46 protein-coding genes and 3 tRNA genes (2 of these 49 only partly in view) are annotated in these 57,671 nt (G+C 62.3%); 28 read left to right on the forward strand and 21 right to left on the reverse strand.

Features of this window, described 5'->3' with window-relative positions:
• Nucleotides 1–936, forward strand: the 3' portion of a protein-coding gene (gene lpxB / locus GLW01_RS02015) for a lipid-A-disaccharide synthase (RefSeq protein ID WP_160897967.1). The gene continues 279 nt to the left of window position 1, outside the view; the window shows 936 of its 1,215 coding nt (coding positions 280–1,215); the start codon falls outside the window, past its left edge; it ends in the stop codon at nt 934–936.
• A complete protein-coding gene (rnhB, locus tag GLW01_RS02020) occupies nt 933–1,523 on the forward strand; it encodes a ribonuclease HII (RefSeq protein WP_160897968.1) in 591 nt (196 codons plus the stop codon). Before lpxB ends, rnhB begins: the two co-directional genes overlap by 4 nt.
• Nucleotides 1,524–1,532: 9 nt before the next feature.
• Here the strand turns inward: rnhB and GLW01_RS02025 are convergent, their stop codons facing one another.
• Entirely contained in the window at nt 1,533–2,738 is a 1,206-nt protein-coding gene (locus GLW01_RS02025; protein WP_160897969.1) for a TraB/GumN family protein, read from the reverse strand.
• A 291-nt stretch (nt 2,739–3,029) separates the two neighbouring features.
• Here GLW01_RS02025 and GLW01_RS02030 point away from each other — a divergent pair, with 291 nt between their 5' ends.
• The gene (locus tag GLW01_RS02030; RefSeq protein WP_160897970.1) at nt 3,030–4,088 is read left to right on the forward strand and encodes an NAD(P)-dependent alcohol dehydrogenase; all 1,059 of its coding nucleotides are present in this window, start codon (nt 3,030–3,032) and stop codon (nt 4,086–4,088) included.
• A gap of 84 nt (nt 4,089–4,172) precedes the next feature.
• Here the strand turns inward: GLW01_RS02030 and GLW01_RS02035 are convergent, their stop codons facing one another.
• Nucleotides 4,173–5,285, reverse strand: coding sequence for a CaiB/BaiF CoA transferase family protein (locus GLW01_RS02035; RefSeq protein ID WP_160897971.1), 1,113 nt, complete (start codon nt 5,283–5,285; stop codon nt 4,173–4,175).
• A 112-nt stretch (nt 5,286–5,397) separates the two neighbouring features.
• Here GLW01_RS02035 and GLW01_RS02040 point away from each other — a divergent pair, with 112 nt between their 5' ends.
• Nucleotides 5,398–6,408 carry an AraC family transcriptional regulator gene (locus GLW01_RS02040; protein WP_160897972.1) on the forward strand — a complete coding sequence of 337 codons (1,011 nt, stop codon included), beginning with the start codon at nt 5,398–5,400 and terminating at the stop codon, nt 6,406–6,408.
• Here GLW01_RS02040 and GLW01_RS02045 read toward each other — a convergent pair.
• Nucleotides 6,384–7,421: a GGDEF domain-containing protein gene (locus GLW01_RS02045; protein ID WP_160897973.1), complete on the reverse strand. Its 1,038-nt coding sequence runs from the start codon at nt 7,419–7,421 to the stop codon at nt 6,384–6,386. The two genes, GLW01_RS02040 and GLW01_RS02045, sit on opposite strands and share 25 nt — an antisense overlap.
• Before the next feature lie 432 nt (nt 7,422–7,853).
• On the opposite strand from GLW01_RS02045, the gene GLW01_RS02050 reads away from it, so the two are divergent.
• The 3 genes from GLW01_RS02050 (at nt 7,854) to GLW01_RS02060 (ending at nt 12,833) form a co-directional block, all read left to right on the forward strand.
• On the forward strand, nt 7,854–9,191 hold the full coding sequence (locus tag GLW01_RS02050) for an outer membrane protein transport protein (protein WP_160897974.1): 1,338 nt from the start codon (nt 7,854–7,856) through the stop codon (nt 9,189–9,191).
• 14 nt (nt 9,192–9,205) lie between these two features.
• Nucleotides 9,206–12,628, forward strand: a complete 3,423-nt coding sequence (locus tag GLW01_RS02055) for an Ig-like domain-containing protein (RefSeq protein ID WP_160897975.1) — start codon at nt 9,206–9,208, stop codon at nt 12,626–12,628.
• Nucleotides 12,629–12,756: 128 nt separating this feature from the next.
• Nucleotides 12,757–12,833: transfer RNA gene (locus GLW01_RS02060), tRNA-Met, on the forward strand.
• Between the two features lie 179 nt (nt 12,834–13,012).
• On the opposite strand, the gene GLW01_RS02065 is transcribed toward GLW01_RS02060, so the two are convergent.
• The 7 genes from GLW01_RS02065 to GLW01_RS15720 form a co-directional block, all read right to left on the reverse strand.
• Complete coding sequence (locus GLW01_RS02065) at nt 13,013–13,786, reverse strand: SDR family NAD(P)-dependent oxidoreductase (RefSeq protein ID WP_160897976.1); 774 nt, start codon at nt 13,784–13,786, stop codon at nt 13,013–13,015.
• Between the two features lie 207 nt (nt 13,787–13,993).
• Nucleotides 13,994–15,505, reverse strand: a complete 1,512-nt coding sequence (nhaC, locus tag GLW01_RS02070; RefSeq protein WP_160897977.1) for a Na+/H+ antiporter NhaC — start codon at nt 15,503–15,505, stop codon at nt 13,994–13,996.
• 151 nt (nt 15,506–15,656) lie between these two features.
• Nucleotides 15,657–16,601, reverse strand: coding sequence for a biotin-dependent carboxyltransferase family protein (locus GLW01_RS02075; protein WP_160897978.1), 945 nt, complete (start codon nt 16,599–16,601; stop codon nt 15,657–15,659).
• Nucleotides 16,598–17,311 carry a 5-oxoprolinase subunit PxpB gene (gene pxpB / locus GLW01_RS02080; RefSeq protein ID WP_340162425.1) on the reverse strand — a complete coding sequence of 238 codons (714 nt, stop codon included), beginning with the start codon at nt 17,309–17,311 and terminating at the stop codon, nt 16,598–16,600. The genes GLW01_RS02075 and pxpB overlap by 4 nt, the downstream gene beginning before the upstream one ends.
• Nucleotides 17,308–18,057 (reverse strand): 5-oxoprolinase subunit PxpA, encoded by a 750-nt coding sequence (locus tag GLW01_RS02085; RefSeq protein WP_160897979.1) that lies wholly within the window; start codon nt 18,055–18,057, stop codon nt 17,308–17,310. Before GLW01_RS02085 ends, pxpB begins: the two co-directional genes overlap by 4 nt.
• 68 nt (nt 18,058–18,125) lie before the next feature.
• Nucleotides 18,126–19,607 (reverse strand): sodium:solute symporter family protein, encoded by a 1,482-nt coding sequence (locus GLW01_RS02090; protein WP_160897980.1) that lies wholly within the window; start codon nt 19,605–19,607, stop codon nt 18,126–18,128.
• A 2-nt stretch (nt 19,608–19,609) separates the two neighbouring features.
• Nucleotides 19,610–19,732, reverse strand: a complete 123-nt coding sequence (locus GLW01_RS15720; RefSeq protein WP_269844205.1) for a hypothetical protein — start codon at nt 19,730–19,732, stop codon at nt 19,610–19,612.
• A gap of 190 nt (nt 19,733–19,922) precedes the next feature.
• Here GLW01_RS15720 and GLW01_RS02095 point away from each other — a divergent pair, with 190 nt between their 5' ends.
• The gene (locus GLW01_RS02095; RefSeq protein WP_160897981.1) at nt 19,923–20,807 is read left to right on the forward strand and encodes a LysR family transcriptional regulator; all 885 of its coding nucleotides are present in this window, start codon (nt 19,923–19,925) and stop codon (nt 20,805–20,807) included.
• 5 nt (nt 20,808–20,812) lie between these two features.
• Here GLW01_RS02095 and GLW01_RS02100 read toward each other — a convergent pair whose 3' ends face one another.
• A complete protein-coding gene (locus GLW01_RS02100; RefSeq protein WP_160897982.1) occupies nt 20,813–22,021 on the reverse strand; it encodes a M24 family metallopeptidase in 1,209 nt (402 codons plus the stop codon).
• 236 nt (nt 22,022–22,257) lie between these two features.
• Here GLW01_RS02100 and GLW01_RS02105 point away from each other — a divergent pair, with 236 nt between their 5' ends.
• From GLW01_RS02105 to GLW01_RS02125, 5 genes are all read left to right on the forward strand, one after another.
• Nucleotides 22,258–24,453 (forward strand): putative bifunctional diguanylate cyclase/phosphodiesterase, encoded by a 2,196-nt coding sequence (locus tag GLW01_RS02105; RefSeq protein WP_160897983.1) that lies wholly within the window; start codon nt 22,258–22,260, stop codon nt 24,451–24,453.
• 117 nt (nt 24,454–24,570) lie between these two features.
• On the forward strand, nt 24,571–25,884 hold the full coding sequence (locus tag GLW01_RS02110) for a sensor domain-containing diguanylate cyclase (RefSeq protein ID WP_160897984.1): 1,314 nt from the start codon (nt 24,571–24,573) through the stop codon (nt 25,882–25,884).
• 101 nt (nt 25,885–25,985) lie between these two features.
• Nucleotides 25,986–27,602 (forward strand): FAD-binding oxidoreductase, encoded by a 1,617-nt coding sequence (locus GLW01_RS02115; protein WP_160897985.1) that lies wholly within the window; start codon nt 25,986–25,988, stop codon nt 27,600–27,602.
• Nucleotides 27,599–29,197, forward strand: a complete 1,599-nt coding sequence (locus GLW01_RS02120; RefSeq protein ID WP_160897986.1) for a glycerol-3-phosphate dehydrogenase/oxidase — start codon at nt 27,599–27,601, stop codon at nt 29,195–29,197. Before GLW01_RS02115 ends, GLW01_RS02120 begins: the two co-directional genes overlap by 4 nt.
• The gene (locus tag GLW01_RS02125) at nt 29,194–30,753 is read left to right on the forward strand and encodes an FGGY-family carbohydrate kinase (RefSeq protein ID WP_160897987.1); all 1,560 of its coding nucleotides are present in this window, start codon (nt 29,194–29,196) and stop codon (nt 30,751–30,753) included. Before GLW01_RS02120 ends, GLW01_RS02125 begins: the two co-directional genes overlap by 4 nt.
• A gap of 238 nt (nt 30,754–30,991) precedes the next feature.
• Here GLW01_RS02125 and GLW01_RS02130 read toward each other — a convergent pair whose 3' ends face one another.
• Both GLW01_RS02130 and GLW01_RS02135 read right to left on the reverse strand, forming a co-directional pair.
• Nucleotides 30,992–31,972: a GGDEF domain-containing response regulator gene (locus tag GLW01_RS02130; RefSeq protein ID WP_151438898.1), complete on the reverse strand. Its 981-nt coding sequence runs from the start codon at nt 31,970–31,972 to the stop codon at nt 30,992–30,994.
• Nucleotides 31,973–32,130: 158 nt separating this feature from the next.
• Nucleotides 32,131–33,486 carry an AmpG family muropeptide MFS transporter gene (locus GLW01_RS02135; RefSeq protein ID WP_160897988.1) on the reverse strand — a complete coding sequence of 452 codons (1,356 nt, stop codon included), beginning with the start codon at nt 33,484–33,486 and terminating at the stop codon, nt 32,131–32,133.
• Nucleotides 33,487–33,566: 80 nt separating this feature from the next.
• Between GLW01_RS02135 and GLW01_RS02140 the strand changes: the two genes are divergently transcribed.
• From GLW01_RS02140 to gspD, 6 genes are all read left to right on the forward strand, one after another.
• Nucleotides 33,567–34,070: an FxsA family protein gene (locus GLW01_RS02140; RefSeq protein ID WP_151438900.1), complete on the forward strand. Its 504-nt coding sequence runs from the start codon at nt 33,567–33,569 to the stop codon at nt 34,068–34,070.
• A 127-nt stretch (nt 34,071–34,197) separates the two neighbouring features.
• Nucleotides 34,198–34,488 (forward strand): co-chaperone GroES, encoded by a 291-nt coding sequence (gene groES, locus GLW01_RS02145; protein WP_095618210.1) that lies wholly within the window; start codon nt 34,198–34,200, stop codon nt 34,486–34,488.
• Nucleotides 34,489–34,543: 55 nt separating this feature from the next.
• Nucleotides 34,544–36,193, forward strand: a complete 1,650-nt coding sequence (gene groL / locus GLW01_RS02150) for a chaperonin GroEL (protein ID WP_151438901.1) — start codon at nt 34,544–34,546, stop codon at nt 36,191–36,193.
• Nucleotides 36,194–36,414: 221 nt separating this feature from the next.
• Nucleotides 36,415–37,134 (forward strand): type II secretion system protein N, encoded by a 720-nt coding sequence (gene gspN / locus GLW01_RS02155; RefSeq protein ID WP_160897989.1) that lies wholly within the window; start codon nt 36,415–36,417, stop codon nt 37,132–37,134.
• Nucleotides 37,131–37,943 (forward strand): type II secretion system protein N, encoded by an 813-nt coding sequence (locus tag GLW01_RS02160; protein WP_160897990.1) that lies wholly within the window; start codon nt 37,131–37,133, stop codon nt 37,941–37,943. Before gspN ends, GLW01_RS02160 begins: the two co-directional genes overlap by 4 nt.
• 48 nt (nt 37,944–37,991) lie before the next feature.
• The gene (gspD, locus tag GLW01_RS02165) at nt 37,992–39,983 is read left to right on the forward strand and encodes a type II secretion system secretin GspD (RefSeq protein ID WP_237416451.1); all 1,992 of its coding nucleotides are present in this window, start codon (nt 37,992–37,994) and stop codon (nt 39,981–39,983) included.
• 15 nt (nt 39,984–39,998) lie between these two features.
• Here the strand turns inward: gspD and GLW01_RS02170 are convergent, their stop codons facing one another.
• The 5 genes from GLW01_RS02170 to purE all read right to left on the reverse strand — a co-directional run bounded on the left by GLW01_RS02170 (nt 39,999) and on the right by purE (nt 46,571).
• On the reverse strand, nt 39,999–41,696 hold the full coding sequence (locus GLW01_RS02170) for a S8 family peptidase (protein WP_160897991.1): 1,698 nt from the start codon (nt 41,694–41,696) through the stop codon (nt 39,999–40,001).
• Entirely contained in the window at nt 41,693–42,619 is a 927-nt protein-coding gene (locus GLW01_RS02175) for a hypothetical protein (protein WP_160897992.1), read from the reverse strand. The genes GLW01_RS02170 and GLW01_RS02175 overlap by 4 nt, the downstream gene beginning before the upstream one ends.
• Before the next feature lie 167 nt (nt 42,620–42,786).
• Nucleotides 42,787–44,835: a putative bifunctional diguanylate cyclase/phosphodiesterase gene (locus GLW01_RS02180; protein WP_160897993.1), complete on the reverse strand. Its 2,049-nt coding sequence runs from the start codon at nt 44,833–44,835 to the stop codon at nt 42,787–42,789.
• Nucleotides 44,836–44,942: 107 nt separating this feature from the next.
• Complete coding sequence (locus tag GLW01_RS02185) at nt 44,943–46,049, reverse strand: 5-(carboxyamino)imidazole ribonucleotide synthase (RefSeq protein ID WP_160897994.1); 1,107 nt, start codon at nt 46,047–46,049, stop codon at nt 44,943–44,945.
• 27 nt (nt 46,050–46,076) lie between these two features.
• Nucleotides 46,077–46,571 (reverse strand): 5-(carboxyamino)imidazole ribonucleotide mutase, encoded by a 495-nt coding sequence (gene purE, locus GLW01_RS02190; RefSeq protein ID WP_151438908.1) that lies wholly within the window; start codon nt 46,569–46,571, stop codon nt 46,077–46,079.
• A 164-nt stretch (nt 46,572–46,735) separates the two neighbouring features.
• Between purE and GLW01_RS02195 the strand changes: the two genes are divergently transcribed.
• From GLW01_RS02195 to GLW01_RS02210, 4 genes are all read left to right on the forward strand, one after another.
• Nucleotides 46,736–47,563 carry a hypothetical protein gene (locus GLW01_RS02195; RefSeq protein WP_160897995.1) on the forward strand — a complete coding sequence of 276 codons (828 nt, stop codon included), beginning with the start codon at nt 46,736–46,738 and terminating at the stop codon, nt 47,561–47,563.
• A gap of 1 nt (nt 47,564) precedes the next feature.
• On the forward strand, nt 47,565–47,822 hold the full coding sequence (locus GLW01_RS02200) for a hypothetical protein (RefSeq protein ID WP_160897996.1): 258 nt from the start codon (nt 47,565–47,567) through the stop codon (nt 47,820–47,822).
• 89 nt (nt 47,823–47,911) lie between these two features.
• Nucleotides 47,912–47,988, forward strand: a tRNA-Asp gene (locus GLW01_RS02205).
• 6 nt (nt 47,989–47,994) lie between these two features.
• Nucleotides 47,995–48,071, forward strand: a tRNA-Val gene (locus GLW01_RS02210).
• A gap of 172 nt (nt 48,072–48,243) precedes the next feature.
• Here GLW01_RS02210 and GLW01_RS02215 read toward each other — a convergent pair.
• Nucleotides 48,244–49,671 carry a 3-oxoacyl-ACP reductase gene (locus GLW01_RS02215; protein ID WP_151438933.1) on the reverse strand — a complete coding sequence of 476 codons (1,428 nt, stop codon included), beginning with the start codon at nt 49,669–49,671 and terminating at the stop codon, nt 48,244–48,246.
• 284 nt (nt 49,672–49,955) lie between these two features.
• On the opposite strand from GLW01_RS02215, the gene GLW01_RS02220 reads away from it, so the two are divergent.
• Complete coding sequence (locus GLW01_RS02220) at nt 49,956–51,293, forward strand: acetyl-CoA C-acetyltransferase (RefSeq protein ID WP_160897997.1); 1,338 nt, start codon at nt 49,956–49,958, stop codon at nt 51,291–51,293.
• A 66-nt stretch (nt 51,294–51,359) separates the two neighbouring features.
• Here the strand turns inward: GLW01_RS02220 and GLW01_RS02225 are convergent, their stop codons facing one another.
• Nucleotides 51,360–52,829 (reverse strand): amidase family protein, encoded by a 1,470-nt coding sequence (locus GLW01_RS02225; protein ID WP_160897998.1) that lies wholly within the window; start codon nt 52,827–52,829, stop codon nt 51,360–51,362.
• Nucleotides 52,826–53,887 (reverse strand): ion transporter, encoded by a 1,062-nt coding sequence (locus GLW01_RS02230; protein WP_202405513.1) that lies wholly within the window; start codon nt 53,885–53,887, stop codon nt 52,826–52,828. The genes GLW01_RS02225 and GLW01_RS02230 overlap by 4 nt, the downstream gene beginning before the upstream one ends.
• Nucleotides 53,888–54,018: 131 nt before the next feature.
• Between GLW01_RS02230 and GLW01_RS02235 the strand changes: the two genes are divergently transcribed.
• From GLW01_RS02235 to GLW01_RS02250, 4 genes are all read left to right on the forward strand, one after another.
• Entirely contained in the window at nt 54,019–54,285 is a 267-nt protein-coding gene (locus GLW01_RS02235; protein ID WP_095617585.1) for a hypothetical protein, read from the forward strand.
• Nucleotides 54,286–54,405: 120 nt separating this feature from the next.
• Nucleotides 54,406–55,809 (forward strand): WS/DGAT/MGAT family O-acyltransferase, encoded by a 1,404-nt coding sequence (locus GLW01_RS02240; protein ID WP_160897999.1) that lies wholly within the window; start codon nt 54,406–54,408, stop codon nt 55,807–55,809.
• Nucleotides 55,810–55,866: 57 nt separating this feature from the next.
• A complete protein-coding gene (trhA, locus tag GLW01_RS02245; protein WP_160898000.1) occupies nt 55,867–56,517 on the forward strand; it encodes a PAQR family membrane homeostasis protein TrhA in 651 nt (216 codons plus the stop codon).
• Between the two features lie 56 nt (nt 56,518–56,573).
• Nucleotides 56,574–57,671 carry the 5' portion of an autotransporter assembly complex protein TamA gene (locus tag GLW01_RS02250; protein ID WP_151438938.1) on the forward strand. Its footprint extends 627 nt past the window's final position, so 1,098 of the gene's 1,725 nt are visible here — the first part of the coding sequence; the start codon lies at nt 56,574–56,576; its stop codon lies off the right edge, out of view.

The raw sequence follows: 57,671 nt of genomic DNA on the forward strand, positions 1-57,671 counted from the left end.
TGTCTGAACAATCGGCCTGCCGCGCTGATCGGGATCGACTCGCCGGATTTCACCCTGGGGCTGGAGCGCCAGGTGCGGGAAGCCGGCATCCCCACGGTGCATTACGTGAGTCCCTCCGTCTGGGCCTGGCGGCGCGGGCGCCTGAAGGGCATTGCGAAATCAGTGGACCTGATGCTGACGCTGCTGCCGTTCGAGGCCAGTGTCTATCGGGACCATGGCATTCCGGTGCGGTTCGTGGGCCACCCGATGGCCGACCAGATCCCCGAGGAACCAGACCGGCAGGCGGCCCGCAGGGAGCTGGAGCTGCCCGAAGCCGGCCAGATGGTGGCGCTGCTTCCCGGCAGCCGGGGCAGTGAGGTGGGCGGCCTGGGCCCGCTGTTCCTGGAAACCGCCGAATGGCTGGCTGATGCCATGACGCCGGCGCCCACTTTCGTGATTCCCTGCATCAACCGTCAGCGCCGGGAACAGATCGAAGCGATGATCCGTGGGAAGGAGGCCTGGCAGGCGCTGGACGTGCGGCTGGTGGACGGCCAGTCTCGCACTGTGATGACCGCCGCGGATGCCGTTCTTCTGGCTTCCGGCACCGCCACACTGGAAGCGGCCCTGCTGAAGCGGCCAATGGTGGTGGCTTACCGGGTGAACGCGCTGACCTTCTGGGTCGCTTCACGCCTGGTCTATGTGGACCATGTAGCATTGCCCAATCTGCTGGCCCCGGAACCGGTGGTGCCGGAGTTCCTGCAGGAGGATGCCACGGCGGAGGCCCTGGGGACGGCACTGAAAACCCGGTTGACCGCGCCGGAGACCATTGAGCACGAACGTGCCATCTTTTCGGAAATCCACCGGCAGCTGCGCCGCAATGCCAGCGACCGCGCCGCTGAATCCGTGGCGGCACTGATCCGTGGGGAACCCCTTCCTGAGGACCTGGAGAACACATGATCCTGGATGATGTATCAGTACCCTATGAGGGGCTGTATCTGGCCGGCGTGGATGAAGTGGGCCGCGGGCCCCTTGCCGGCCCGGTGGTGACGGCGGCCGTGATCCTGGACCCGGACCATCCGGTGGAGGGGCTCAGGGACTCCAAGAAGCTCAGTGAGCGCAAGCGCGAGGCCCTGTTTGGTGTCATTCAGGAGCGGGCACTGAGCTGGGCGCTGGGGCGTTGCGAGGTGGCGGAGATCGACGAACTCAACATCCATGGAGCCACCATGCTGGCCATGGAGCGGGCAGTGGCCGCCCTGGCGCCGCCAGCTGAATACGTGCTGGTGGACGGTCACCGCTGCCCGGACTGGCAGTGGCCCTCCTCGCCCGTGGTGAAGGGCGATGGCCGCGTGGATGCCATTGCGGCTGCCAGCATTCTGGCCAAGGTCACCCGGGACCGGGAAATGGTCGAGCTGGACCAGCAGTATCCGGGCTACGGTCTGGCCGGGCACAAGGGCTACCCCACGAAGGTTCACATCGAAGCCTTGCATGCCCAGGGCGCGAGCCCGGTGCACCGGCGCTCCTTCTCGCCCGTCAGCAAGCTCTGAGGGGCGCGTTCAGCCCCCGACCAGCTGATCGAAGATCCGGAAACCGGCGATGTAGGTACCGGCCGCCGACCCCACCGAGGAAAGGATGAAGATCAGCAGGGTGCGCGCCACCCGGTTGCGCCACCACCCCCTGACCTCGATCACGTCATGGCGAAGGTTCGAGAAATCCGCCACCTTGGGCCGGCGCAGCAGCAGTTCCACGCCCGCCGCCACGAACCCCGCACCAACCGTCGGGTTGAGCGAGGTCAGTGGGGCCGCCAGGAAGGTCGCCACAATGGTCAGTGGATGGGCCAGGGCAATGGCTGAGCCCAGTGCCGACAGCGCGCCATTGATCAGGAACCACTCCGAAACGAGCTTGACCCCCAGTTCCGTATCCCGGCTGAAACCGATCACGAAACCGGCAATCACCAGGGCCGCCACGACCCAGGGCAGGTAGCGCAGGAAGCGCCCGCTGGGTGGCACCTGCTCCAGGCTTTCGCGCTCTGATACGGGGTCGGCGGCGGGCTCGCCTTCAAGGTGGCCGCTCAGCCCCTTCAGGTGGCCGGCGCCGATCACCACAAGCACATTGTTGTAACCCTTGCCGGCCATGGATTCCATCAGCCTCAGGGCCATGTAGCGGTCGCGTTCGGAAATCAGTGGCCGGTAGAGCTGCTCGGATTGCTCTGCAAACTCGGCAAAGGTGGATTCCAGTACGTCACCTTCCTTGAGCTGTTCAATGCTTTCCGGGCTGACCGTCTCCCGGGTGAGCAGGCTGGCGAACAGACCACTGCCCAGCTGCATGCGCTGCCACCAGGACACGCCGCGCCAGACCCGGCGCAGGGTGGTGCCGATGTCGCGGTCGATCATGGTCACGGGCAGGCCGGCGCTTTCTGCTTCATGCAGGGCCGCCTTCATCTCAGCGCCCGGCTCGATGCCGGACTGGTCTGCCACCCGCTGCTGGAAGGCGCCCATGGCCAGGTGTGCCGCTACCATGCCCGCCTGGCCGTTACGCAGCACCTCGAACAGATCCATCTTCGCCATCCGGTCCGGATCGGCCAGGTTCTGATAGCGGGAATCGCACAGCTCCAGCGCCACGGCATCATAGTCGCCGGAGCGGATCAGCTCCGAGACTTCATCCGCCGAGGCTTTCGAGACATGGGCCGTGCCCACAATGGTGAAGGTGGTTCTGGCGTGCTCGACTACGGCGCGCGGGCCCTGATGATCCTGTTCGCCCATGGGCAGCGTACTCACTTGGACAAAGCCGCGATTGTCACCTGTAGGCGCCTGCCCCGCAAGCGAATCAGGGCCCATCGTGCGCAAGGTGCGCTCCTGCAGGTTTTGCCTGGTCGCAGCCATGGCTGCTCCTACAATGTTGCTCCGTCCCGGGTGGCTGCAGAGTATGAGCGGCCATGGCCGCGAAATCCTTAAACCGGCCCACTCCCACGATGGTTTGACGGGCCGGTGGGGTGAGGCGCATTATCGCGGCGTGATTGATATCACACTAATTGAAGACGAGGAGCGATAGTCATGGCCAATACCAAAGCCTACGCCGCCACGGCACCGGATTCCGGTCTTGCACCCCACGGCATTGATCGCCGGGAGCTGCGAGCGGATGACGTTGCCATCGAGATCGACTATTGCGGGGTCTGCCACACGGACATCCACTTCGCCCAGAATGACTGGGGGATCACCAAGTACCCGCTGGTGCCCGGGCATGAGATTGTCGGGCGCGTCACGGCCGTTGGCGACCAGGTCAAGGGGTACGCCGTGGGTGACCGCGTGGGCGTGGGCTGCATGGTGGATTCCTGCCGTGAGTGCGAGGCCTGTAAGGACGGACTGGAACAGTACTGCCTCCAGGGCATGACCCCCACCTACAACGGCGAGGATCGCTATGACGGCTCCGTCACCTTCGGCGGTTACTCCGAGAAGGTGGTCGTGAGTGAACACTTTGTGGTCAGCATCCCGGAGAAGCTGGAAATGGCCCACGCAGCGCCTCTGCTGTGCGCCGGCATCACCACCTATTCACCGCTGCGCCACTATGGCGTGAAGGCCGGCCACAAGGTGGGCGTGATCGGTATGGGCGGCCTTGGCCACATGGGGGTGAAATTCGCCCGGGCGCTGGGCGCCGAGGTCACCATCTTCACCCGTTCCGAGAGCAAGGTCGCGGAGGCGAAGCACCAGGGGGCTCATCACGTGATCGTGTCCACGGATGAACAGCAGATGAAGGATGCGGCAGAGAGCTTCGATTTCATGCTCGACACCGTTCCTGTGCAGCACGATCTCAACCCCTACCTGAACTGCCTCAAGTACGACGGCACCCACATCCTGGTGGGACTTCTGGAACCGGTGGACCCTGCCGTGAATGCCGGCGCCCTCGTGGGCAAGCGCCGCGTACTCGCCGGGTCACTCATTGGTGGTATGCCGGAGACCCAGGAGATGCTGGACTTCTGCGCCGAACATGATGTGCGCTGCGATATCGAGATGCTCGATATGCAGCACATCAACGAGGCGTACGAGAAGGTGAAGAAGGGCGAGGTCAAGTACCGGTATGTGATCGATATGGACAGCCTGAAGCAGGCGGGCTGACGCCGCAGGAGTGGCCACGGCCGCGACAGGGGGCAGAGAACCACTGCCCCATGTCTCGCACGTGTTTCGAAGCCATGGCTGCTCCTACGGGTTATCCGCTCCAAGAGGCCGCCCGATGAAGGCGCTTTCGCACGGCGTGGCGCTGAACTTCAGCGGGTGGCCGGGCTGCTTCTGGGTGGTGCCGTCCCCCCGGTCCACCTCGATGACCATGTGGCGGGCCTGGATCTGGGGGTGCTCTGTGGCTTCTCTCAGGGTCAGGACCGGCTCCACGCAGGCATCCTGCTCACTGAAGATCGCCTGCCATTGCGCCAGTGTCTTCCCAGCTATGGCCTCCCGGAGTGCGCTCTTGAGTACTTTCTGGTCTTCAGGTTTCGGGCTCAGCCCCCTGGCGGCCAGTTCCGGCTGGCCGATTACGCTGAACAGCTGCTTCGCGAACGGCGGCTCCAGACTGCCAACTGAGAGCCAGCGTCCGTCCGCCGTGCGGTAGTAGTCGTAGAATGAACCGCCATTGAGCATGCCACCTTCCGGCTCCGGTTCCTCGCCGGCGGCCAGCCAGGCAGCGCCGGCCATGGCGTTCATGGCGAAGGCGGCATCGGTCATGCTGATATCCACGTGCTGGCCCTCGCCGGTCTGGCGCTGGTGCGTGACCGCCGCCAGTATGCCCATGACCGCGTGGTGTGAGCCACCGGCCACATCCGCCACCTGGACGCCCAGTGGTGGCGGCCCGGTCTCCGCGCGGCCGCTGTGACTGGCCACACCGGACAGTGCCAGATAGTTGATGTCGTGCCCGGCCCGGTCCCGGTAGGGGCCGGTCTGGCCGTAACCGGTGATGCTGCAGTAGACCAGCCCCGGGTGCAGGGCGCTCAGGCTGTCATAGTCCAGCCCGAAGCGCGCCATCACCCCGGGGCGGAACTGTTCCACCAGCACATCGTACTCGTGAATCCGTTCCTTCACCCATGCCACGGCCTCCGGCTCCTTGAGGTTCAGCGTCATGCTGCGTTTGCCGCGGTTCAGGTAGGCGTGTGCGGTGGAGACGCCGCCGTCGTGGGGCGGCGTCATGCGCGTGAGGTCCATGCGGTCCGGGGATTCCACCCGCAGGACCTCGGCCCCCATGTCCGCCAGCATCATGGTGGCGTAGGGGCCGGGGAGCAGGGTGGAGAAATCGAGTACCTTGAGCGACGTAAGCGGTCCCGTCATCTGGGTTTTGTCCTCTGTTGCGGATGGCTCTACCATACGCACCTGTGAACAGGCGTCCACCGGCGCCGATGCTCAGATCCATTGACCAATCCGCTCACCGACACGGACGCTCATGGCACGCCTTACTGTCTCCGCCCATTTTGTAACCGCAGCTCTGGCCGGCGCCAGGCGCCAGGGGTATGACACCCATGCCATGATGCGTGAGGCGGGGATTGAGCCGGAGCTCATCGAGCAGGATCAGGCGCGGGTGACCGGTAACCAGTACACCCGGCTGATGCAGGTGATCTGGGCCACCATGAAGGACGAGTTCATGGGCTTCGCCCCGGCACGCAGTCGCCCCGGAACCTTCGCGACCCTGTGCCAGCTGGTGATCCACTGCGACAACCTTGACTGTGTGCTGCGCCGTGCCAGCCATTTCTACGGCCTGTTCGAAACCGGCATCACCATGCCGCTGAGTATCCATGGCGAGGAGGCCCTGATCACGCTCGAGACGGAAGCACCGCTCAGCGAAGACAGTCACCACTTTCTCCGGGAATCGCTGCTGGTGATCTGGCACCGGCTCAGCTCCTGGCTCATTGGCCAGGGCATACCGTTAACCCGGGTCAGCTTTGACTACCCGGAGCCGGCCCACAGCCATGAATACCGCGGCATCTTCCATGCGCCGATGCTGTTTGACCAGCCGCAGACCGGCCTGGCCTTTCCTGTGCGTTACCTGCAGGAGCCGGTAATCCGGGATGAGCTGGAGATGCGCCACTTCCTGATGACCTCGCCGGCGGACCTGATGGCCCGGCCTGATGACCGCAACAGCTACACCGCCCGTATCCGGGCCCTGATCGGGCGGGACTTCACCCAGCCCATACCGGATTTCGAGGCCATCGCCCAGCAGCTCAACACCAGCCCCCAGACCCTGCGCCGGCGACTGCGGGCGGAGAACACCTCGTTCCAGGAGATCAAGGACAACCTGCGGCGGGACATCGCCATTGTCCACCTCACGCGGGATCAGCTGTCCATCAACGAGATCGCCCACCGAGCCGGGTTCACGGAGACCTCCACCTTCCATCGGGCCTTCAAGAAGTGGACGGGGGTTACACCCGGGGGCTATCGCTCGCGCTTCTGCTCGTAAAGACGCTGGTCCGCGTGGCGCAGCAGGGCGCGTGAGTCGTCCAGGCCGGGCTGCTCGTTGCCCGCCACGCCCACGCTGAATGCCAGGGGAATCGAGTGGCCCGCCCACTCAAGTGGCTCATCCGCGAGCCCCTGTTGCAGGCGGGTGGCGATGTGCGTGGCCGCCTGCACGCTCTGGTTGGGCAGGACCACCACGAACTCATCCCCGGCAAAACGGAAGACGCTGTCGTCCTCACGCAGCTGGCGGCGCAGGCATTCGCCCAGGTGGCACAGGTAGGCATCGCCGCACTCATGGCCGTGCCCGTCATTGATCCGCTTGAAGCCGTCACAGTCAATGAACAGAAGCGACAGCGGCATCTGGTAACGGCGGGAACGGCTCAGTTCCTTCTGCAGGACTGTCTCCATCTCGCGGCGGTTGCGCAGACCGGTCAGGGCATCCCGGGTCGCGAGACGGCGAAGCTGTTCCCGGGCAAAAGCGGAATCCAGCCCCAGGGAGGCTTTGACCGCCAGCTGCTCAAGGAAAAACGCCCCCATATCCCGACTGTAACGCCCTGCTGTGCGGGTCCCCAGCACCAGGCCGCCGGCCAGTCTTTCCTCGACCAACAGCGGCAGTATGGCCATGGACTGGATGCTGCTCTGCCAGACGGGTGGGATCAGGTACTGGCAGCTGCGGGTGTCCGGGATCAGTATGGGCTTCTGGCTGCTGCCGGTAAGGCGGAGGAAGTCCGCAGCGGGTGCGTTCACACGCAGGCTCAGGGCGCCGTCCTCGCTCAGCATCTCCCATAGTGGCTGGTTGGCCTCCACGTCCGTCAGGACCAGCCAGACCTCATCCAGGTCAAAGCGATCGCGCACGCGGTCCACCAGCCGGTCCAGAAAGGCGGCGCAGTCGCGACACCCCATGATCTCCCGCTCAATCTCGAACAGGTTGCGGGCGATGCGCTCATTGCGGCGGGCATGCTCGAGCAGGGACTCGAGGGAGATGTCGTCAGGGTAGTGCTGGAAGGCTTCCGGCATGGCGGTTTGTCATCCCGCTGACAGTGTGCTTTAGAGACCACGTGAGCTCAGCGCTGAAGCCTACCATGGGTGGTTCGCGCCGTCAGTCCACCATGTCCCACGAAGCCTCCGCACGGGAACTCTGTTTTGTTGTGTGACCTGTGTCACACAAACGCCTCATTTAACAAAACGCAACGCTGGGCAACACTCGAGCAATGGCGTGCCCACCGGGTTTAAGTTATTGATATTAGTCAATGGTGAGTCGGCGGGCTGGTAATGACTGGTACAGACTGCCTTCTTTGACACAAACGGACGTCGGTGTGGCCAAAGTGTATGCGCGGAAGGGCTATAGAATTGCAAGTGTAACGAACTGTAAATGACCAAGTGAATCACACTTCATAAAACACGATCGCCTGGAATCAGGCTCGGATAACAAGAGCAGTAGGAGCCTCTATGCAGACCACGCACGGAACCGCAATTCGACGCCTCGCACTTGGCATTGCCCTCGCAGGTGCCAGCGCGGGCACCCATGCCAGTATGGGTAATATCGGCACCAGCTACGGCATATTCCCGGAAGACCTGGCCACCGCCCAGGCACTGTCCATGTTCAATTCCCAGGTCTCAGCCAACTACTATAACCCGGCTGCCCTGGTGAAGGACGAGCGTGGTGAGCTGACCCAGGCGATCATGCATTCTGAACAGGAGCTTCGGGCGGAGCGGCCAAACGCCGACAGTGAGGTGCTCTCAAATGACCCGAGTCAGAGCATTCTGCTGGGTATGAAGACCAATGTTGGCTCGCTCCTCCAATCTGGCCACCCGATCCATCTCGGATTCATTGCCGGTGTGGAGAAATACGGCAAGGAGATGCTCGCGTTTGGGTCGGAAGCATCAGAGACAGGTCAGTTCATGCGCTATGGGCGTGAACCGCTGTTTCTCTCCCTCGGCGCTGGCACCAAAGTCTGGCGGGGGCTCAGTATAGGGGCTGCATCCCGAATCACGCTTGATGCTACTGCAACCCTTAACGCCACTTCCACGCTTGCAGGGAAAACTGAACAGGAAGAACTTTCCGTCGAGGCGGAACCCAACATCCGCTCCATTCTCGGGCTGACCTTGAACTGGGGAGATACCTTCTGCCCGGATAGCAGCTGCTTCCTCAGTGGTTTTGAAAGTGCGCTGAGCTTCCGGAACAGCTCTGCATCCTCCACGGCCGTTAACTCGAACATCATTGTCAAGCAGACCATCCCTGATCCTGGCCTGAGTCTCGCTGTATCCACCATTGACTCCTATCAACCGGAAATCTACGCCTTCGGTACCCAGTACAAGGGGGATGGCTGGCGGGCCGGCTTTACGGTAGAAAAGCGCGAGTGGTCCGGGCTGGAAGGCGAGCTTGAAGCCGACACCATCAGGGACCAGGAAGATGCCTCCGGCAGCGCCGCGCGGAAAGCGGAGTTTCAGGACACTGTCGTCCCCCGTATCGGAGCTGAAATGGATCTCTTTGGTCGTTTCAAGTTGCTCGGCGGGCTGGCCTATGAGGAATCACCCCTGAAAAGCACACGGACTCCCAAGCTCAACTACATCGACAATGATCGCATCATTGCCGGGCTGGGGCTCAGCGCCACCTATGAGCGGACACGGTTTCTGCGGTATCCGGTCCGGTTTGATATCGGTTACCAGTACCAGCAGCTGGAGGAGCGCGACTTCACCATTGAAGACATTGACGGCAACACACAGCCGGTCACTGCAGATGGCGAAATTCACGTCGTCAGTGGCTCCGTCACACTGAAGTTTTAAGCGGAGATCATGCCATGAAACAACAATATACCCTGGCTCTGATTCCCTTGCTGCTGCTTACTGGTTGCATGGGTGGTGAAGAGCAATCCGATGATATCGCAGTCTCAGCCTCAAGTGCGGGTGGTGATGCCTACCTGAGTTATTCCTATCCCACAGATGGGCAGGCTGGTGTCAGCCCCAAGGCGGAAGTAGTGCTTCGGTTCTCCCATGCTGTTGCGGATTCAGCAGCGGAGGCGACCAGCAAGATCCAACTCGAGAAGGATGGCGAAAAAGACATTCGGTATTCCCTGGAAAAAGTGGATGGCGGTCGCAGCCTGGTGCTTACCCCGAATGGTGGGCTGGATGCCCAGTCTGATTACAGTGTGACCTTTGAAGGCGGTTCGCTCTTTGCAGCGGATGGCTCCTCCATCACTGAACCCAATGCTCAGGGCGAGCCCGGGATTCAGTTCTCAACGCGGAACCTGTATGACGGGCCGAATAACAGAGTAGAAGGGGCTGACTCGTTTGAGGTGTCTTCGGCCGTCCCGCTGCCGGACAGCCAGAAGAGCGAGCCAGGCCAGTTCGGCCCCATGAACTTCTCCACCTTCCGGCTGAAAACCACCCACCCAGTGCATCCGCAATGGGAGGATATGGGCGGCAGTGTTGAGCTGACGGACAGCAATGGCGAGCCGGTTGATGCGAAAGTGATCATCCGGGGCAACAGCATCACTGTTGATCCCTGTGTGACGGAAACGCTGGCTGGGTGCGGCAGTAAGGATGACGTCCTTGAAGCCGGCGAAACCTACACCCTGACCCTGAATGATCTGCCCAGCAAGACGGATGGGGATCAGGCGCTTAACCAGGAGTTCAAGTACACGCCCCGTGATACGGCGCCGACCGTCGTGGCGGAACAGATCAACGTGGATTCCGGCCTGGCAAGCGGGGAAAGTGAGGACCAGGCTACAAGATCCATCCTGAACGGCCAGATCATCAATGGGGTTACCCTCAACTCAGTGCTGCAGGGCACGGCAGGCCCCTCCCAGCAGACTGGCTCTCTCTTCGCGGAGCTTGGCTATGCACCCAACTTCGACTCGGACGAGCCGCTGCCTCTGCGTATTCCGCGAAACAGCGTACTGCGTGGTACCAGCATTGACGTGAAAGTGGGCGGTGAGGTCCCGATCCTCAAAGCCCGTGCCGGTGATGGTAACTATGGGCCGCAGGAGACCACTGGTGACATCAAGGTCACCATGATTTCGGACGCCACCGGCTATCTCAGTCCCAACCCCTACACGGACGATGACTCCGCGCCACGCCACGTAACGCTGTTCATGGATATCGCCATGAACACCGAAAGCGAGCAGCCGAACGCAGCGCTTTCACAGGACCTGATGGGCGTTGAACTTCGGGGCATTGCCATGGTCCGGGATGGCGTGCTCACGATTGATGCGATTGGTGTTGTTGAGCCCGAGCTGCTGGGGCAGGAAATCACTGACTCCATCATCGCCTTCAACCTGGAAGGTGATATCTCCGAGGACGCGCCCACGGATGCTGCGGATCTGCGTCCGGTGGATGATAAGCCGCCGAAGCTGGTGAGTTGGATGCCGGGTAATGGTCCTGATTCGGCTGACCCTGCGGTTCCCAAGACACGGCAACGGATGCATCGCCCGGGTGATCCGGTGACCCTGAACTTCAACGAGCCCATTGATGAAGACTCTATTAGCGAAGGACTTACTCTGGATGCGGATGGCGCCGAAGTTACCAACCTTGAAACCAAGGTGGATGGGACGACTGTAACCGCAACCCCTCCGGGAGGACTGAGACACAATATAGATAATTACACGCTAACAATTAGCAATCAGCTTACTGATCTGGCTGGAAACGGGGCCACATCGAAAGATCTAGAATTCTCGTTGCCGCCGACACCTGAATCAAACTCAGACCTGACACCTGCCCGTCCTCCATTGGCTTTGACAACATACCCCGGATTTCCCTGTGAGACTGACTTCTCTGAGATGGACCTAAGCGCAGGGGTTCTTGGGCAGTGTTACGACGACGGTGCCGCAGCTTATGAAGACGGGCGCAACCCAACACGGGATACCCTGCCAGTCAGCAAATTGCCTGCTGATCGCCCGATCACGGTGGTCTTTTCTCAATCGATGAACTTGGACTCCATTCGACTGGGAGAAACGTTCACCGTAGAGAAAGTCAACGAAAATGGTGATCCAGTTGCGGATGACCCTGCAGTGACCGGCCGCTTGGAAAAGAATAATCAGCGGATTCGCTTCTACCCGGACGAGCCGTGGGAGCCGGGGGCTTTCTATCGGTACACTATGGCTTCAAACACAGATGAAAACTCTGATGCCTGCAAGGAGGATCCTCCAGCGTCGATTTGCAGTTCCAAGGACCTGCCCCTTGAAACCGATCTTTTGGAGGGACTCGGTGGCGACAATGACACACCAGACCCTTTGGTTATCTATTTTGAGGGCGTTAAACCCAAGGACTCTGTGTTTACTCCATTACGCAATCTGCCAGTTCGCGATACAAACTCGAATTTCCTCGTGGATTGTGCCCCATCAGAGACAGACGATGGTAAGCGCCGGTTCAGGAATGATACGGATGAATGCTTGGAACCTTTTAACGATTCCACTGAAGGCAGTGATGATGAAGGCTGGGAACCTGCGGCTAACGCAACCAAGCTGGGAGTTATTGGGGGCACAGCGGAAGCTGAGGGAGCTGCTGTAGACGATCAAGCAGCCCAAGTTGGATGCGTGGCTGGAGAAGGCAAAAGCTGTCCACGAAATAAGTTCATCTACCAGACTTACGCGCTTAACACAGAAGTCAAAGGACCTGGTGTTTACGAAGCGTCTGATGGCACGAAGCACAAAGGTGTGCTTGTTGATTTATATCCAACTATGCTGGCCACAAGCTCAATTAGCGTTTTCACAAAGATTTACTTCCTCGACCTTATTCCGCTGCAGGAAGAAACAGTGACAAATACACAAGTACTCAGAATGCGCTATGCGAAAGATGATCCCAGCTGTGACGACGACCAGAAAGAGTGTGCAAGAAATTCATTAATCCCAGGGGTGATAACGACGGGTGATAATGGTCAGCCGATCTTTGTGACGGAGGTTGACCTTCTAATTGACGCACCGGATATGGAAATTCCTTTAGGAGGCACACATGATCTATATGGTCGGCCGTTTTCTCTAAAGCTAAAAGGAGATATCACCTTTTTCGATGATGGCCGGATGCAAATTGAACAATGGAATACCCAGGCAGTCGGTCACAATGACGAACTGATGGTAACTGCGAATACTGGGGGGTTTGAGGATGCAGGGATAGTAACTCTGAAGCTTCCTCTTGAGATTCCTAAAGAAGGCTTATACCTCAATTTTATATCAAATCCTGTAAAGGATATACCGCAGGAGTTACGACAGACTACATCGGAGCAATGACCGATCAGGCCAGCCTCCGGGCTGGCCTTTTTAGTGGAAATCCGCCCCCAAGCCCTTGACGGGCGGGGCGCGATTCCATAGGATACGCACCACATCGACGGGCCAAGGCCCAGCGGTGACAAAGCAGTTGCGGGGTGGAGCAGTCAGGTAGCTCGTCGGGCTCATAACCCGAAGGTCGTTGGTTCGAATCCAGCCCCCGCTACCAGATTCCGAAAAGGCAGATCAGTTACTTACTGGTCTGCCTTTTTTCGTTTCAGACCTCCCGATTTGCTCTGTGACACCTGTGTGCCGGAAGGACTCTCCAGCCTAGAGAGGTCAGGAGCCATCCGGGCGTCCAGAACCCTTAGCACGCGCCGAACGGTATCCAAGGTCGCCTTCCCGTTGTCATCCCTTCGCCCCCATCCCCCCATCGATCCGGTACATGGATCCGGAAATAAAGCTGGATTCGTCGGACGCCAGGAAGAGCACGCAGTTGGCCACGTCGATGGATTCGCCGTAACGGCCCAGCGGGATATTCTGCTCCAGCATGGTTTTCGCTTCTTCCGCGTGGCCGGGGCTGAAGCCTTCCTCGAGGGAGCGCATCATGCGCGTATTGACCGGTGAGGGGTGCACTGAGTTGACCCGCACGTTGTAGGGGCCGGCCTCCAGTGCGGCGGTCTTGGTGATGCCCACCACCGCGTGCTTGGAGCCGACATAGGGCGCGACACCGGCGCTGCCCATGAGCCCCGCCACCGAGGACATGTTGATGATGGACCCGGACTGCTGGCGGAACATCACTGGCATGACGTGTTTCAGCCCCAGAAAGACACCGCGCACGTTCACGCCCATCACCCGGTCAAAGTCTTCAAGGCTCTGTTCCGTAATGGGGGCAACCTTGCCCTCAATGCCGGCGTTGCTGAAGAACACGTCGATCCGGCCGAATTCTTCCAGCGTCTGTTCAACGTACCGCTGGACATCCGCCTCCTGCGTCACATCCGCCTGGATGGCCCGTACCGTACCGAGCTTGCTGAGCTCCGCCTGCGTCGCCTCAAGCTGCTGCTGGTCCAGGTCCACAATCACAACGCTGGCCCCTTCCTGAAGAAAGCGCTCGGCGGTGACGCGGCCAATACCGCCAGTGCCACCAGTGATGATCGCTGTCTTGTTCTGAAGTCGTGCCATGGGGTTGCCTCCTGACTGGTGCCCGCAAAGAACCGCTCGCCTGAGTCGAGCATAGGCCACCCGGAGCTCCAGGAACATGACATAGATCCATAATGAAGAAATCCGTGCGCTGCAGCCGTGATGTGCGGTTGGGAGAGGCTGAAAAAGGGGGGGTAGGTAGGGCACCGGAAGCGGGCGGTGCCGCTTCCGGTATTACGAGGGAGGGGGTCAGTTCATGCGGTACACGCTGTTGCGTGTGCGCTGGACGTCCTTGTGGAACTGGTCCATGTCCATGATGTCCTCGTCATTCTCGATCCACTCCTGCTGTTCGTCCTCGCAGGCCTTGGGCGAGAACCAGCCGGTGTAGGCGTAAAGTACGCCGAACAGCGGCGAGAGCCAGCAGGCAAAGGCCAGCGGGATGTAGAGCAGGTCGGTCATATCCGCGCCGGAGACGGTCAGCCCGAGCGAGGTGATCACCACCGCACCGCCGGCGTTCCAGGGGATCAGCGGCGAGATCAGTGTGCCGCCTTCCTCGGTGGCGCGGGAGAGGTTGAGCATCGAGTACCCCTTGCCACGGTAGGCCGGGCCGAACATGCGCCCTGTCAGGGTGATGGCCAGGTAGGGGTCGCCGGCGATGATGTTGGTGGCCATGGAACTGCCGATGGCGGAGGTCTGGAGACGGGGGAAAGTCTGTGCCCGGGCGACCAGTGCCTCGATGAGCACTTTCATGCAGCCGGTGCGCTCCAGGATGCCGCCGAAGGAAAGTGCGATCAGAAGCAGCGTGATCACCCATGTCATGGACTGGATGCCGCCCCGGTTGAGCAGGTTGTCGATCTCACTCACCCCCGTGCTGATCTCATAGCCGGAGAAAGCGAAGGCGAACAGGTTCTGGACCGAGGCCCCCTGGAAGATTACGGCGGTCAGGCCACCCAGAAGCACACCGGTGAACAGCACCGGCAGGGCCGGCAGGCGCTTGACGGCCATGGCGATCACCAGGATGACCGGCAGCACCGTCCACCAGGACAGGGTGAAGCTGCTGGAGAGCCCCTCGTTGATGGCGGCGATGCGCTCGAAGGACGCGGCCTGATCGTCAATCAGCCAGACACCGGCAATGCCATAGAGCACCAGTGCGATTGCCATGGTGGGCAGGGTGGTGGGCAGCAGGTTCCGGATGTGGGAGAACAGGTAGACGCCCGTGACGGCCGGCGCCAGGTTGGTGGTGTCGGAAAGGGGCGAGAGTTTGTCGCCGAAGAACGCGCCCGAGACCACGGCCGCTGCCGTCCAGTGGGCGGGCAGACCGAAACCGGCACCGATCCCCATCAGGGCCAGACCCACGGTGCCCACGGTCCCCCAGGAGGTGCCCAGGGACACGGAGACCACGGCGCACAGGAGAGTCGCTGCGGCCAGGAAGATGGTCGGGTCCAGCAGTTCCAGACCGTAGAAGATCAGGGTGGGCACGGTGCCGCTGGCGATCCAGACACCGGTGATCATGCCCACCAGCATCAGGATGCCCACCGCCGGCAGGCCCAGGCTCACCACCTGCAGCATGCCTTCTTCCATATCCTTCCAGCTCAGGCCGATGTAGCGGCCCATCAGGGCGGTTATGGCGATCCCCAGGACCAGGGGAACGTGTGGGGTGAAGGTGTCGAATACAAACAACTGGATGCCCAGCACCACAAAGGTCAGTGCAATGGGCAGAAAGGCCAGGCCAAGACCTGGTTTTGGATCATCAGAGCTCATAGTACTTCTCCATGACGTTTATCCCGGCGTTGCGGCCAGGGTGTGAACGTTGCGGGACAATGAAGTTCTGGATCAGACAGGTAGTGCGCCCCGTTTGGGGTGGCATACCTTATCAGGGTAGGGAGCTAATAAAACCGCTTATGGATTTGAACTACTGATGCGGCCATAAGAAAAACAAATGGCGCCATTCACGCTGGGCGCTGCCAGTGCCGCAGGCGCGCAGATGAACCGGGTGGCCGGCCGGGCATTGCGCCAGGCGGGCTCGGGCAAGGGGCGTGAGGGTGCCAAGGCGCGGGTAGCCGCCGATGGTCTGGCGGTCGTTCATCAGGCAGATGGGCTGACCGTCGGCCGGAACCTGCACGGCGCCAGCGGGAATGCCTTCGGAGATCATGGCGGTGTGGCGGCAGACCAGTTCCGGCCCAGTGAGGCGGATGCCCATGCGGTCCGTGCGGGTGTCGACCGTCCATTGCCGGTTGAAGGCCTGGTAAAGGCTGTAGCCGTCAAACCGGGCCGCCTGACCGCCGGGGATGAGCCCCAGACGGGCCGGTTGCTGGTAATCCATCCGCTGGGCGTTTGGCACATGGGTTTCCGCAGGAAAGCGGCCGGGTTCCTGTTGTGGGAATGCCAGCCGGTCGCCGGACTCCAGGGGACGCCCGCCGCCTTTGTGTCCGCCCAGTCCCTCGCGCGTGACGCAGGCAACGCTGCCAAGGCTGGTTTCCCCCTGCCAGCCACCGGGGATGCCCAGGTAGGCGCGCATGCCGGCGCGGGGCAGGTCGAACGCCAGCCGGTCGCCTGGATGCAGCTCAAACCGCTGCCAGGGCGTCAGCGGCTGGCCGTTGACGGTGGCCCCCAGGTCCGCCCCGGTGAGTGACAGGGTGGTACTGGTTTCGGCGACCAGTGAGAGCCCGCCAATGGTGATTTCCAGAACCGGAGCAACCTGAGCGTTGCCGAGCAGGGCGTTGGCCCAGCCAGCGGCGTACCAGTCCATGGGGCCACCCTGGGTCATCCCCAGATGCCGTACCCCGAAGCGCCCGGCATCCTGCAGCAGGGCCAGGGGGCCGGCTTGCTCGACACGCAGGGCACCGGCGCGGCTCATGGGGTTGCCTCCGCAACGGGCGTGGGGTCGCCGCCGAGCTCGATGAAGCGCTGCCGGGAGATCGGCACAAACCGGACCCGGTCCCCCGGCTCAAGGACCGTCATGGGCTCGCGGGTGGCATCGAACAGCGTGAGGGGCGTTCGCCCGATCAGGTTCCAGCCCCCGGGCGTCACCTGGGGGTAGGCCGACGTCTGGCGCTCGGCAATGGCGATGCTGCCGCGCGGAACCTGCTGCCGGGGTGTGGCCAGCCGTGGCGTGGCCAGCGCCGGGTCCACCAGCCCCATGAACGCGAACCCCGGCACAAACCCCAGCGCGAAGACCTGGTATTGCGTGGCCGCGTGAGCGGCCGCAACCCGCTGCGGGGACCAGCCGTTACGCTCCGCGATCAGGCTCAGCTCCGGGCCCACGCTGACGTCGTACCATACCGGCAGTTTGATCAGGCGCCCCCCGGTATCCTCGCTGCTGGGTTCCAGCCGTTCCAGAACGCTTTCCAGCAGTCTCCGTGACACAGTGTCTGTGAGCTGCCAGGGGTCGTACTGCACCAGAACCGTGGTGTAGGAGGGCACCATCTCGACCAGTGCGTCACCCAGTACGGCACGGCAGTCCCGGCAGAAGGCGGTGATCCAGTTCCGGCTGGCGGGGTCGATCCGGTCGGAGAAGCGCACCACCCAGGCATCAATGCCGGCGTTTTCCACCCGGGGTGTCATCATGGCGTTGACTGATGAATGGCGTCGCGGATGCGGCGGATGGCGGCGATGGATTCCGGGTTGTCGCCATGGACGCAGAGGGTGTCCGCTTCCAGAATCAGTTCGCCGCCGCAGCTGGTGGTGAGTGTTTCGCCCCGGGCGATCCGGCGGGCCTGTTCGATGATGGTTTCCGGCTCTGCGTGTACGGCACCGGGGTTGCTCCGGCTGAGAAGGTGGCCGTCGTCGTCGTAGGCGCGATCGGCAAAGGCTTCCAGCCAGAGGGGAATGCCGTGGGCCGTGGCCAGGGAGCGGACCGGGTGATTGTCCCGGGTGGACAGGGTCATGAGCGCCACCCTCGGGTCGAACGCCTTAACCGCGCGCATGACCGCCGCCAGGATGTCATGGTTTTTCATCATGTCGTTGTAGAGCGCCCCGTGCGGTTTGACGTAATGCACATCAGTGCCTGCCGCGCGGCAGAAGGCGCTGAGGGCTCCGATCTGGTAGAGCACGAGGTTCTCAATCTCTTCCGCTGAACAAGCCATGGAGCGCCGCCCGAACCCCATGAGGTCGGGGTAGGCCGGGTGGGCGCCGATGGTCACGCCATGGCTCACCGCCAGCTGCACGGTTCGCCGCATGTGGTCCTGGTCCGAGGCGTGGAAGCCGCAGGCGATGTTGGCCAGATCTACCACCGGCATGACGGCCTCGTCCATCCCCATTGCCCAGGGGCCGAAGCTTTCGCCCATGTCCGCATTCAGTCGCAGTCCTGTCACGGTTGTTTCACCACCTCAGCTTTGAAAGTCAGTGCGGGAACAGACCAAGGATACTGCAATACCCCCTCTCAGGTGGAGGAGGTTCCAGTGAGGTTCATGGCGTCGGTTTCATCGCCTGTGCGTTTACGGTCGGTCAGCAGAGAGACCCCCACGTAGCACGCGGACGACACGGCACACCCGGTCAGCGGGCCGATCAGCCAGCCCACCTCCATGAACAGCATCATATAGCCGCTGGTGAAAAAGCCTACGATCATGGCCGTGAGCGCGCCCCAGCCGCTGCCCTGCCAGAAGGTGGAGATGAACACCGGGCCGATCATGCTGGCCATGAGCGTGCCGGAGCCCAGTATGCCCAGCCAGGAAAGCATGAAAGGCGGTGCGTAGAGCATCATCAGAAGACCCACGATCCCCAGGATCACCACCGCGACACGGTTGATGGTGAGTGCTTCGTGGTCACTGTGGTGCTCACCGAACAGCGCCAGGCGCAGGTCATGGGAGGTGGCCGAGGCCACGGTGTGCAGCAGGGAGTTGGCCGTGGACTTCATGGCGAACAGGATGAACAGGGTGATCAGCCCCTGGATGGCCGGGTGCATGAAGTGCTCCAGGTACATGGGCATGGCCCGGTCCGGATCCTCCAGTTCAGGGAACTGCATGCGCATGTAGAGCCCGACGATCGGGATCAGGCTGAGCAGTGCCCCGAGAATTGCGACATAGACGCCGACCTTGTGGAACTTGATGCCCGGTTTCATGGCCAGGAAGCGGATGGCCATGTACGGCAGCACCGCGGAGAACAGGAAGGCATAGGGCAGGACCAGGAAGACGGTTCCCACGTTGTCACCGTAGTGTGCACCAGTGGTAGGGTTGAGCAGTTCCGGGTCGATGTTGTTGAGCGAGCTCTGCCAGGCGGTCAGGTCCACACTGGTGAAGATCTGGATCATGATCAGCACAGCAGCCAGGGCCATGCCGCAGACCATGATGGTGTCTGTCCAGGCCACGGCCGCCAGGCCGCCAAGCATGGTGTAGATGATGATCACGGCAATCATCAGGGTGGCGCTGGTGCCCAGTTTGATATCGAGCCACTCGGCGCCCAGAAGGCCCACCGCCTTGATCTGGCTGGTCAGGAACACCAGCAGAAGCAGAATGGTGATGATGCCGGCAACGCCCTGGAGCACCCGCCCCATGGTGCCGCCACCGTGGCTCTGTGCCACGTATTCGGGAATGGTGTTGCTGCCCATCTCCAGGGCACGACTCTGCAGGAAACGCGCAAAGTACAGTACGGCAATCATCATCGCGGGGGCGAAAAAGAAGTTCCCCAGTACCTCGATGGCGCCGAACTTGTAGGTGACCCCGGGGGAGCCGATGAATCCCCATCCGCTGAAGCCGGTTGCTACAATGGTGCCCGCTGCCACAAAGGGCCCGAGTGAGCGCCCGGCCACCAGGAAGCCGCCTTCGGAGTCCTTGGTGATGTAGCGGGATGAGAGATAGCCGATACCGATGAGAGGAACGAAGGTGAGAGCCAGAAGCCCCCAGTTGAAATACGTGTACGGATCCATGGTCAACTCCGCGTTGAGGTGTTGGCCGGCTTCCTGTCCAGTTCACGTTTGACGAAGGTGGCGGCGGAATGCGCGAGCATCACGCCGGTGAGGATGGCGAATGTTGCAAGAACCCAAGAATTCATCTGTCACAACTCCTGTCGTTTCTGAAAGACATGCTTTTCTTTCGGGCGGCGGGAACTGCTGAAAAGTTTCTTGCTAAGTAGTTCCACGTATGCCGGATGCACACCTTACCAAGATGCGGCGCTAATAAAACCGGCTCCGGATTTGAACTCCTGATGGCGCCATAACATGACCAAATGGGCATAGACACCGATGACCAACATACCGATCGACTTTCTGCGGACTTTCGTGACCATCAAGGATCTGGGGGGATTCACCCATGCGGGGGAGCTGCTGGGCCGTTCCCAGCCGGCCATCAGCCTCCAGATCAAGAAGCTGGAGTCCACGCTGGGGACGAACATCTTCTCACGCGGCAGCAACCTGGAGCTGACCGAGGATGGGGAGTACCTCTATGAAGCGGCCCAGCAGATCCTGCAGATCAATGATCAGGTGGTGGCCCGCATCAAGGGGGAGAATGTCTCGGGCCGGGTTCGGCTGGGGATTCCCAATGACTTTGAGCTGGCCTTTCTGCCGCGTGCACTGCGGGAGCTGTCGAACATCTATCCCAACATCACGGTGGAGGTGGACAGCGACATCAGCAAGTCCATTCATCAGCGCTTCCAGCGCAACTATTACGACGTCTGCCTGGTGATGGAGCCCGAAGGCGAGGCGGCGCCTCTGGATGAACAGGATCAGCGTGTGGATCAGCTGGCGTGGGTGGTGAACGATTCCAGCGTGGCGGAGGCGGATATTGTGCCCCTGGTGACCTACCCGCAGGGCTGCATTTACCGGGCCATGATGGAGACAGCGCTTGAGGAGGCCGGGGTGCCGTATCGCATTGCGTACACCAGCCCCAGTCTTCTCGGGATCATGTCCGCGGTGGAGGAGGGGCTGGGTGTGACGGCCCTGGCGGCCTCAGTGGTACCGGCCAATGTGAAGGCCCATGAGCAGACCGAGGTCCTGCCGCCGCTGGGAGCGGTGAGTGTCAGCCTGTACTACCGCCAGAACGAGCTGAACGTGGCCACCCAGCAGGTACTGGATTTCCTGCGCAGCGGGCTGGCGGAACTGTCCCCCGTGCCCGCACTGGGTGGCCGCTGAGGGGATCACTGCACGATGTTGTGCTCGGGGCCGTAGGGGAAACGGGTAATGTTCTCCGCCCCGTGCTCGTTCACCACCAGGATGTCGTGCTCGCGATAACCGCCGGCGCCCGGCATGCCTTCCGGGATCGTGATCATCGGCTCCATGGAAACCACCATGTTCGGCTCCAGCACGGTTTCCACATCCTCGCGCAGCTCCAGGCCCGCCTCGCGGCCATAGTAGTGGCTGAGGGTGCCGAAGGAGTGGCCGTAGCCGAAGGAGCGGTACTTCAGCAGGTCGTGCTCCGCGTAGATTTTGTTGAGTTCGTGGGCGATGTCGCAGCAGCGCACGCCGGGGCGGATCAGTTCCTGGCCGCGTTCGTGCACCTGGCAGTTGATCTGCCACAGGCGCAGGTGCTCGTCGGAGGCGTGGTCGCAGAACAGGGTGCGCTCCAGTGCTGTGTAGTAGCCGGAGATCATGGGGAAGGTGTTCAGGCTCAGGATGTCGCCCTTCTGCACCCGCCGGCTGGTCACCGGGTTATGGGCGCCATCGGTGTTGATGCCGGACTGGAACCAGACCCAGGTATCCATCAGGTCCGTGTGCGGGTAGGTCCGGGCGATCTCGCGCACCATGGCCTGCTCGCCGGCCAGTGCCACCTCGTATTCGGGAATCCCTGCGGCGATGGCGTCGCGGACTGCTGATCCGCCCAGATCCGCGATGCGCGCGCCCTGTTTGATCAGCGCAATCTCCTCCTGGGATTTGAGCATCCGCATCTGCATGGTCGGTACGCCGATGTCCACGAGTTCGACCTTCCCGAGCGCATCCTGGAATTTGGTGTGGTTCTGCAGGGTGACATGGTCGTACTCGATGCCCACGCGCCGGCAGCCGCCGCACAGCTCCCGCACGGCCTTGAAGAAATTGTCCTTCTGCCAGTCGGTGTAGATGATGTTGTCGCCCAGCTGGTTGCGACGCCAGGGCTGGCCGCCGTCGATGTTGGCGGTGACCGTGGTGTAGCGCTCCTGGGTGACCACCAGCCCGTAGTCCCGCCCGAACCGGCAGTACACGAAGTCACTGAAGTAGTTGATGTTGTGGTAGGAAGTCAGGACAACGGCGTCCACGTCATTCTCGGCCATGTGCTTTCGCAGCTTGCCGAGGCGCCGCTGTAGTTCGTCGATGGAAAAGGTGGGCGTTACTTTGTCGCCGTTGGGGATCTCAATCAGTGATGGCAGGTCCATGGGAACACTCCGTAATGAAAACGCAGGGAAAAGGTGAGTGGGTTGGGTACCTTTCCGGATGGGGCGTACTATCTGTTGGAGGGGGGCCGGACGGCAAATGAGTAGTTCAAATGCCATCATTGGAATGGGAAATGTCGGCCGTCTGCGGATGGAGCGTTTGTCTGTTGCGAAATATCAACTAAACATTAGGGTGTTTATCATGATCCCCTACGAGCAGAATCCCGAGTAGCCAACCGATGACCGTGCAGCAGCCACTTCTCAAGAGCCAGCAGAAGATTCAGGAAATGATCGCGGAGCACGAGCCCCTGGAGGAAGTGCTGACCGAGATCACAGCCTTTGCCGAGGAGATGCTGCCGGGGGCCCTGGTGTCACTCATGTGTTACGACGAGCAGCGGGGTACGCTCAGTCTGGTCCCCAATGATCGGTTCTCCGTCCGTTTTACCGAAGCCCTGCGGGATCTGCCAGTGGCTGCGGGTGTGGGGGCCTGCGGCAGTGCTGCCTACCACCGTTCCATGATGGTAACCACGGATATCCAGACGGATGACCGCTGGGAGGGATACCGGTCGATCGCACTGGACGAGGGGCTGCGGGCCTGCTGGTCCGTTCCCGTCCTGTCCGCGGAAGGTGAGACACTTCTGGGAACCTTCGGCACCTATTATCGGGAGCCCGCCAGTCCTTCGGATGCGGATCGTTTCAATCTCCAGCAGGCGGCGGCTCTGGCGGCGCTGGCCATTATCCGGGATCGCGACTGGTACCGTTACCAGGATCTGACAGCCCGTTATCAATCCCTGTATGAGCACCATCCCGATGGCGTCTATGAGTTCGATCTGGACGGCTATCTGAGGCGGGGTAACGCGGCATTTGCGCGCATCACCGGCTACTCACAGGCGGAGTACGCGGGGCACCATTTCAATGAGTTCGTGGCGGAGCCGTTCCAGAAGAAGACCCGTGAGGCATTTGCGCAGGCCCGTTCCGGAGGCCATGTTACCTATGAGACGCGCGGCGTGTTGTCCACGGGGGAACCCTACGACCTTGAAGTAACCAATTTCCCGATCCAGGTGGATGGGGAGATTGTCGGGGTCTTCGGCGTATGCCGGGATATTTCGATGCGCAAGGAGCATGAGCGGCTGATTGCGTTCCACAACAGCTACGATGCCGTAACCGGGCTTGTTAACCGGGTGGTTTTTGAGGAACAACTGCTGCACACCCTGCATGAGCGCCGCCGCGAAGGGCGGGCTGTTGCAGTGATGTATCTGGATCTGGATGGCTTCAAACCCATCAACGAAGGGTTCGGACACCGTGTTGGGAACACGCTGCTGCAGCGGGTGGCGGAGCGTCTCCAGCAGCTTCTGGGACAGGACTGCGTACTCTCACGGCTTGTGGCTGACGAGTTCGTCGTGCTGCTCCCAGAGGTTGAGGAGCCGGCGATGGTTGAACGCAGGGCAGAGGCGATACTCTCAGCACTTGAGGACCCCTTTGAGGTGGAGGGGCACGCGATTCATCTCAGCGCCAGCGCCGGCCTGGCAATGGATGATGGCGAATCCGAGGCGCCCATTCTGATCCAGCATGCGGACATTGCCATGGAGGCGGCGAAAAGTCGGGGGATGAATACCTGGCACTGGTATGAGCAGGAGCGCCGCCCCGCCACACAGGACGAGATTATTCTGCGCCATGACCTGCGTCTGGCAATGGAGCGCAATGAGCTGGAGCTGCATTATCAGCCAGTGATTGATGCGGTGAGCGGTTCCTGGCGTGGAGTGGAGGCGCTGGTGCGCTGGCACCATCCTCAGCGGGGAATGATATCGCCGGGGGTGTTCATTCCCCTTGCTGAGCAGACGGGCCAGATCATCGAGGTGGGGCGCTGGGTGCTCAGGCGAGCGTGCGAGGATGGTATGCAGCGCTGGCGGGAAGGCTGCCAGGTGGTTCCGGCGGCGGTGAACATTTCCACTCTGCAGTTCCGGCGCCGTAACTTTGTGGAAGAGGTCCGGGCCATTCTGGCGGAAACCGGTCTGCCGGGCCATCTGCTGGAACTGGAGGTGACTGAGGGGGTGCTTATGGAAAACGCCCAGGAAACCATTGAGCTGATGAAGCAGCTCAGGGAGCTGGGCGTGACGGTCTCCATTGATGACTTCGGCACCGGCTATTCTAGCCTGCGCTACCTCCGGGATCTGCCTGCCAGCAAGGTCAAACTCGACATTTCCTTCATCCGGGATATTCTCACCAACCCCGACAACATGGCGATCGTCCAGGGCATCATTACCATGGCTCACCATATGCAGCTGAAGGTGGTGGCCGAAGGGGTTGAGACCGAGGCGCAGCGCGACGACCTGGTCGCCCGCGGCTGCGATCTTCTTCAGGGATTCCTGTTCTCCAGGGCCCTGCCTGTTGCCGAACTGGACTCTCTTCCGGCCCGGTTTCCAGACCGCGACTGAACCATGTGCATTCGTGATTCTGTCGTTATACTACATTACGTAGTATCCACACTTTGATCGGCTCGTGACTCGCGTACATTGACTGTGACTGATCAGTCCGAGGTCCTGGAGTGAAGTATGGGGCAGCCCCCAGTTTCTGGAGATCGGGTTTCCGCACTCGAAACCATCATTGATGTTGCTGAACTTGGAACCTGGATCTGGAACGTGCAGACCGGAGAGACCGAGTTCAACGACTATTGGGCCAGAATGCTGGGTTACACCCTGGCGGAGCTTGAGCCCACCTCCATCGATACATGGCTTTACTTTCTCATTGAAGAGGATCGCCCGGTCTCGGAACAGGCACTGAAGGCGCACTTTGATGGTGAGGCCTCCGTCTATGACTGCGAAGTGCGTGTACGCCACCGGGATGGCCGCCTGATCTGGATCCGGGATTTCGGCCGTGTGGTCAGCTGGACCCCGGAGGGGCAGCCCGAATGGGTCAGTGGTGCCCATCTGGACATCACCTCGCACAAGGACCTTGAGCAGAGCTTACGCGAAGAGTCGGAGGCTAACCGCGAGCTGATCCAGACCCTCGAGAGGGCGCAGGAAATCGGCAATCTCGGCTATTGGAAGGCGAACCTGGATGCGGGGGACCTGTACTGGTCGGAAAAGGTTTTCGAGATTTTCGGGGTTTCCAGTGATACGTTCACGCCCTCGGTAAATGCCTTCCGCACCTTTGTCCATGCGGAGGATCTGGCGCTTGTTGATGCCATGGAGGTGCAGGCGAGGCAGACTGGCCTTTTCGATGTTGAACATCGCGTTGTTCGCCCGGACGGCTCGGTGAGGTGGGTTTATGAGCGCGGGGATTACACGCCTGTCGGTGGTGGTCATGTCTTCATCGGCACGGTCAGGGACATCACCGAGCAGAAGGAGCAGGAGGCTCGTCTCCGTGAACTGTCTTTCACAGATCCACTGACGCAGATTCCCAACCGGCGGGTTTTCATGGAGCGGCTGAACGAGAGCTATGAGCTGTTCAGCCGCCGTGAGATCCCGGCCTCGGTTGTCATGATTGATATTGACCATTTCAAGGCTGTTAACGACACCTATGGTCACGGTGCGGGGGATGAGGTGATCGGGAACGTGGCACGCACTCTGGCTGACCGTGTGCGGGAGAGCGACGTACCCTGCCGTCTTGGTGGCGAGGAGTTTGGGGTTCTGCTGCCGGGAACGGGGATCGAGGAGGCCATGGATCTCGCGGAGCGCCTGCGAGTGGAAATTGCGGGGTATGCCTGCACAACCTACCGGGGCGAGGTGTTCCAGGTGACCGTCAGCGCTGGTGTCAGTCGCTTCAATAGGGAAGATGAGCACCCTGAGCAGGCTCTTCAACGGGCCGATGCGGCGCTTTACCTGGCCAAGGCGACCGGCCGTAACCGAGTAATGAAGGGCGCATGAGCTGGATTGCATAGAGCAAAAACTCTAGACCTGATGGACAACTGGATAGGGTATGGTGTATCACGGGCTGCAACTGAAGAGCCTGAGTGGAGAACCATCACATGCGACGCTGGAACGGCTGGGGTGACGCCAGCTTCCATCTGCCCCTGCCGGCTGCGGGGCAGGATTTTCTGAAAGCCCGCCTGGGCGCTGCCTCCCCACTGCCTGAGGCGACCCTTGAACAGGTGTGCGCGCGCGTGCCGGCATCCCGTATCCCGGAAGAACATACAGGGGTCCATACGGATCCAGAGACCAGGGTGCGGCATGCCCGGGGGCAGAGCCTGGCGGACTGGCTGGCCATGCGCAGCGGCGATTTCGGGCTCTTTCCGGACGCAGTAGCGTTGCCCGAGCACAGTGAGGAGGTAGCGGAGCTTCTGCAATGGGCCCGGGAACGGGATCTTGTGGTGATTCCCTACGGTGGCGGTACCAGTGTGGCCGGGCATATCAACCCGGAGGATTCCGGCAGGCCCATTCTCACACTCTCGCTGGAGCGCATGAACCGTCTGATGGATCTGGACGCCGAGAGCCAGATCGCCACCTTTGGTGCCGGTACGCCGGGCCCGCTGGTGGAATCCCAGCTCCTGGCCCATGGCTACACCCTCGGCCATTTCCCCCAGTCCTTTGAACTGTCCACCATTGGCGGTTGGGTCGCCAGCCGCTCCAGTGGCCAGCAGTCCCTGCGCTACGGCCGCATTGAACAGCTTTTCGCGGGCGGCCGTATGGAGACCTTCCAGGGCGCCTGGGAGGTTCCAACCTTCCCCGCCTCCGCCGCCGGCCCGGACCCCCGTGAGATGGTGCTGGGCTCGGAAGGGCGCTTCGGTGCCATCACTGAAGTGAAGGTCCGTGTCACGCCGGTGGCGGAGCATGAGTCCTTTCATGTGCTTTTCTTCCCGGACTGGGAGCGCGCACGTCTGTGTGCCCGCCAGCTGGTGCAGAACCGCACGCCGCTTTCCATGCTGCGCCTGAGTAACGCCGTGGAGACGGAGACCCAGCTGGCCCTGGCGGGTCACCCGACAATGATCGGGATGCTGGAACGCTATCTGGGCTGGCGTGGCGCGGCTGAAGGGAAATGCATGATGACGGTCGGTCTGACGGGGACAAAGGCCCAGTGCCGAACCGGGCTGCGCGAACTGAAACGGATCAGCCGCGGCAATGACGGTCTCTACACCGGCACCTACCTGGGCAGGAAGTGGGAACAGAAGCGCTTCACCATGCCCTACCTGCGCGAGACGCTGTGGGAGCAGGGTTATGTCGTGGATACTCTGGAAACGGCCACGGACTGGGACAACGTGGATACCCTGATGGAGCGCATCGAGACCACGCTGCGCCACGGCCTTCAGTCCGAGGGCGAACCGGTGCATGTGTTCACCCATCTGTCCCACGTCTACGGCCAGGGCTGCAGCATCTACACCACTTATGTGTTCCGGTGCGCGGGCAGCTACGAGGTCACCCATGAGCGCTGGGCCCGGCTGAAGCAGGCTGCCTCGCAAACCATCGTCAACAATCGGGGAACCATCAGCCACCAGCACGGGGTCGGTAAGGATCATGCGCCCTACCTGCCCACTGAGAAAGGGCCGGTCACCATCGGCATGCTGCACGCCATGAGCCGCTACATGGACCCGGACCAGCGTCTGGCCCCGGGCGTATTGTTGCAGCATGAGCCGGAGGAGCGGGCATGACGGAAGCGAGCAGTATCCACGAGGAACGCCGTGACACAGCAGCCCTGCTCGGTGGGGAAGACCCCTGGGACATGGTGATCATTGGTGGTGGCATAACGGGCGCGGGCATCCTGCGCGAGGCCGCCCGGGAAGGCTACAGGGTCCTGCTGGTGGAGCAGCGGGACTTCGCCTGGGGAACTTCCAGCCGTTCCTCCAAGATGGTGCATGGGGGGTTGCGCTACCTGGCCAGCGGGGATTACCGCCTGACCCGGGATGCGGTGCATGAGCGCGAGCGTATGATGAACGAGGCGCCGGGGCTGGTGGATAACCTCTACTACATCATGCCGCACTTCAATCGCCAGTTCCCCGGGCCGGGTCTGTTCGGTCTGCTGCTCAGGGTTTACGACTTCCTGGCGCAGCGCCGGACCCGCCGCTTCTTTCCGGGCGAGTCCGTTCTGCGCTGGGTGCCGGGGCTGCGCCGTGAGGGCCTGCGCGGTGGTACCCGTTTTTCGGACGCGGTGACTGATGACGCCCGCCTGGTGCTGCGCATCCTGCAGGAGGCCACGAACGCCGGGGGCCGGGCGGTCAACTACGTGCGGGCTGAGGCCGTGACACCACCGTCTGACGGCGGTGAAGGGCGCGTGACCGTCCATGACGAGCTGGCTGACAGAGGTTATGACCTGCGCGCACGCCACATCGTCCACGCCACCGGTGCCTGGACGGATCGCCTGCGCAGCCAGCTCGGTGGCGACCAGCGCATCCGCCCCCTGCGTGGCAGTCACCTGGTTTTCCCGTTCTGGAAGCTGCCGGTCTCGGTGAGCCTGTCACTCATCCATCCCCGGGATCACCGCCCCATGTTCGTCTATCCCTGGGAAGGGGTGACCGTGGTCGGTACGACGGATCTGGATCATGACCAGAATCTCCAGAAAGAGGCGGTGCTCAGCCGGGCGGAAATGGCGTATCTGCTGGAAGCCGTGCACGACGCCTTCCCGGATGCACATCTGGGCGAGACGGATCTGATCAGCACCTGGTCCGGTGTGCGGCCGGTGGTGTCCGACAGCGGGGGCCGGAAGAAGAAACCCTCGAAAGAGAAACGGGAACACGTCATCTGGAACGACCAGGGGGTTATCAGTGTTGCCGGTGGCAAGCTGACCACATTTCGTTTGATCGCGCTGGAGGTGCTGGACCATGTGCGTACCGACAACGGCATTCGCCGTGACCTGGATGAGCAGGTCTTCTCGCCGGCTCCGGCAATGGCCCGGCCCAATGCCCTCACAGCCTGGCAGTGGCAGCGTCTGTGTGGCCATTACGGCAGTAGGGTGGAAGAGGTCCTGGAAGCCGGCCCGCTGATGCCCATTGGTCATACGGATACGCTGCTGGCGGAACTGGTGTGGAGCTGCCGGAATGAGCGGATCGGTCATCTGGATGACCTGTTGCTGCGCCGGACCCGGCTGGGGCTGTTGCTGCCGGAGGGCGGTGCGCCCTGGCTGGAGGTTCTGCGTGAGCACTGCCAGGCGCCGCTGGGATGGGATGATGCTCGCTGGCAGCAGGAATGCACACGCTATCGCGAGCTCTGGCGCGCCAGCTACCACCTGCCGCCGGAGTCCGGGGCATGAGTGTTGAGCCGCTCATCCTTGCCATCGACAACGGCACCCAGAGCACGCGGGCACTGCTGTTCAATGGCCGGGGCGAGCTGGTGGGCAAGGGGCAGGACGGGATCGAACCCTACCGCTCTCCGGAGCCGGGCTGGGCGGAGCAGGATCCGGACTACTACTGGCAGAGTATTGGCCGGGCCTGCGCCCAGCTCTGGGAAAACACGGCCGCGTCGCCGGAAGCCGTTGCGGGCGTGGCCCTGACAACCCAGCGCGGCACGGTGGTGAACCTGGATGCCAGTGGCATGCCCCTGCGCCCGGCGATTGTCTGGCTGGACCAGCGCCGTGCCCCCGGGCCTGTGCGGGTGCCGCCTTTCTGGCGTGTGGTGCTCAGGCTGCTGGGCCTTTCCGGGACCATCCAGAAGCTGGGGGAGCAGACACAGGCCAATTGGATCGCTTACAACCAGCCGGATGTCTGGGCCCGGACCAGCCGTTACCTGCTGCTCTCCGGTTATCTCAACTGGCGGCTGACCGGGCGCTTCGTGGATTCCACCGGTAGCCAGGTGGGCTACCTGCCGTTCGACTACAAGCGCCATGACTGGTGCCGACCGAATGACCTCAAATGGCAGCTGATGGCAGTGAAGCGCAGCATGCTGCCGGAACTGGTTCGGCCTGGGGAGCGCATGGGTGGCCTCACTCCGGAGGCTGCAAAGCATCTTGGGTTGCCCTCTGGCGTTCCCGTACTGGCTGCTGCCTCGGACAAGGCGTGTGAAATACTGGGATGTGGTGGCCTCTCACCGGAAACCGCCTGTATGAGCTATGGCACCACGGCCACCATCAATACCACCAACGACCGCTACGTGGAGCCCACCCGCTTCCTGCCACCTTACCCTTCAGCGGTGCCGGGGCGTTATTCCGGCGAGGTGATGATCTACCGGGGCTTCTGGATGGTGAGCTGGTTCAAACGCCAGTTCGGGCAGCGGGAACAGGCGATTGCCGAGGAACGGGGCATTGCCCCGGAAGCCCTCTTCGATGAACTGGTGCGTGAGGTGCCGCCCGGTTCCATGGGCCTGATGCTGCAACCGTACTGGTCACCGGGGGTGCGCCAGCCGGGGCCAGAGGCCAAGGGGGCGATCATCGGCTTCGGGGATGTGCATACCCGTGCCCATATCTACAGGGCCATCCTGGAGGGGCTGGCCTATGCGCTGCGTGAGGGCAAGGAGCGGCTTGAGCGACGCAACCGTGTGCCGGTGCAGTGCCTGCGTGTGGCGGGGGGAGGGTCCCAGAGCGATGAGGCCCTGCAGCTGACGGCGGATATCTTCGGTCTGCCCGCGGAGCGGCCACATACCTATGAAACGTCAGGGCTGGGGGCAGCGATCAACGCGGCCGTCGGGCTGGGCTGGTACGCGGATTACGATTCGGCAGTGGCAGCCATGACCCGGCTTGGGGAGCGCTTCGATCCGGACCCGGAGCGTCAGGCGCTCTACGATCGGTTGTACCGGGAGGTGTATCAGCGGATGTATTCGCGGCTGTCACCGCTGTATCACCGGATCCGAGCGATTACCGGGTATCCCGAATAAAAAAAGGCGGACCAAGGGTCCGCCTGAAGAAGAAGTCGTAAGGGAAGAATGAAAAGCCTGAAAAATTCATAATCCCTGGGATCCTGTTGCAGTGCCCGGTTGCCGGCGAAAGTACTGCTGTCTCTTCCGCCCCGGGGGATACTGCTCAAATCCACGTGTTCAGTATGCGTTGGAGGAGGACCGGCGTCTGTTGAATGACGGTGAGCGCGCGTAACGGAATGTGAACACGGTCACAGTACTAACCGGTCTCCGGCTTGCTCCTGGGGGCTGCTGCCTGGGCCCGTGTGAGCGTCCGTGACTGGCGGGCGTTGCTGAGCCCCTCCTCCACAGCGGCTTCCATTGCATCGGCCGTGGGCGTCACTTCCCTTTCACTGGCAATGCAGAGCGTTGCGTCGGCTTCCACGGAAATGAAGCCACGGCTGGTCTTGAGCGCCTTGTGGTTGATGCCGTCATGCAGGCGGCGGAAGGCGGCTGGTCGGCAGTGATCCGCGTCCGGAAAGTGTGCGATGACCGCGTAGCGATCATGCCCGATCCGGCACAGGGCATCCAGTGGCCGGATCAGCCCGGTCATGCGCCGGGCAAGTGTCTCCAGGAGTTCGTTCTGCACCGGGGCGGGCTGTTCCCGGCAGTGGCGTCCCCAGTGGCGGATGCCGATGAGGACATAGCCCACGGCACCGCCGCGCGACTCGGTGTAGTCGAGTGCCTGCTGCAGGCGCTGACGGGCGTAGCGGGCATTCCCCAGTCCTGTCTCCGGGTCGACCACGTTGTGGGCTTCAAGCTGCCGGTTTTCTTCCATCAGCAGTTGATTGGTATGGAGCAGGGTGTTGTGGCGTTCCGCCAGTCTGTCCGCCGCGAAGACCCGGGGCAGGAGCTGTTTGGTCATGTCGGATTTGTAGATGAAGTCGTCCACACCGCGGTCGAACGCCTTGCTCAGGGCTTCGACGCTTTCCTTGCCGGTCAGCAGGATGATGTAGGTGTAGTGGTTGGTCTGCTCATCCTGCTGGCGGACCCGGTCCGTCAGTTCGAGCCCGTCCATCTCCGGCATCAGCCAGTCCGCGATAAGAATGCTGATGGGGTCGCGGTCGAGGGTCTCGAGGGCATCCGCTGCGGTATTGACCACCTGGAGGTTGGTGTAACCGGCCTGCTTGAGGGTGCGGCTGACGACGGCGCTGCTGAAACGGGCATCGTCCACGACAAGGATGGGCAGTTCGGGGTTCATTCGAAGTCCGTTGTTGTTATCCGTTGTGGTCAGAAGTGATGCGTTTCCGGCCCATTATAGACGCCAAAGACCGGCGGGTACCGGCGACAATGCAAAACGTTTTTGAGGGATGGCGAGGGTGTGAGCTGCATCGCACGTAGGAGCGGCCATGGCCGCTCCTACGGGGTGGTGGGGCGATCCGGGTGGGCGAGCCAGAGCAGGGCAACGGCCAGCAGAATGGCGGGGATGCCCAGACCGGCCGTAATCAGGAAAAAGCCGATCCAGCCCACATTCTCGGCCACGACGCCGGTAAAGCCTCCCAGGAACTGGCCCGGCAGTGTCATCAGGGAGCTGAAAAGCGCGTACTGGGTGGCGGTATAGCGGGTGTTGGTGAGGCTGGAAAGGTAGGCGATGAAAACCGAGATGGACAGGCCGCCTGTGACGTTGTCCGCCACGATGGCGGCGACAAGCCCGATGGTTTCCGGCCCCAGGCCGGCCAGCCAGGCGAAGGTCAGGTTGGTTGCCGGGGCCATGAAGGCGGTTCCGATCAGCATGCGGGCAATGCCGAAGCGCGCGGTCATGAGCCCGCCCACGGCGGCGCCGACCAGGGTCATCGCCAGCCCGAAGGCGGCAGCGATATTGGCGATCTGTTCCTTGGTGAATCCCAGGTCCAGATAGAAGGGGTTGGCCATGACGCCCATGAATATGTCACTGATCCGGAAGGTGGCCACAAACAGCAGGATGACGATGGCCGCTCTGCCATAGCGCTGAAAGAAGTCCGTGAAGGGGCAGACCACCGCGCCGATGAACCAGGCGGTGATGCGTTGGCGCAGGCCGGTATGCTGGGTGTCCGCCAGGTACTGGATGACCCGCTCTTCCGATTCCGGCGCAACACGATCCACTTCGGCGACGGGCTCACGGCTGATCAGGGTAGTGACCATCCCCACAGCCATGAGTGCGGCCATCACGCCATAGGACAGCGACCAGCTGCCCACGGCGGCCACGTGCAGGGCGCCGGCGCCGGCGGCCAGGATCGCGACGCGGTAGCCGGTAACGTAGGTGGCGGCCATGGCGGCCTGGTGGGTATCCGGTGCGGCTTCCACGCGGTAGGCATCGATGGCGACATCCTGGGTCGCGGACCCGAAAGCTGCGACAACCGCCCAGACCGCGACCAGCCAGAGCTGTTCGCGCGGGTCAGTCAGGGCCATTCCCAGCAGGCTTACCGCAACCGCGATCTGCGCGGCCAGCATCCAGGCACGCCGGCGCCCGAGCAGTCGGCTCAGACCGGGCAGAGGCAGCCGGTCCACCAGCGGGGCCCAGAGCACCTTGATGGAATGGGCCATGCCGACCCAGCTGAGGAAGCCGATGGCGGCCAGCTCAATGCCCAGGTCCCGCAGCCAGGCAGTAAAGGTACCGCCTACCAGCAGCAGGGGCAGGCCGGCGGAGAACCCAAGGAACAGCATGCCGATGACGCGTGGGTTCAGATAGACCCGCCAGCCGGGGTACAGCGTCTCCTGTGGCGAGGACTCAGTCATGGATTACGCTTCTGTATGGTTGAAGTCCAGCTGCTTCGCCCCGATGGTGATGCATACAACGACCAAGTCGCGGAGACCGCATGCCCGTTTTTCTGATTGCCTTCATTATCGTTCCCATCATCGAGATGGTGGTCCTCATTGAAGTCGGGGGCATGATTGGTGCCCTTCCGACGGTTGGCCTGGTGCTGCTGACCGCCGTCATTGGTGCCGCCATGCTGCGCCAGCAGGGCGCCGCGACCCTGCTCCGTGCCAACCAGCGCATGGCCAGCGGTGAGCTGCCGGCGCGCGAGATGGCGGAAGGGCTGCTGCTGGCCATCGGGGGCGCCCTGCTGTTGACCCCGGGGTTCATCACGGACGCCGTGGGCTTTGCCTGCCTGATCCCCTTCACACGGCGCTGGCTGAGCAGTTACGTGATGAATCGTATGGTGTTCAACGGGGGCGCGTCCATGGGCGGGCATTACGAATACCATTCGTACCGGGAGCGCGGGCCGCGCCGGGATGCCGACGGCAACATCATCATCGAGGGCGAGTTTGAACAGCAGCGCCGGGATGAGGACGATCCCGAGCGCCTGGACCGGCACTGAAAAATTTTCCGGGTGGGGATTGAAAAAAGGCAGTGCATGCCCAACTTAGGGCAGCACAAGGCCAATGTGCTTTGGGTAATCTCAACTCATTGCTTAACCGACGAACCGAAACTGGAGACAAGCAGCAATGAAAATCCGTCCGTTACACGATCGCGTAGTCGTGCGTCGCAAGGAAGAAGAAGAGAAGACCGCCGGTGGCATCGTGCTGCCCGGCAATGCCCAGGAGAAGCCCTCCCAGGGTGAGGTTCTGGCCGTAGGCGAGGGCAAGACCCTGGATAACGGCGAAGTACGCAAGCCGGCGGTGAAAGCCGGTGATCAGGTTGTGTTCGGGCAGTTCGCCGGTAACACCGTCAAGGTCGACGGCGAGGAACTGCTGATCATGAGCGAGAACGACATCTACGGTGTGCTGGAGGGCTGAAGCAGCCCCGGGCACCTGACGAGATTCAACAGTCAAGCAACAGGAACAGAAGACTATGGCGAAAGAGATCAAGTTCTCCGATCACGCCCGCAAGCAGATGGTAACGGGCGTCAATACGCTGGCTGACGCGGTCAAGGTCACTCTCGGTCCCAAGGGCCGGAACGTGGTGATGGAAAAGTCCTTCGGTGCTCCGAATGTCACCAAGGACGGCGTGAGCGTTGCCAAGGAAATCGAGCTTGAGGACAAGTTCGAGAACATGGGCGCTCAGATGGTCAAGGAAGTCGCTTCCCAGACCAATGACAACGCCGGCGACGGTACAACCACCGCAACCGTTCTGGCCCAGGCCATCGTGCGCGAGGGTGTGAAGGCAGTAACCGCGGGCATGAACCCCATGGACCTCAAGCGCGGCATCGACAAGGCATGCCAGTCGGCCGTTGAAGAGATCCGCAAGCTCTCCACGCCCTGCAACGACTCCAAGACCATCGCCCAGGTGGGCACCATCTCCGCCAACAGCGACGAGACCGTCGGCGCGCTGATCGCGGATGCGATGGACAAGGTCGGTCAGGAAGGCGTCATCACTGTTGAGGAAGGTCGTGGCCTTGAGGACGAGCTGGAAGTGGTCGAGGGCATGCAGTTCGACCGTGGCTACCTCTCGCCCTACTTCATCAACAACAACGAGAGCATGACCGTCGAGCTGGACGACCCCTACATCCTGCTCGTGGACAAGAAGATCTCCAACGTGCGCGACCTGCTGCCGACGCTGGAAGCCGTTTCCAAGTCCGGCAAGCCGCTGCTGATCATCGCCGAGGACGTTGAAAGCGAAGCGCTGGCGACCCTGGTGGTCAACAACATGCGCGGCATCGTCAAGGTCGCAGCTGTGAAGGCGCCTGGCTTCGGCGACCGTCGCAAGGAGATGATGCAGGACATTGCCGTTCTTACCGGCGGTACCGTGATCTCCGAGGAAGTCGGCCTGACCCTCGAGAATGTCTCCCTGGATGACCTGGGCAGCGCCAAGCGCGTCAACATCAGCAAGGAAGACAGCACCGTCATCAACGGCAACGGCCAGCAGCAGGACATTGAAGCCCGTACTGGCCAGATCAAGAAGCAGATCGAGGAAAGCACCTCCGACTACGACAAGGAGAAGCTCCAGGAGCGCCTTGCCAAGCTGGCCGGTGGTGTTGCCGTGATCAAGGTGGGCGCTGGCTCCGAAGTTGAGATGAAGGAGAAGAAAGCCCGCGTTGAGGACGCGCTGCACTCGACCCGTGCCGCTGTTGAAGAGGGCATCGTGGCCGGTGGTGGCGTGACCCTGGTCCGTGCGCTGCAGGCGATTGAAGGCCTCAAGGGCGACAACGAAGAGCGCCAGATGGGCATCAACCTGCTGCGTCGTGCCATGGAAGCACCGCTCAAGCAGATCGCCTACAACTCCGGTGATGAGCCGGCCGTGGTGGTCGACAAGGTGCTCGAAGGCAAGGGCAACTACGGGTACAACGCCGCTACCGGTGAGTACACCGACATGCTCGAAGCGGGCATCATCGACCCGGCCAAGGTAACCCGCTCCGCACTGCAGGCGGCGGCATCCGTAGCCGGCCTGATGATCACCACCGAGTGCATGATCGCCGACCAGCCGGAAGAGAACGATGGCGGCGGTGCCGGCGGTGGTATGCCGGACATGGGCGGCATGGGAGGCATGGGCGGCATGATGTAAACGCCCCCTTCCCATCGCCGGTGTGACCGGCTCCATGAAAACCCCCGTGGCGGTTCGCCTCGGGGGTTTTTTATGGTTATCCTGTCGGCGCCTCCATCGCAGTGGTTGTCGTAAGGATGCGCAGATCGTCCCTCCAGAATACAGAGTCATCCGCCGGCGCTGAGCACCCCCGCTTTCGCGTCGGGCCGCTGCGGTTGTTTCTTCTGGTCCTTCTTTTCGTCATGACATGGCTGGTCGCGCTGGTGGTGTATCTGCCGGCAGGTTGGGTCTGGGCCCAGGTGGCGCGAGAGGTTCCCGTTCCTGATGTTGTTGAGGTGCAGCAGGTGGGCGGGACCGTCTGGTCCGGTGATGCCTGGCTGCGCGTGCAGGGCTTGCCCCTGCGCCTGAGCTGGCAGCTGCAGCCGGGGTCCCTCATTCACGGGTTCGTGCCGCTGGAATGGCGGCTTCATTCACCCGGCTCTGACGCGGAGGGCAGTGTGACCGCCATGCTGGATGGCCGCGTGCGGATGCTGCTGCGCCGCGCCCGGGTGGACCTGGAGGAGATCACGGCCCACGACCTGGGCATCCAGCCCCTGCGCATTCCCGGTGTCATGACGCTGGAGAGCTTCTTCGGCGTCTGGGGTCCGGAACAGGGTTTCGGGAGCTTCCAGGGGAAGGGCCAGTGGCCGGGAGGCAGCGTGACCTGGCCCATGGGCGGTCAACCCCGCCAGTCGCGCATGCCGCCGATTGAGGGGCACCTTACCAGCAACAATGGCCAGCCGGAGCTGGTCCTGATGGAACAGGGCACGTCGGACCCGGCGGTGCGCCTGGTGGTGGATGCCAGTGGTCGCGCCGAGGTTGAGCTCTACAAGCGCTGGATTGATTTCCTGGGGCTGGACTTCGCGCCGGATGCGGCGCCGGGCGATGTGGTCTTCCGTGTGAGTCAGCAGGTGGCGCCATGAACCGCTGGCCGGTCCGTCTTGCGCATCTGCTGCTGGTTGTCCTGGTAGTCCAGCTGGGCTGGAAAGGCGGGCAGTGGACCTGGCGTGTGATCTGGCCGGCGCCATCAGACCCGGTGGAGCTCGCGCTTACGCAGGATGACCCCCAGCGGGGAGCGGGCAGCAGTATGCCGCTCAGGGACATTGCGCTTTTCGGCCGAGCCGCCTCCGGCGAGCAAAGCAGCGTGTCCCGGGTGGAGCGGGAAACCGCACCGGAGACAGGGCTTACACTGACGCTTCACGGCGTCTTTCTGGCCACCCGCGGGAAAGGCTCCAGTGCTATCCTTTCCGGGCGGGATGGCGCTGCCGAGCGTTACGCGGTCGGTGATGAGCTGCCTGGTGGCGCGGAACTGGTGGCTGTGGAGCCGAACCGGATTCTGCTGCAGCGTAACGGTGAGGTGGAATCGCTGGGCTTTGATGACGACGGGCTCACACTTGGCGGGGTTGCGGCTGCCGGGGAAAGAACGGAAGATAGCCGAGCCGGGGTTGAGCGGGCCGTCGAGGCGCTGGAAGAGGATCCTGAAGAGGCAATCGCCAGGGCGGGTTTCCGGCCCAATGAGGACGGTCCCGGTTATGTGTATGACGGCACCAACGAAAAGCTTTCAGACATGAACCTGCAGCCCGGTGATGTGATCATTTCCGTTAACGGGCAGCAGCTGGGCGACATCGAGGCCGACCGGGCCAATCTGGAACGCTGGATGAACTCGGATCGGCTTGACCTTGAGATTAAGCGTGGGGGCACGCGCTTTTCATTCACGGTTCCGGTTCCATAACCGGCGAACCAGACAACAACAACGGGCACTGGTTATCCAATGATCCGCATGCAACGACTGTTTTTCGCATTTGCGCTGGCACTGCTGGCTTCCATGCCTCTCATGGCCCAGGACGATAATGGGGCCGGGAACCAGGAGGTGGCTGAAGCCGGGAACTCCGAAACCTGGACGGTCAACCTCAAGGATGCCGATATCCGCGCCCTGGTGGACCAGGTCTCGGACATTACCGGTTACAGCTTCGTGGTTGATCCGCGCGTCAAGGGCAAGGTGACCGTGGTCTCGGAAACCCCGATGAACAAGAATGAGGTGTATGACCTCTTCCTCTCGGTACTGCATGTGCACGGGTTCACCGCCATTCCCGGTGAGGATGCGATCAAGGTGATCCAGCAGAGTGACGCCAAGCAGACGGCCGAGGACATCACCCGCTTCATGGATGTGCCTTCCGAGCAGCTGATGACCCGTGTCATCCATGTGGAGAACGTCAGCGCCATGCAGCTGGTGCCCATCCTCAGGCCCATGGTGGCCAGTTACGGGCATCTGGCCGGGGTATCCGCCGCCAACGCGCTGATCATCAGTGACCACAAGGCCAATATCCAGCGCATGCAGCGCCTGATTGACGATCTCGACAAGCCCACGGATTCCGAGGTGGAAGTGGTTCAGCTGGAAGAGGCCTATGTCGGTGACATGGTGGAGCTTCTGGAGGAACTCGGCCCGGATCAGCTCAGTGGCCGTGGCGGCAGTGACGACGACCGTTCCGCCAGCGTGGTTGCTGACGAACGCAGCAACCGCCTCATTCTGCGTGGCACCAGTGCCTTCCGTGAGAAGGTGCGGGAGCTGGTGGAGAAACTGGACACGCCCAGCACCAGCCGCGGCACCACCAAAGTCATCCGGCTCAGCCATGCGGATGCCACCAAGCTCAGCGAGATGCTGAGCGGGCTTATGGGCGATATCACCGAAGGCGACGGGGGTAACCAGGGTAGTAGCGGTGAGAGCGATGTGTCCGTCTATGCGGATAAGGGGCTCAATGCGCTGGTGGTGCGCGCCGAACCGCAGATGATGAGTGAGATCGAGTTCATCGTTGACCAGCTGGACGTACGCCGTGCCCAGGTGCTGATCGAGGCCGCCATCGTTGAGATCAGCAATGAGGCTGGCCAGGATCTTGGCGTCCAGTGGGCAACCGGGGATGAATCCGGCGATTCGACCGCGCCCGTGGCCGGTACCAACTTCGAGAATGTGGGGGTGAGCCTCAATACGGTCCTGGCCCAGATTCTCGGTGGCTCGATCGGTAGCGGCGAGAATGGCTCGAGCCTTGGCCTGGGTTCCGGCCTTACCATTGGCGCCGGGGAACGTGACTCGAATGGCCTCACCTGGGGGGTGCTGATCCAGGCCCTGTCCACGTCCAGCAAGGCCAATCTGCTGTCCACGCCCTCGATCATCACCCTGGATAACGAGGAATCCGAGATCATCGTGGGGCAGAACGTGCCTTTCCGTACTGGCCAGTCCACCAGCACCGGCGATGGGCTCACCAATCCCTTCACCACCATTGAGCGCAAGGACATTGGTCTGACCCTTAACGTCAAACCCAGCATCAGTGCGGATGATGTGGTGAAGCTGGCGGTGGAGCAGACCACCGAGGATATCGGCCAGTCACTGGAAAGCGCTGCTGACCTGATCACCGAAAAGCGTGAGATCAAGACCACGGTGCTGGCTGATGATGAGGAGACCATCGTTCTGGGTGGTCTGATCAATGAGGACTACCGGGTTTCCCAGAGCAAGGTGCCGCTGCTGGGGGATATTCCACTGCTTGGGGCCCTGTTCCGCAGTGAGACCAAAACCCGCCAGAAGCGCAACCTGATTGTGTTCCTCAGGCCCACCATCCTCCGTGAGGAGGGCGAGGCTGATGAGGTGGCGCGTACCCAGTTCAAGCGCCTGTGGGAAGTGAACCTGGGCATGAACGGGGAAAAGACGGAAGGCGAACAGCCTGAGCGGCCCGAGATGGAGGAAATGTTCGAGGGCAACCCGCTGCCGCCGGTCGAATGAAAACCGCTGTCGCCATCAGCGGCAGCGGGCGGGCGCCTGCAGGCGGGCCGTCTGGAGCGGGATCAGTTCGCTGCTGCGACAGTTCTCGCCGTTCTCATTGCTGCAGAACTGGAGGCCGAACTCGTAACCAGCGGTTTCGGGATTGCTGAGAACGAAGCGCACGGATTCGCCGCTCTGGACGTGCTCTGCATTGTCCATGGTCAGCGCCTCGCCCTGGGGTACACGGAAGATCGAGTAGTAGTCCACGCCCGTCTCCGCCCGTTCGTTGGCGTCGAATTCATACAGGCTGCAGAGCCGTTTTTCGTCCACATGGCTCCAGAAGGGGGAGTCCCCGTCGCCGTCCGTCCGTACCGACATGGCATGGTGCAGTGAGGGCTCGTCCCGGCCCAGCAGGCCTACCACTTCCTCCTGCAGGCGGGCTGCGTTGAGGATACCCGCGCCCATGGGGTTGCTGGAGGAGGTCAGTGGGGTTACTGCGTCCGACAGGAGGTCCAGCAGGGTATCCCTTTCAAGTTCCGGGATATCCTGGGCAATGAGACCGAGGATGCCACTGACAATGGGGGCTGAGAACGAGGTCCCGCTCATCCAGCGGTGGCCGTCTTCCGGTCCCTGGACCCGCACCTGCTGCCCCAGAGCGCTGACCGTCAGGGCGGAGCCGTAATTCGAGAAGCTGGTCTGGTCGCCGTCGCGTGTGACAGCGCCCACGGTCACCACGCCACGACAGCTTGCGGGGGCATAGCCAGAGGCGTCACTGCGGCTGTTGCCGGCGGAGGCCACCACCAGAGCCCCCGCCTGGTTGGCGGTGTCGATGGCCGCCTGCAGGTTGCTTGTGCAGGTGGTCTCGGCACTCAGCGAGAGGTTCACGATGTCCGCGGGTTCCGGCAGTGTGCGACCGGCGCCTACATCCTCACCAGCCGCCCACCGGATAGCGCGGGCCACGTTGTAGAGATGGCCGGAGCTGTCACAGGCGAGCACCCGGGCCGGGTGGATATCCGCCTCGAGCATGCCGGCCATGCCGGTGCCGTTGTCCGTCCTGGCCCCGATGATACTGGCCACGCTCTGGCCATGGTAGGTGTCGCAACTGTCCGCGTCGTAGGAGAAGACGCCCCGTCCGTCATCCACGAGGCTGATGCCGTTGCGCCAGCTGAAGTCCTCATGGTTGGCGAAGCCCCCGTCGATGACGACAACACGGAGGCGTTCATTGGTTTCAGCGCGGGCCCATGCGGTTTCCACACTGGAAGCGCCCGCGTAGTCCGTCACACTGCGCCACCAGAGCTGATCCCGGGTGCGGGGGTCATTGGGCCCCGTGGAGGCACTGGTGGTACTGCTCTGTCCAGTCACTGGCCCGGAGGAGTCCGGGGCCTCTGCTGCTTCCGGGTCCGGTGTGCTGACTACCGCATCGCGTTCCACGGATTCAATGCCGGGAATGAGCTGGAGAAGCGCTTCCACGGCCTCCGCCTGGGAGGCGGGAACCTCGATCACTTCCGTGTTCTGCCAGGTGGCGGTGATCACTGCTCCCACACGGTCCGCGACCGACCCCACGCCCGGCTCGCGCCGGACCACCAGGGATACGACACCGCGGGCCTGCGACTCCGCGGCCGTGATGTCATTCTGGCTGCCCTCGTTTCCGTCCGGGGTCTGCGCGCTGGCACTGACCGATGTGGTAATGGATGCCAGAAACCCCAGGAGCAGGAGGCCAGTCCTGAATGTCATGAACGTGTCTCCACTATGTCAACGTCGTTCAGAAAGCGGTAGCGGCGGTCAAACTGCCACTGCTGCTGAACAAGCTCTCCATACATCGGGTTGCCGACGTGCCGGGAAACCTGTTCGACCCCGGCACGGTACGCCAGCTCACCCGTACTGATGTCCGGAACAGCAACATCAATCCGCTGGTCCCGGGCCAGTGCCATCAGTTTGTCCGCAGCATACTGCCCGTGCGCGCCGAGGTAGCTGGCGGCGAGATCCGCTGCCTGTGAGAGCTCGTATTCTCCCGCTCGACCATTGCGGTAATCCTCGAGAACGCGCTCAACCTTTTTGATCTTTTCGGCCAGTGTGCCATGGGCGGATGCAGTCTCCGGTGTCCAATCCGCCAGCATCGACTGTCGCTCCGACCAGTCGATCTGGCCTTCGAGGTAGGCAACTTCCAGCATGTAGGCGTAGGCCTGCCGATCCTCGCTCAAGGCCAGAATGGAGGCGCTTTCATCGACGAGGTGGTCAGCCCGGATTTCGTCGGCGCGCCCGGACCGGTTCTCCACGACCACATTGATCCGCAGCTGCGTGGATCCGTGAGGGTCCAGAATACGGACCTGAGTGCGCCTCGGGCGGTCCACATGGCTGCTCCGGAATGCCAGGGTGTTGCCCTCCCAGTGCAGTTCACTCAGCTGGCCGTCAGCTTCCAGGCTGGCTTCTTCCGCCGAGAAACACAGTGACAGGTTGTCCCGGTAGGTGGTGTTCTCGTTCACCAGCAGGTTACGGGTCTCGGTCTTGCCGCAGGCGGCTGTTGAGCCGGTATCACTGGCGTCGCCGCTGGAGGAACCGCCGCCGATACACCCGGCCAGCAGGAGTGAGGCAGCCAGTGTGATGTGCTTGAGGGGGGTTGCGGTCAGGCGGAGGAAAGCGGTTGGAGCTCTGAGCATTTTGTGACGCCGTTCTCATTATGAGTTCAGCGATGACAATACTCAGAGAGCGTTAAGGCAGGGGTAACCGACTGTTTGGCCGGGGTTACACCGGTGTAACGCAACCGGGGTGGATCACCCCTGAGTGCAACCGGTTGTAACAGGTGGTTTCAGGTGCGGCTCTGGTGTTACGGCCTCGTTTCGAATGTATCGATGAAGGCCTGGAACTGCTCCACATCCACCGGCTTGCTGAAGTAGTAGCCCTGGGCCATGACGCAGCCGCGGTTCACCAGGTAGACGCTCTGTTCCTCGGTCTCCACGCCCTCGGCGATCACATCCAGGCTGAGACTCCGGCCAAGATCAATGATGGTGTTGGCGATCTGGGTATCCTCCTCATTGGCGAGGAGATCCCGGATGAACTGTTTGTCGATTTTCAGGTGGTGTACCGGCAGCCGCTTGAGGTAGGTCAGCGAGGAATAGCCGGTGCCGAAGTCGTCCACTGCCACGCGGATGCCTTCGTCCCTGAGACGCGAGAGCTTGCCGATGGCATCATCGAGGTTCTGCATGAAACTGGTTTCTGTGACCTCCAGTTCCAGGCGGGAGGGGGGCAGGTCGTGCTGGCGCAGGACGCCGAGAATCACGTCCACGATGTTGTTCTGGCGCAGCTGCACGGGCGAGAGATTGACCGACATCCGCAGGGCCAGACCCTGATCCATCCATTCCCGGGCCTGACGGCAGGCCTCATCCAGGACCCAGTAACCGATCTCAATGATGGACAGATTGAGTTCCGCCAGCGGAATGAACTCATCCGGCGGAATGAAGCCCCGCTCGGGGTGCTGCCAGCGCAACAGGGCTTCGGCGCCCAGAACGCGATGGGTGTCCATATCCACCTGGGGCTGGTACACCAGATGGAACTGGCGCTGGGCCAGGGCCATGTCCAGGTCCCGCTCCAGGTGCTTGCGCTCACGGATGGCCTGATCGACGCTGGCTACATAGAACTGGAACCGGTTGCGGCCCTCGGATTTGGCAAGGGTCATGGACTGTTCCGCTTTCTGCAGGAGACGGTCGGACTGCAGGGCATCGTCCGGATAGATGGCCACACCGATGGTTGCCGTGATGCTGATTTCCTTGCCGCTGACAGTGACCGGGCGACTGAGCTCGTGCAGCAGCCACTCGGCCATGGCGGCTGCCTGGTAGGTCTCCCGGATGCCGCCCTGGATGACCGCGAACTGGTCCGCACCGAGTCGCCCGCCGTTGACCAGGTTGTCCTGGCTGTTGTTCGTGATCCTTTCAGCGATCACCTGCAGCAGCTGGTCACCGCTGGAGAAGCCGTACTGCTCGTTGAGTGTCTTGAAGTCGTCCAGTCCGAGGCAGAAGATCGCCACCATGCCACGCTGGCGGCGTGCGTTCTCCAGGGCACCGTTGAGCAGACTCAGGAACATGTCCCGGTTGGGGAGGCCTGTGAGCGAATCATAGCGTGACAGGCGGGTGATGCGGTCCTGGGCATCCTGGTGTTTCTGCTGGGTCTCGGAGATGGCGGTGAGAAGCTCGTTGGTGGCCTTGACCCAGGTGTCGAGCTCGTCGCGGTCGTGGCCCTTGGGGGTCTGGAGAAGGTGCTGGCCGGGGTCGGCGGGATCCACATTCGAGAGATCCTCGGCAATGCGGAACAGCGGGCGTGTCACCAGGAGATGGTAGACCACGTAGAGCACCAGGCCGAGGATCAGGGCGCGGGCGATGCCGGAAAGCAGTATGAGAGAGGCGCGCTCCAGCCAGAGTGTGGCCTGCGGGGCGGTGTCCACCTCGATGATCAGCTGGCCGTACTTGACCTTCTCGTCCCCCTGGGTGCGAACCAGATCCACCCGGTAGGTGCGCTGTTGTCCGAAGATGGCGTCAGTAAGGGAGCGGTAGGGGCTGTCCGTGAGCGAGCGGTCAGCCCGGGCCAGGGGCATGCCATCGGGATGGACGATCTCGCCGCCGCGTATGGACTGCTGTTCGAACAGCCCGTCAATCACCTGTTCCGCAAGGTCCTCATCGATGCTGTAGACGGCCTGGGTCGCTGCCTCCCGCACCAGGGCGAGCGTCTGCTGGGCGCGCTCATCGAGCTCGTGGGAAACGGTGCGGAAATCGATGAAGATCTGGATGCTGCCGATCATCAGGCCGACAGTGAACGCCGTGATCAGTACCCAGCGCAGGATACGGTAGCCGAGACGGCGTTCGGGCTGGAAAAGTGTCCTCATGGATCAGTCCGGATTCCTTGTCACTCCCTCCGGGAAACCCCGGCTCTGGACAAGCGTAGCAGGTCTGTGTGAAAAGCTGAAAATCAGCGCAGGGAGCAGGCCACCCATCAGGGTCGCCAGTCGAACTCCGGGCATTCCGGCAGCAGGCTTGCGGTGTTCATGGCGCGCCAGCGCAGCTCTTCCAGGGAATCCGCAAGGATGTTGATGTGGCCCACCTTACGCCCTGACCGCCCGGCTTTTCCATAGAGGTGCAGGTGGGTGTAGGGCAGCCTGAGGATCTCCGCCACCGGTCCTTTTTCGCCGATCAGGTTGATCATGCAGGTGGGCTGTAAGGCTGCCGTTTCGCCCAGGGGCAGCCCCGAGACGGCACGGATGTGGTTCTCGAACTGGCTGGTAACTGCGCCGTTCTGGCTCCAGTGACCGGAGTTGTGCACGCGAGGGGCCATCTCGTTGGCAACCAGGCCTTCCTCCGTTTCAAACATTTCCAGCGCCAGCACGCCCACATAGCCCAACTCGTTCATCAGTGTGCGGATCATGCGCTGGGCCTGGTCCTCCAGATCCGGGGTGACGTGCGGTGCCGGTGCAATGGAGAAGCGCAGGATGCCCTGGTGGTGGATATTCTCGGCCAGTGGATAGAAGGCCATTTCGCCGTCCTGGCCGCGAGCAGCCACAATGGACAGCTCCCGCCTGAAGGCAACAAAGGATTCGGCAATGGCCGTGTCACAGCCGATGCGGGGCCAGGCCTGCGGGGCCTGTTCCGGGCTATCGAGCACCGCCTGTCCCTTGCCGTCGTACCCCTCGGTGGCGGACTTGGCCACAACACGGCCACCCAGGCGCTGTGTTGCCGCCTGCAGTTCCTCCGCTGACGCCACTACCTCGAAAGGTGCTGTGCTGATGCCCAGATCCCGGAAGAGGGCCTTCTCAAGGGTGCGGTTCTGGCAGCACTGCAGGGCCCTGGGAACTGGATGGACGGGCTTTTCCGTGGCGATGCGGTTCACCAGCTCGAGCGGCAGGTGCTCGAATTCGTAGGTCACCACGTCTGTTTCGTTGAGAAAGGTTCCGAGGTGTTGGCCGTCGGGGTCGTTGTAGATGGTGCCGACGCCCGCAGAGGCTTTGCCCGCCGGGTCATAGAGGCTGAATTCATGCCCCAGGCGCATGCCATCCAGTGTCAGCATGCGGCCAAGCTGGCCCGCGCCGAGAATGCCGATTCTCATCGTGCCTCCTGCCGTGTTCGTCTTGGTTCAGTCCGCCGGATCGGGGCTGTTGAGCACATCCTGCGTCTGCTTCTCGCGGAAGGCCTGAAGTGCCTGCGCCACGCCCGCATCGGAGAGGGACAGGATCTGTGCGGCCATGAGTCCGGCATTGCGGGCCCCAGCCTTGCCGATGGCGAGGGTGCCCACGGGTACACCGCCAGGCATCTGCACAATGGAGTACAGGGAGTCCAGGCCGCTCAGCGCACGTGACTCAACGGGAACACCCAGCACCGGGAGGGTGGTGTGGGCCGCGACCATGCCGGGCAGGTGCGCCGCGCCGCCAGCTCCGGCGATGATCACCTGCAGGCCCCGGTCGCGTGCCTCGCGGGCGTAGTCACTGAGCAGGTCCGGGGTGCGGTGGGCTGACACGACACGGCGTTCATAGGCAACGCCAAGTTCGTCCATTACGGTGGCCGCGTGTTCCATGGTCGGCCAGTCCGATTTTGAGCCCATGATGAGTCCGACCTGAGCCTGTTGCGCCATGGGTGACTCCACATCACTGTCCAGCGGGAAAGCGCGATATTCTATGCCCGCAGGCGGGGCAGTGCAAATGCTAACCAGTGCCCGGGCTTTGCGCAGTGCCGTACCGGGGGTACCATGCCTTGAACCCGATCAAAGGCAGCACCTGTAGACGCTGGGAGAGCAGCATGGAGTCACTGAGACCGGACGAGGATCAACTGGCTGAGCGTGGAAATGGAGGCGCTTCCGGAAAAGGCGGCGGATCCGGGGAGACCGGTGGTGGTTCCGGGCCTCCTGGAATGCGCCCGTTATGGCTGCTGCTCGTGCTCGTTGTGGTCTGCGCAGGTGCTGGGGGCTGGCTGGCATGGGAACAGGCGCAGCGGATCGCCGCTCTTGAGAGCCGGCTGGCAACGGTGAAAAGCGATGTCCGGACCAACCAGATGGAGCTCGGGGTGGTGGATGAGGAGCGCGAGGAGACCGGTCAGGCCATCTCCGAGCAGCTCGAGATGCTTGACGACGAGATGCGCAAGCTCTGGGTCGTGGCTCACCAGACCAACCGGCCCCGCATCGAGAAGCTGGAGGAACAGACAGGCACGCTCGAATCCCGTGTGGAGGAGCTGGGGGCCGGGCAGCAGAGCCAGGCGGGTCGGCTTGATGAGCTGGCGGGGTCCATCGAGGGCATGCCGGATGCCGGGGAGCTGCGTGCCTCTGTGGAAGAGCAGGTTCAGGGCGTACGTGATGACCTGGACAGCCGTATTCAGTCGCTGCAACAGGGCCGCAGGTTGGCGCTGGAGGAACTGCGGGCCCGACTGGATGGGCTGGAAAGCAGCGTGGCCGGACTGGAAGAGAAAGTTTCCGGAAGCGGCGAGGTCAGTGCCCTGAAGGAGCAGCTGACGGAACTGGAGTCCGTGGTGGATTCGATCGACAGTTCGCGTGCCCAGCTGACCCAGCGCTTTGTGCGGCTGCAGGAGCGCGTGGATCGGCTGGCGGATCGCCAGAGTGCAGGAGGCTCCTGAGATGCCACGTAAACAGAATGCCGGAGACCATCTGCGTCGCCGGCTGGATCGCTGGGGAGTTTGGCAGAGCGAACAGCTGGACTCGCTCACCGGTCTGGTAACCCGCCGTCTGGACGCGCTCAATCGTGTCCTCGCAAAGCGGGCTGTGCCCAGATCCCGCCGGGAGCACGTGGAAGCGCTGATGAATGAACGTCGGCAACGTGGCCCCTCGCTGGAAGTGATCGAGGGCGGTGACGGCCGTGATTCCGGGGATTCCTGAAAAAAATCGCGGAAAGGGGTTTGACAGCTCCAGTGAAATGCTTAAAATGCGCATCTCGTTCGGCAGGGAAAGCCCTGCAGAGCGGTTTCGGAGCGGTAGTTCAGATGGTTAGAATGCCGGCCTGTCACGCCGGAGGTCGCGGGTTCGAGTCCCGTCCGCTCCGCCATCTTTTGGGTGGTTAGCTCAGTTAGGGAGAGCATCGGCCTTACAAGCCGAGGGTCGCTGGTTCGATCCCAGCACCACCCACCATTTCTTTCCCCTCTATTTTCTTTTTTTCCCGTTCATACTTCGCCTGAAGCGCCTTACGATTGCGCCTGAGTTCTATGGGGCACCAGTGTGCCTGTGTAGGAGCGAGCCCCGCTCGCGATAGGTCTGATCGCTTGCGAGGCAGGCTCCTACGGTATGGGGTAGGTGATCTGGCTTATTTGCCGACCAGGCTTTGCCCGCACACACGCACCACGTTGCCGTTGATGCCGCGCGAGAGCGGATTGCAGTACCAGGCGATGGTTTCCGCCACATCCACCGGCAGGCCGCCCTGGGAAAGGCTGTTCATGCGCCGGCCGGCCTCGCGGATGGTCACCGGCATGGCGGCGGTCATCTGGGTTTCAATGAAGCCGGGCGCCACCGCGTTGATGGTGATGCCGTTCTTCAGCTGCCGCGCCATGCTCTCCACATAGCCGATGACCCCGGATTTGGAGGCGGCATAGTTGGTCTGGCCGAAGTTGCCCGCGAACCCGGCAATGGAGGAGACGCAGACAATGCGGCCGTTCTCGCGCACCAGGTCCCGCTCCATCAGTTCCTCGTCAATCCGTTCCTCCGCCGTAAGGTTCACGGCGATGGCCATATCCCAGAAGTGCTCCGGCATGCGGGCAAGGGTTTTGTCGCGGGTGACGCCGGCGTTGTGAACGACAATATCGATGCCGCCGAACTCGTCCTCCAGGTGATCCGCGATCAGGCGCGGGCCATTGTCCTCGGTGATGTCCGCCGCCAGCGGTGAACCGCCGATGTCCTCGGCCACACGATTGAGGTCCTCCATGGTGGCGGGAATGTCCAGGCAGACCACGCGCGCGCCGTCCCGGGCCAGGGTGCGGGCAATCGCCTCGCCGATGCCGCGGCTGGCTCCAGTGACCAGTGCCACCTTGCCAGTCAGGGGGGCATTGGTATTTACGGCGGTGCGGCCCTTGGTGCCGCTGCCCTTGCCGATGCGCACTGGTTGACCGTCCACGTAGGCGGACTTGGGCGAGAGGAAAAAGCGCACCGAGGACTCGATCTGGTTCTCGGCATTGGGGGCCACCCATAGCAGCTGGGCAGTGGCCCCTTTCTTGCCGATCTCCTTGGCCACCGATCGCACAAAGCCCTCCAGCGCCTTGTGTGCCGCCGCGCGCGCCGGGTTCTTGCAGGAGGCCGGATCCGTGCCCACGATCAGCACCCTCCCGCACCTGGCGATCTGGCGGATGGTGGGGTGGAAGAAGTCATACAGGCAACGCAGTTCGCTGGTGTCGCGGATGCCGGTGGCGTCGAAGACCAGTGCCTTGAACTTGTGTTCGGCGATGGCCTCGTCCTCCATGGTCAGCGTCTTGGCAACGCCGCTTTCCACCAGTGCCGAGGATTCACCCAGCGTGGCGGGCCCTTCGGGAGAATAGAGTGTGGCCGGACTGCCGCGCAGGGTTTCACCCAGTGCGGAAAGAGCCCGCGGCCTGGGGCCGGCGCCCACCAGCACCTTGCCCTCGATGAACGACTGGTCCTGGCGCTTCCAGCGTTCCAGCTCAATGGGGGCGGGAAGGCCGAGCGAGGATGCGGCCTGTTTCCCGACAGATGTATTCACGAATTTGAGGTAGAGATCGGACATAGCAGTATCCCCTGGTCAGTCGGAATGGAACATTTTCAGATTCATAACGGAGATATGTTACATTCTGTGAACATCTGAATGGTAACGGATCCCCTGGAAAAGGGTCACAGCACGGAGCTTCCCGGCCGTTTTCAAGTGGCTGTATTGGGCGCTTTCACCCCGTTGAATGCAATGAACCGGCTGTCACCCGGTAGCGTCACCTCAGCCAATGAGGCTGTGCATGCAATCCGCACAGTATGCACCCGATTCTCTCCGCGTCTCGAAAGCAACAGGGATATAATGCAATGGCACAAGCAAAATCGACTTCCAGTAAGAGCAGGCAGAGCAAGGGGAATGGGGCCGCTGCTACGCTGCCGCGCCCGGTCGCCATTCTCGGCGGCAACCGTATTCCATTTGCCCGTTCCAATACCGCCTACAGTAAGCTTTCCAATCAGGACATGTTGACGGCCGCCATCCGTGGGCTGGTGGACCGCTACGGCCTGGAAGGGGAGCGCCTGGGTGAGGTGGTCGCCGGTGCTGTCATCAAGCACTCCCGTGACTTCAACCTGACTCGCGAGACCGTTCTGGGCTCCGGGCTGGCTCCCGAAACCCCGGCCTATGATATCCAGCAGGCCTGTGGGACGGGCCTGGAAGCGGCCATCCTGGTTGCCAACAAGATTGCTCTGGGCCAGGTGGATGTGGGTATCGCGGGGGGCACGGACACTACCTCGGATGCCCCCATCGGTGTGAGTGAGGGCCTGCGTGAACTGCTGCTGGACCTCAACCGCGCGAAAACCAATACGGAACGACTGAAGATTGCCGCCCGTTTCCGCCCGAAGCACCTGGTGCCGCTGATCCCGGAAAACAGCGAGCCGCGTACGGGCATGTCCATGGGGGCGCACCAGCAGGTGACCGCGCATGAGTGGGGCATTCCCCGTGAAGAGCAGGACCAGCTGGCGCTTGAGAGCCACCAGAAACTGGCTGCGGCCTATGAGGAAGGTTTCTTCAGTGACCTGATCACGCCGCTGGCCGGGCTTGAGAGGGACAACATCCTGCGTCCGGACTCCTCACTCGAAAAACTCTCCCAGCTCAAGCCGGTGTTTGATAAGGAAAAGGGCACCATGACGGCGGCCAACAGCACAGCGCTGACCGATGGCGCGTCCTCCGTGCTGCTGGGTAGCGAGGAATGGGCGCAGCAGCGTGGCCTGAAGGTGCGTGCCTATCTGACCCACGTTGAAACAGGCGCCGTGGATTTTGTCGGCAAGAAGGAGGGGTTGCTGATGGCGCCGGCATACGCCGTGCCGCGGCTGCTGGACAAGGCGGGCCTCACACTGCAGGACTTTGATTTCTACGAGATCCACGAGGCGTTCGCCTCACAGGTACTGTGCACCCTCAGGGCCTGGGAGGATCAGACCTTCTGCAAGGAGAAGCTCGGCCGCGCCAAGCCGCTGGGCAGCATTGACCGCAGCAAGCTCAACGTTAAGGGCAGCAGTCTCGCGGCGGGCCATCCCTTTGCCGCTACTGGTGCCCGCATTCTGGCCACCGCAGCCAAGCTGCTGGAGCAGAAAGGCAGCGGACGCGCCCTGATCTCCATCTGCGCCGCCGGCGGCCAGGGTGTGACCGCTATCGTGGAGCGTAACTGAGGCCAGTACTCCTGTAGAAGCGAGCCTGCTCGCGATTGTTTCTGATCGCTTGCGAGGCAAGCGCTCCTACAGGGGGCGGAACCCGCTCAGCCCCTGTTCTTCCATCAGGCGTGCAAACTCGATGGTCGCCCGGTCCTGGCCGGGCGCGCCTATAATCTGGATGTTGAACGGAAGACCGTTCTCATCCACGCCAACCGGGGCCGACGTTGCTGGCAGCCCCAGTGTGGTGGCCAGCGCAATCCAGTGCATCTGGTCGGTATAGGGCCGCTCCCTGCCATCCACCAGGATCTTCCGGCGGAACATGGGCTGGCTGCGGTTGTGGGGAATGGCCGTGGTGGGCGTCACCGGCGTCAGCAGTATGTCGGCGGTGCCGAAGAGATCCTCTACAAGGGCCGCCCGGGCCTTTTCCCGCTGTTCTGAATGCTGAAGCCAGTTGAGGACCGGCTGATTCACGCCGAGGATGTACTGCTCCAGCCCAGGGGGCATCCGCATCCAGCGCCCGAAGAGCCGGAGCATATAGCCCATCAGCCTGAGCTGGCGGCGCTGTTTCGGCCGGAAGCCGGTGCCCAGGAGGCTGCCCAGCAGGTTGTGATAGAGGGGCATCAGCTGGCGATGATCCAGCCACCCATGCTCAGCCCGCGACACGCTGGTGCCGGCATCCGCCAGCCGTGTTGCCAGATCCTCGTAATGGCGTGTGAGGGCATCCGCGACGGGCGAGGCCGGGTCATGGAAGCAGGTGGCGACCCTGACCTGATCCAGGCGGCTGAAACCGGGCGCCGGCAGTGACAGCTGCCACTGTGGACCTTCGTGGGGCCTGGGGCCGGCGATGACCTCCAGCAGCAGGGCCAGGTCGTCCGCCGTGCGCGCCATGGGGCCGCCTTCGGCCAGGTCCGGCTGCGTCAGGGTGCCCGGAGGACCGGGGATGTGGCCGCGCAGGGAGACAATGTCGCGGCTGGGTTTGTGCCCGAATACGCCGTTGAAGTGGGCCGGTGTTCGGATGGAGCCGCCCACATCCGAGCCTACCTCCAGTGGTGTCATGCCCGCGGCAAGGGCGGCTGCGGCGCCGCCGGATGACCCGCCGGGGGTCCGTCCCAGATCCCTGGGGTTGTTGGTTACGCCGAACAGTCGGTTGTAGGTCTGGAGGTCCGAGGCGAAGAGCGGCACATTGGTCTTGCCGATGATGATGGCGCCGGCTTCCTCAAGCCGCTGGATGGCATCGGCATTCCGCTTGGGCCGGTGTGCCTGCAGGGAGGAGGAGCCAGCGGTGGTCGGCATGCCGGCCACCTCCCAGACGTCCTTCACCGTCATGGGCAGTCCGTGCAGAACGCCGCAGTGTTCGCCCTGTTCACGCTGCCGGTCGCGATCCCGGGCCTGATCCAGGGCCCGTTCACGGTCGAGGTGGATGACGGCATTGATGGGCGCGTTGCGTGCGTCAATGCGTGCCAGCAGTTCAGCCGTAACGGCTTCGCTGGTTATGCTGCCGGTACGGAGTGCACCGGCCAGGTCCCGTGCCGGTTGATCCAGCCATTCGCTCATGTTGATGCCTTCTGCTCTTGTCGGGTCGCTCTGTCGGCTGCCTTCTGTTCATCCTTTTCCGCCAGCGTTTCCTGCCACCGCTTGACGGCCACCTGGTCCTTGACCAGTTCCAGTGTCTCGATCACGCCCTGTATGACAGCCGTATTGGCTTCGGAATTCTCGCGTTCGTGGGGTGTGAGCAGCACATCGACCAGATCCTCCACGAAGTCGTGATTGTCGGGGGAACTCAGGTCATTGAGGATCTGTTCAATCACCTCGGCGGTGATGTCGCCCACCGCGCGATCCAGGGTGCCCGAGGCCCAGCTGCCGAATACCGGCAGTTCACGGATGCGGCCCAGGTCCCGGTTGCGGTTCATGGCTGAAATCACCCGGGTATTGAGGTAAGCGCGCAGTTCCTGCTGTCTGGGCATATAGCCTTCCCGCGCGTAGCGGGTGATCCGTGCGGAGAGAAAGTCCACAAGCAGATCCCTTCGGGGCAGCAGGACTTCCTCCTGGACGCGCCGGACCAGGGGCGAGCCCCGTTTCACTTCCTCCTGTGTGCCGCTGAGCACCTTGATAACCACGCGGTCGGAAAGTTCTTCCATGAACGCGTCGTAGTAGAAGCGCAGGAACTCGAAAAGGCGTGTGTTCGTGATGTCGATGACGCCGTATTTCTGCAGGCGATAGACAATGCTGAAAACGCGCAGAAAACGCAGGATCCGGGCTCCGGAAGCCGGGATGCAGCCCAGCAGGTCGTACCAGTGGGCGATGGGGTAGAAGTACCAGCGCTGGTACTCCCGCCGGTAGACCGCATGCACCCAGCGCACCGCGAACTCGCTCAGGAAAATCCCGATGAACATCAGGTCGTAGAACAGGAAATGCCGGTGTATGGGGTTGTAGAAAGCGGTGAAGGCTGGCACCTGTTGAGTAAGGAGGTCTCTCAGAACATCCACCGCATAGAGGGAATCAAACAGAAGCCAGACAAGATTGATGACCAGCAGCACCAGCATCAGCATATCCAGTGCGAACCAGAGTGTCTGGTGGCTGGTGCGGAGGTTGCGGAGATTGATGGTGAGCACACTGCATCCTTATGACGTGCCTTGAGGGCTCTTTATAGCAAAGGTGAGCCTGTCACGCACTGGCCCGGCGACCTGGCGGCAGCGTGACCCCATTGGTGCTACGCTGGAAGGACGGAAAGAGGAGGTGAGCCATGGACCTGAAAAAAGCACTGGTTGACCCTGCAGCCGTGTTCACTACGCCGGATGAGGTTGTAACCGCCGGGGAGCTGAGCACTGATGACCGCATCCGGATTCTGCGCCGCTGGGAGTACGACGCGCGTGAGCTGACGGTGGCGGATGACGAGAACATGCCGGGCGACAGCACCCCGCTTCTGGATCAGGTGCTGGCCGCGCTTAACAGACTGGGCTATTCGCCTGATCCGGATCAGGAGCCGCCCACCAAACAGGGTGGTGTCTGACTGTCGGGGTGTTAAATCGGACCAAAGTCCTACAGGGGCCTTCTGTAACAGAATGTTTCAGGTAGAATGCCCGTTCGCTGATGCAACCATCCCGGTGTTAATGCAAGGAGAAGGCTCCCGATGAAGCGAATGAGTGTGCTGGACTCGTCCTGGCTCAAGGTCGAGTCCGAAGACACGCCCATGCATGTGGGCACGATGCAGATCTTCTCGTTGCCGGAGGGAGCGCCTGAGACCTTCCTGCGGGACATGGTTGAGCGCATGAAGAATGCGGGTGAGATCCAGGCGCCCTGGAAGTATAAGCTGTTCAGTGGCAGCCGCCTGGGGCGCAGTCTGGTGCCGGCCTGGGTTGAGGACCAGGATCTGGACCTGGACTACCATGTGCGCCATTCGGCCCTGCCGAAGCCCGGCAGTGAGCGTGAACTGGGGGTTCTGGTCTCGCGTCTGCATTCGCACCCGCTGGATTTCGATCGCCCGCTCTGGGAGTGCCACATCATCGAAGGGCTTGAGGGCAACCGGTTTGCGCTCTACACCAAGATGCACCACTCCATGATCGATGGCATCAGTGGTGTACGCCTGATGCAGAAGATCCTGACCACGGATCCCGCCCGTACCAACATGCCACCACCCTGGGCGGTTGAGCCCAGCCAGCGCCGCTCCCAGGCCGGGCAGGGGGTTACCTCGGTTCAGGGGGCGTTTGAGCAGGCGGTTGAGGCGCTGCGCATCCAGGCTGGCTCGACCCCGCAGCTGGCGGCGGCGGTGGGGCGCCTCGCCAGTGCCGCCTGGCGGCGCAAGGACAGCAAGCTGACCGCGCCTTTCGTGGGCCCGCAGTCGATCCTCAATAATCGCATCACCGGTCAGCGTCGTTTTGCGACCCAGCTCTATGAGTTCGATCGTCTCAAGACCATCTGCCGCAGGACGGATGCGTCGCTGAACGATGTGGTACTGCAGATCTGTGGCACCGCCCTGCGCCGCTTCCTGCTGGAGCAGGACGCCCTTCCGGAAGAGCCGTTGACGGCGGGGATCCCGGTCAATGTGAGGCCTGCCGATGACGAGGGCACCGGTACGGCGATCAGCTTCATGATCGCCAGCCTGGCGACCGATGAGCCGGATGCCATGGCGCGGCTGGAGCAGATCAAGGAGTCCACCCAGAAAGCCAAGGAGCATCTCCAGAGTCTGCCGCGGCAGGTTCTGAACCAGTACACCATGATGCTGATGTCGCCCTACATCCTGCAGCTGGTCTCCGGGTTGGGTGGGCGCATGCGGCCAGTGTTCAATGTCACCATCTCGAACGTCCCCGGGCCGAGTGAACCCCTGTACTACGAGGGCGCCCGCATGGAGGCGATGTACCCGGTCTCCCTGGTGACCCATGGCGGCGCGCTCAACATCACCTGCCTGAGCTACGCGGGCTCGCTCAACTTCGGCTATACCGGTTGCCGGGATACCCTGCCGAGCATGCAGCGCCTCGCGGTGTACACGGGTGAGGCGCTGGATGAACTTGAGGCGCGGGTGACTGCGCGCGACTGAGTCCGGAAGCTGGCCCCGTCCTTTACAGTGCACAGCTGTTCACTGTATTGTCAGGCCATGAGCAACGCTGATTTCCATCCCGTCGAAGAAATCTGGAACGCCCTGACCCATGGCCTGGGGGCGGTTCTGGCACTTGCAGGGACCATTGTCCTGATAGCGCTGGCTGTCCTCCATGGCGATGTCTGGTCCATCACCAGCGCCACGGTTTACGGCATCAGCATGGTGGTTCTCTTCCTAGCCTCCACTCTGTACCACAGCGCGCGCCGGCCAACACTGCGCCGGGCCTTCAAGATGTTCGATCACTGCGCCATCTTCCTGCTGATAGCCGGCACCTACACGCCGTTCCTGCTGGTGAACATGCGTGGGACCCTGGGCTGGACCCTGTTCGCCATAATCTGGGGGCTGGCTGTGGGCGGCATTGTGTTCAAGCTGGTATTCGGCCATCGCTACAGGGCGCTCGAGGTGGCCACCTTCCTGGTGATGGGGTGGCTGGTGGTCGTGGCAGCCACGGAGCTGCCCGCTATCCTGGGGGTGACCGAACTGGCATTGCTGGTGGCCGGTGGGCTCTCCTACACGGTCGGGGTGGTCTTCTACCTCCTGAATCGGATTCCCTACAATCACGCGATCTGGCACCTGTTTGTCCTGGCCGGGGGCGCCCTGCATTATTTTGCCGTCTATAACGGTTTCCTGACCGCCTGGCAGAGCTGACGAATTTACTGCGCCGAGCCCGTGGCTGTGCGCTTCGGGGCTGATATCATGCGTGGATGATGACCCCGAAAGTTCTCCGGCTTCTGCTTTTCCCGCTGTTGATCCTGGCCGTGGCCGGAGTCCGTGCGGCGGAACTCGAGGTCATTGTTGAGCCGGAAAACGACGCCCTCCAGTCCAACATCCGTGCCCATGTAGGGGATCTCGGGGACCGCAATGCAGCCTCCCTGCGCCGTTTCGCCGCCCATGCCCGGGACAGTGCCACGGAAGCCATCCGCGCACTCGGCTATTACGACGGCGACATCCGCTACCAGGTGGTGGAGGGGGATCCGCCCGTGCTGCGTCTTGAAGTGGCACCCGGCGAGCCGGTGCGCCTGACCAGTGTGCGCATTGAGGTGCGTGGCGAGGGGGCCGACCTGGCGGCGTTCGAGGTGCCCGGGCGGTTGCGCCCGGAGGTCGGTGATGTCCTGAATCATGGGCACTATGAACAGGTGAAGCGCTTCCTGCGGGGGCGTGCCCAGACGCATGGTTTCTTCGATGGCGAGTTCGTTACCCGCGAGCTGAGGGTGCGCCCGGATGAGCGCGAGGCTGAAATCCGACTGCTGTATGACAGCGGCCCGCGATACAGCCTGGGAGAAGCCCATTTCCCTGAGGACATCTATTTTGAGCAGGATCTGCTTAAGCGTTTCGTGCGGTTTGAGCCGGGAACGCCCTATCATTCGGATCGTGTGATTGAACTGACCCAGGACCTGAGAGGTGCCGGCTATTTCAGTGAGGTTCTGGTGGACGCTGATCCGGGAGCGGCTGACAACGGGGAGATTCCGGTGGATGTCACCCTGGATGAGCGCACACGCCATTCACTGGGAACGGGCGTGGGCTTCAGCACCGACGTGGGCCCCCGCCTCCGGGCCACCTGGGACCAGCACTACGTGAACCCCCAGGGGCACCGCCGCGGGATGGAGTTCGAGGTTTCGCGGCCACGCCAGAATGCCGGCCTTTACTATGAGTTGCCGCTCAATCCACCCATGACGGATTCTCTGCGCTTTACTGGCTCCTACCAGAATGAAGACATCGAGGATACGCGTTCCCGTCGGATCAGCCTGGGTGGCCAGTGGCAGAGTGAGTTGGATTCCGGGTGGCAGCAGGTGGTATCGCTG

The sequence above is a fragment of the Vreelandella halophila genome (genome assembly GCF_009856365.1).
GTDB lineage: Bacteria > Pseudomonadota > Gammaproteobacteria > Pseudomonadales > Oleiphilaceae > Halospina > Halospina utahensis_B.

Excerpts from the sequence above, each read along its gene's own strand:
- rnhB (WP_160897968.1), top strand. The coding sequence starts at position 933 with ATGATCCTGGATGATGTATCAGTACCCTATGAGGGGCTGTATCTGGCC.
- GLW01_RS02025 (WP_160897969.1), bottom strand. The coding sequence starts at position 2,738 with ATGGGCGAACAGGATCATCAGGGCCCGCGCGCCGTAGTCGAGCACGCC.
- GLW01_RS02030 (WP_160897970.1), top strand. The coding sequence starts at position 3,030 with ATGGCCAATACCAAAGCCTACGCCGCCACGGCACCGGATTCCGGTCTT.
- GLW01_RS02035 (WP_160897971.1), bottom strand. The coding sequence starts at position 5,285 with ATGACGGGACCGCTTACGTCGCTCAAGGTACTCGATTTCTCCACCCTG.
- GLW01_RS02040 (WP_160897972.1), top strand. The coding sequence starts at position 5,398 with ATGGCACGCCTTACTGTCTCCGCCCATTTTGTAACCGCAGCTCTGGCC.
- GLW01_RS02045 (WP_160897973.1), bottom strand. The coding sequence starts at position 7,421 with ATGCCGGAAGCCTTCCAGCACTACCCTGACGACATCTCCCTCGAGTCC.
- GLW01_RS02050 (WP_160897974.1), top strand. The coding sequence starts at position 7,854 with ATGCAGACCACGCACGGAACCGCAATTCGACGCCTCGCACTTGGCATT.
- GLW01_RS02055 (WP_160897975.1), top strand. The coding sequence starts at position 9,206 with ATGAAACAACAATATACCCTGGCTCTGATTCCCTTGCTGCTGCTTACT.
- GLW01_RS02065 (WP_160897976.1), bottom strand. The coding sequence starts at position 13,786 with ATGGCACGACTTCAGAACAAGACAGCGATCATCACTGGTGGCACTGGC.
- nhaC (WP_160897977.1), bottom strand. The coding sequence starts at position 15,505 with ATGAGCTCTGATGATCCAAAACCAGGTCTTGGCCTGGCCTTTCTGCCC.
- GLW01_RS02075 (WP_160897978.1), bottom strand. The coding sequence starts at position 16,601 with ATGAGCCGCGCCGGTGCCCTGCGTGTCGAGCAAGCCGGCCCCCTGGCC.
- pxpB (WP_340162425.1), bottom strand. The coding sequence starts at position 17,311 with ATGATGACACCCCGGGTGGAAAACGCCGGCATTGATGCCTGGGTGGTG.
- GLW01_RS02090 (WP_160897980.1), bottom strand. The coding sequence starts at position 19,607 with ATGGATCCGTACACGTATTTCAACTGGGGGCTTCTGGCTCTCACCTTC.
- GLW01_RS15720 (WP_269844205.1), bottom strand. The coding sequence starts at position 19,732 with ATGAATTCTTGGGTTCTTGCAACATTCGCCATCCTCACCGGCGTGATG.
- GLW01_RS02095 (WP_160897981.1), top strand. The coding sequence starts at position 19,923 with ATGACCAACATACCGATCGACTTTCTGCGGACTTTCGTGACCATCAAG.
- GLW01_RS02100 (WP_160897982.1), bottom strand. The coding sequence starts at position 22,021 with ATGGACCTGCCATCACTGATTGAGATCCCCAACGGCGACAAAGTAACG.
- GLW01_RS02105 (WP_160897983.1), top strand. The coding sequence starts at position 22,258 with ATGACCGTGCAGCAGCCACTTCTCAAGAGCCAGCAGAAGATTCAGGAA.
- GLW01_RS02110 (WP_160897984.1), top strand. The coding sequence starts at position 24,571 with ATGGGGCAGCCCCCAGTTTCTGGAGATCGGGTTTCCGCACTCGAAACC.
- GLW01_RS02115 (WP_160897985.1), top strand. The coding sequence starts at position 25,986 with ATGCGACGCTGGAACGGCTGGGGTGACGCCAGCTTCCATCTGCCCCTG.
- GLW01_RS02120 (WP_160897986.1), top strand. The coding sequence starts at position 27,599 with ATGACGGAAGCGAGCAGTATCCACGAGGAACGCCGTGACACAGCAGCC.
- GLW01_RS02125 (WP_160897987.1), top strand. The coding sequence starts at position 29,194 with ATGAGTGTTGAGCCGCTCATCCTTGCCATCGACAACGGCACCCAGAGC.
- GLW01_RS02130 (WP_151438898.1), bottom strand. The coding sequence starts at position 31,972 with ATGAACCCCGAACTGCCCATCCTTGTCGTGGACGATGCCCGTTTCAGC.
- GLW01_RS02135 (WP_160897988.1), bottom strand. The coding sequence starts at position 33,486 with ATGACTGAGTCCTCGCCACAGGAGACGCTGTACCCCGGCTGGCGGGTC.
- GLW01_RS02140 (WP_151438900.1), top strand. The coding sequence starts at position 33,567 with ATGCCCGTTTTTCTGATTGCCTTCATTATCGTTCCCATCATCGAGATG.
- groES (WP_095618210.1), top strand. The coding sequence starts at position 34,198 with ATGAAAATCCGTCCGTTACACGATCGCGTAGTCGTGCGTCGCAAGGAA.
- groL (WP_151438901.1), top strand. The coding sequence starts at position 34,544 with ATGGCGAAAGAGATCAAGTTCTCCGATCACGCCCGCAAGCAGATGGTA.
- gspN (WP_160897989.1), top strand. The coding sequence starts at position 36,415 with ATGACATGGCTGGTCGCGCTGGTGGTGTATCTGCCGGCAGGTTGGGTC.
- GLW01_RS02160 (WP_160897990.1), top strand. The coding sequence starts at position 37,131 with ATGAACCGCTGGCCGGTCCGTCTTGCGCATCTGCTGCTGGTTGTCCTG.
- gspD (WP_237416451.1), top strand. The coding sequence starts at position 37,992 with ATGCAACGACTGTTTTTCGCATTTGCGCTGGCACTGCTGGCTTCCATG.
- GLW01_RS02170 (WP_160897991.1), bottom strand. The coding sequence starts at position 41,696 with ATGACATTCAGGACTGGCCTCCTGCTCCTGGGGTTTCTGGCATCCATT.
- GLW01_RS02175 (WP_160897992.1), bottom strand. The coding sequence starts at position 42,619 with ATGCTCAGAGCTCCAACCGCTTTCCTCCGCCTGACCGCAACCCCCCTC.
- GLW01_RS02180 (WP_160897993.1), bottom strand. The coding sequence starts at position 44,835 with ATGAGGACACTTTTCCAGCCCGAACGCCGTCTCGGCTACCGTATCCTG.
- GLW01_RS02185 (WP_160897994.1), bottom strand. The coding sequence starts at position 46,049 with ATGAGAATCGGCATTCTCGGCGCGGGCCAGCTTGGCCGCATGCTGACA.
- purE (WP_151438908.1), bottom strand. The coding sequence starts at position 46,571 with ATGGCGCAACAGGCTCAGGTCGGACTCATCATGGGCTCAAAATCGGAC.
- GLW01_RS02195 (WP_160897995.1), top strand. The coding sequence starts at position 46,736 with ATGGAGTCACTGAGACCGGACGAGGATCAACTGGCTGAGCGTGGAAAT.
- GLW01_RS02200 (WP_160897996.1), top strand. The coding sequence starts at position 47,565 with ATGCCACGTAAACAGAATGCCGGAGACCATCTGCGTCGCCGGCTGGAT.
- GLW01_RS02215 (WP_151438933.1), bottom strand. The coding sequence starts at position 49,671 with ATGTCCGATCTCTACCTCAAATTCGTGAATACATCTGTCGGGAAACAG.
- GLW01_RS02220 (WP_160897997.1), top strand. The coding sequence starts at position 49,956 with ATGGCACAAGCAAAATCGACTTCCAGTAAGAGCAGGCAGAGCAAGGGG.
- GLW01_RS02225 (WP_160897998.1), bottom strand. The coding sequence starts at position 52,829 with ATGAGCGAATGGCTGGATCAACCGGCACGGGACCTGGCCGGTGCACTC.
- GLW01_RS02235 (WP_095617585.1), top strand. The coding sequence starts at position 54,019 with ATGGACCTGAAAAAAGCACTGGTTGACCCTGCAGCCGTGTTCACTACG.
- GLW01_RS02240 (WP_160897999.1), top strand. The coding sequence starts at position 54,406 with ATGAAGCGAATGAGTGTGCTGGACTCGTCCTGGCTCAAGGTCGAGTCC.
- trhA (WP_160898000.1), top strand. The coding sequence starts at position 55,867 with ATGAGCAACGCTGATTTCCATCCCGTCGAAGAAATCTGGAACGCCCTG.